General features: G+C 69.6%; 51 protein-coding genes and 1 tRNA gene (2 of these 52 running past the window's edge). 23 read left to right on the top strand and 29 right to left on the bottom strand.

All coding sequences use genetic code 11. The annotated features are described in order from the left end of the window. A protein-coding gene (locus WC969_04425; protein MFA6029084.1) for a PAS domain S-box protein crosses the window boundary here: on the top strand, nt 1–2,630 show its 3' portion. The gene continues 667 nt to the left of window position 1, outside the view; 2,630 of the gene's 3,297 nt are visible here — the last part of the coding sequence; its start codon lies beyond the left edge, outside the window; its stop codon occupies nt 2,628–2,630. A gap of 55 nt (nt 2,631–2,685) precedes the next feature. Further along, nucleotides 2,686–3,066, top strand: a complete 381-nt coding sequence (locus WC969_04420) for a response regulator (GenBank protein ID MFA6029083.1) — start codon at nt 2,686–2,688, stop codon at nt 3,064–3,066. A gap of 4 nt (nt 3,067–3,070) precedes the next feature. Here the strand turns inward: WC969_04420 and WC969_04415 are convergent, their stop codons facing one another. The 10 genes from WC969_04415 to WC969_04370 form a co-directional block, all read right to left on the bottom strand. Then, entirely contained in the window at nt 3,071–3,496 is a 426-nt protein-coding gene (locus tag WC969_04415; protein MFA6029082.1) for a response regulator, read from the bottom strand. A 60-nt stretch (nt 3,497–3,556) separates the two neighbouring features. Then, nucleotides 3,557–4,318 (bottom strand): response regulator transcription factor, encoded by a 762-nt coding sequence (locus tag WC969_04410; GenBank protein ID MFA6029081.1) that lies wholly within the window; start codon nt 4,316–4,318, stop codon nt 3,557–3,559. Further along, complete coding sequence (locus WC969_04405; protein MFA6029080.1) at nt 4,284–4,556, bottom strand: histidine kinase dimerization/phospho-acceptor domain-containing protein; 273 nt, start codon at nt 4,554–4,556, stop codon at nt 4,284–4,286. The genes WC969_04410 and WC969_04405 overlap by 35 nt, the downstream gene beginning before the upstream one ends. Then, on the bottom strand, nt 4,543–5,592 hold the full coding sequence (locus WC969_04400) for a response regulator (protein MFA6029079.1): 1,050 nt from the start codon (nt 5,590–5,592) through the stop codon (nt 4,543–4,545). The genes WC969_04405 and WC969_04400 overlap by 14 nt, the downstream gene beginning before the upstream one ends. Then, complete coding sequence (locus WC969_04395) at nt 5,589–6,050, bottom strand: response regulator transcription factor (GenBank protein MFA6029078.1); 462 nt, start codon at nt 6,048–6,050, stop codon at nt 5,589–5,591. Before WC969_04395 ends, WC969_04400 begins: the two co-directional genes overlap by 4 nt. A gap of 16 nt (nt 6,051–6,066) precedes the next feature. Beyond that, complete coding sequence (locus tag WC969_04390; protein MFA6029077.1) at nt 6,067–6,954, bottom strand: FlgO family outer membrane protein; 888 nt, start codon at nt 6,952–6,954, stop codon at nt 6,067–6,069. Between the two features lie 98 nt (nt 6,955–7,052). Next, nucleotides 7,053–9,134 (bottom strand): glycogen debranching protein GlgX, encoded by a 2,082-nt coding sequence (gene glgX / locus WC969_04385; GenBank protein ID MFA6029076.1) that lies wholly within the window; start codon nt 9,132–9,134, stop codon nt 7,053–7,055. A gap of 535 nt (nt 9,135–9,669) precedes the next feature. Continuing rightward, complete coding sequence (locus WC969_04380; protein MFA6029075.1) at nt 9,670–9,858, bottom strand: translation initiation factor; 189 nt, start codon at nt 9,856–9,858, stop codon at nt 9,670–9,672. Nucleotides 9,859–9,892: 34 nt separating this feature from the next. After that, a complete protein-coding gene (locus WC969_04375) occupies nt 9,893–10,378 on the bottom strand; it encodes a PH domain-containing protein (GenBank protein ID MFA6029074.1) in 486 nt (161 codons plus the stop codon). After that, nucleotides 10,372–11,001, bottom strand: coding sequence for a Rhomboid family protein (locus tag WC969_04370; GenBank protein ID MFA6029073.1), 630 nt, complete (start codon nt 10,999–11,001; stop codon nt 10,372–10,374). The genes WC969_04375 and WC969_04370 overlap by 7 nt, the downstream gene beginning before the upstream one ends. Nucleotides 11,002–11,039: 38 nt before the next feature. On the opposite strand from WC969_04370, the gene orn reads away from it, so the two are divergent. Beyond that, nucleotides 11,040–11,594 carry an oligoribonuclease gene (gene orn / locus WC969_04365; GenBank protein ID MFA6029072.1) on the top strand — a complete coding sequence of 185 codons (555 nt, stop codon included), beginning with the start codon at nt 11,040–11,042 and terminating at the stop codon, nt 11,592–11,594. 34 nt (nt 11,595–11,628) lie between these two features. On the opposite strand, the gene WC969_04360 is transcribed toward orn, so the two are convergent. From WC969_04360 to ispG, 3 genes are read right to left on the bottom strand one after another with little or no spacing between them, the layout of a single operon-like run. Beyond that, nucleotides 11,629–12,288, bottom strand: a complete 660-nt coding sequence (locus WC969_04360; GenBank protein ID MFA6029071.1) for a YdcF family protein — start codon at nt 12,286–12,288, stop codon at nt 11,629–11,631. 34 nt (nt 12,289–12,322) lie between these two features. Beyond that, a complete protein-coding gene (locus WC969_04355) occupies nt 12,323–12,667 on the bottom strand; it encodes a hypothetical protein (protein MFA6029070.1) in 345 nt (114 codons plus the stop codon). Next, the gene (ispG, locus tag WC969_04350) at nt 12,640–14,643 is read right to left on the bottom strand and encodes a (E)-4-hydroxy-3-methylbut-2-enyl-diphosphate synthase (protein MFA6029069.1); all 2,004 of its coding nucleotides are present in this window, start codon (nt 14,641–14,643) and stop codon (nt 12,640–12,642) included. The genes WC969_04355 and ispG overlap by 28 nt, the downstream gene beginning before the upstream one ends. A gap of 84 nt (nt 14,644–14,727) precedes the next feature. On the opposite strand from ispG, the gene WC969_04345 reads away from it, so the two are divergent. Next, nucleotides 14,728–15,213 (top strand): SH3 domain-containing protein, encoded by a 486-nt coding sequence (locus tag WC969_04345; protein MFA6029068.1) that lies wholly within the window; start codon nt 14,728–14,730, stop codon nt 15,211–15,213. Next, on the top strand, nt 15,210–15,668 hold the full coding sequence (locus WC969_04340; GenBank protein ID MFA6029067.1) for a tRNA (cytidine(34)-2'-O)-methyltransferase: 459 nt from the start codon (nt 15,210–15,212) through the stop codon (nt 15,666–15,668). The genes WC969_04345 and WC969_04340 overlap by 4 nt, the downstream gene beginning before the upstream one ends. Nucleotides 15,669–15,767: 99 nt before the next feature. On the opposite strand, the gene WC969_04335 is transcribed toward WC969_04340, so the two are convergent. The 8 genes from WC969_04335 to shc are packed head-to-tail and all read right to left on the bottom strand — an operon-like array spanning nt 15,768 to nt 24,668. After that, nucleotides 15,768–15,962: a hypothetical protein gene (locus WC969_04335; GenBank protein ID MFA6029066.1), complete on the bottom strand. Its 195-nt coding sequence runs from the start codon at nt 15,960–15,962 to the stop codon at nt 15,768–15,770. Further along, a complete protein-coding gene (ispH, locus tag WC969_04330; protein ID MFA6029065.1) occupies nt 15,959–16,945 on the bottom strand; it encodes a 4-hydroxy-3-methylbut-2-enyl diphosphate reductase in 987 nt (328 codons plus the stop codon). The genes WC969_04335 and ispH overlap by 4 nt, the downstream gene beginning before the upstream one ends. Then, nucleotides 16,942–18,852, bottom strand: coding sequence for a 1-deoxy-D-xylulose-5-phosphate synthase (gene dxs, locus WC969_04325; GenBank protein ID MFA6029064.1), 1,911 nt, complete (start codon nt 18,850–18,852; stop codon nt 16,942–16,944). Before dxs ends, ispH begins: the two co-directional genes overlap by 4 nt. 10 nt (nt 18,853–18,862) lie before the next feature. Then, the gene (locus tag WC969_04320; protein MFA6029063.1) at nt 18,863–19,810 is read right to left on the bottom strand and encodes a polyprenyl synthetase family protein; all 948 of its coding nucleotides are present in this window, start codon (nt 19,808–19,810) and stop codon (nt 18,863–18,865) included. Further along, nucleotides 19,807–20,481 carry a hypothetical protein gene (locus WC969_04315; protein MFA6029062.1) on the bottom strand — a complete coding sequence of 225 codons (675 nt, stop codon included), beginning with the start codon at nt 20,479–20,481 and terminating at the stop codon, nt 19,807–19,809. Before WC969_04315 ends, WC969_04320 begins: the two co-directional genes overlap by 4 nt. Next, nucleotides 20,478–21,500 (bottom strand): hopanoid-associated sugar epimerase, encoded by a 1,023-nt coding sequence (hpnA, locus tag WC969_04310; protein MFA6029061.1) that lies wholly within the window; start codon nt 21,498–21,500, stop codon nt 20,478–20,480. Before hpnA ends, WC969_04315 begins: the two co-directional genes overlap by 4 nt. Further along, nucleotides 21,500–22,609, bottom strand: coding sequence for an adenosyl-hopene transferase HpnH (gene hpnH / locus WC969_04305; protein ID MFA6029060.1), 1,110 nt, complete (start codon nt 22,607–22,609; stop codon nt 21,500–21,502). The genes hpnA and hpnH overlap by 1 nt, the downstream gene beginning before the upstream one ends. Before the next feature lie 22 nt (nt 22,610–22,631). Next, entirely contained in the window at nt 22,632–24,668 is a 2,037-nt protein-coding gene (gene shc / locus WC969_04300; GenBank protein MFA6029059.1) for a squalene--hopene cyclase, read from the bottom strand. A gap of 83 nt (nt 24,669–24,751) precedes the next feature. Here shc and WC969_04295 point away from each other — a divergent pair, with 83 nt between their 5' ends. Both WC969_04295 and WC969_04290 read left to right on the top strand, forming a co-directional pair. Continuing rightward, nucleotides 24,752–25,720: a Gfo/Idh/MocA family oxidoreductase gene (locus WC969_04295; GenBank protein ID MFA6029058.1), complete on the top strand. Its 969-nt coding sequence runs from the start codon at nt 24,752–24,754 to the stop codon at nt 25,718–25,720. Continuing rightward, nucleotides 25,717–26,583, top strand: coding sequence for a HEAT repeat domain-containing protein (locus WC969_04290; protein ID MFA6029057.1), 867 nt, complete (start codon nt 25,717–25,719; stop codon nt 26,581–26,583). The genes WC969_04295 and WC969_04290 overlap by 4 nt, the downstream gene beginning before the upstream one ends. A 47-nt stretch (nt 26,584–26,630) precedes the next feature. On the opposite strand, the gene WC969_04285 is transcribed toward WC969_04290, so the two are convergent. Beyond that, on the bottom strand, nt 26,631–27,137 hold the full coding sequence (locus WC969_04285; GenBank protein MFA6029056.1) for a GreA/GreB family elongation factor: 507 nt from the start codon (nt 27,135–27,137) through the stop codon (nt 26,631–26,633). A gap of 19 nt (nt 27,138–27,156) precedes the next feature. Beyond that, a tRNA-Thr gene (locus tag WC969_04280) sits at nt 27,157–27,228 on the bottom strand. Between the two features lie 117 nt (nt 27,229–27,345). Between WC969_04280 and WC969_04275 the strand changes: the two genes are divergently transcribed. From WC969_04275 to WC969_04215, 13 genes are all read left to right on the top strand, one after another. Further along, nucleotides 27,346–29,898 (top strand): O-antigen ligase family protein, encoded by a 2,553-nt coding sequence (locus WC969_04275; protein MFA6029055.1) that lies wholly within the window; start codon nt 27,346–27,348, stop codon nt 29,896–29,898. After that, a complete protein-coding gene (locus WC969_04270; GenBank protein MFA6029054.1) occupies nt 29,895–32,510 on the top strand; it encodes a tetratricopeptide repeat protein in 2,616 nt (871 codons plus the stop codon). Before WC969_04275 ends, WC969_04270 begins: the two co-directional genes overlap by 4 nt. An 80-nt stretch (nt 32,511–32,590) precedes the next feature. Further along, entirely contained in the window at nt 32,591–34,345 is a 1,755-nt protein-coding gene (locus tag WC969_04265) for an ATPase, T2SS/T4P/T4SS family (protein MFA6029053.1), read from the top strand. Nucleotides 34,346–34,402: 57 nt separating this feature from the next. Then, nucleotides 34,403–35,626 (top strand): type II secretion system F family protein, encoded by a 1,224-nt coding sequence (locus tag WC969_04260; GenBank protein ID MFA6029052.1) that lies wholly within the window; start codon nt 34,403–34,405, stop codon nt 35,624–35,626. Nucleotides 35,627–35,684: 58 nt separating this feature from the next. Next, on the top strand, nt 35,685–36,158 hold the full coding sequence (locus tag WC969_04255; protein ID MFA6029051.1) for a prepilin-type N-terminal cleavage/methylation domain-containing protein: 474 nt from the start codon (nt 35,685–35,687) through the stop codon (nt 36,156–36,158). Nucleotides 36,159–36,175: 17 nt separating this feature from the next. Then, nucleotides 36,176–36,655 carry a prepilin-type N-terminal cleavage/methylation domain-containing protein gene (locus tag WC969_04250; GenBank protein ID MFA6029050.1) on the top strand — a complete coding sequence of 160 codons (480 nt, stop codon included), beginning with the start codon at nt 36,176–36,178 and terminating at the stop codon, nt 36,653–36,655. Between the two features lie 132 nt (nt 36,656–36,787). Beyond that, nucleotides 36,788–38,722: an OmpA family protein gene (locus tag WC969_04245; protein MFA6029049.1), complete on the top strand. Its 1,935-nt coding sequence runs from the start codon at nt 36,788–36,790 to the stop codon at nt 38,720–38,722. An 8-nt stretch (nt 38,723–38,730) separates the two neighbouring features. Continuing rightward, nucleotides 38,731–40,356 (top strand): hypothetical protein, encoded by a 1,626-nt coding sequence (locus tag WC969_04240; protein ID MFA6029048.1) that lies wholly within the window; start codon nt 38,731–38,733, stop codon nt 40,354–40,356. A gap of 4 nt (nt 40,357–40,360) precedes the next feature. Next, complete coding sequence (locus WC969_04235) at nt 40,361–40,957, top strand: hypothetical protein (protein ID MFA6029047.1); 597 nt, start codon at nt 40,361–40,363, stop codon at nt 40,955–40,957. Beyond that, a complete protein-coding gene (locus tag WC969_04230) occupies nt 40,954–41,757 on the top strand; it encodes a hypothetical protein (GenBank protein ID MFA6029046.1) in 804 nt (267 codons plus the stop codon). Before WC969_04235 ends, WC969_04230 begins: the two co-directional genes overlap by 4 nt. A gap of 31 nt (nt 41,758–41,788) precedes the next feature. Then, nucleotides 41,789–43,555, top strand: a complete 1,767-nt coding sequence (locus WC969_04225) for a secretin N-terminal domain-containing protein (protein MFA6029045.1) — start codon at nt 41,789–41,791, stop codon at nt 43,553–43,555. 224 nt (nt 43,556–43,779) lie between these two features. Continuing rightward, a complete protein-coding gene (locus WC969_04220) occupies nt 43,780–44,313 on the top strand; it encodes a prepilin-type N-terminal cleavage/methylation domain-containing protein (protein MFA6029044.1) in 534 nt (177 codons plus the stop codon). A 14-nt stretch (nt 44,314–44,327) separates the two neighbouring features. Beyond that, nucleotides 44,328–45,161: a ChbG/HpnK family deacetylase gene (locus WC969_04215; protein ID MFA6029043.1), complete on the top strand. Its 834-nt coding sequence runs from the start codon at nt 44,328–44,330 to the stop codon at nt 45,159–45,161. Here WC969_04215 and WC969_04210 read toward each other — a convergent pair. Genes WC969_04210 through hpnJ form a run of 4 tightly spaced genes read right to left on the bottom strand, consistent with a single transcriptional unit; the run spans nt 45,153 to nt 50,032 of the window. Then, nucleotides 45,153–46,157: a lysylphosphatidylglycerol synthase transmembrane domain-containing protein gene (locus tag WC969_04210; GenBank protein MFA6029042.1), complete on the bottom strand. Its 1,005-nt coding sequence runs from the start codon at nt 46,155–46,157 to the stop codon at nt 45,153–45,155. The two genes, WC969_04215 and WC969_04210, sit on opposite strands and share 9 nt — an antisense overlap. Next, entirely contained in the window at nt 46,154–47,326 is a 1,173-nt protein-coding gene (locus WC969_04205; GenBank protein MFA6029041.1) for a CDP-alcohol phosphatidyltransferase family protein, read from the bottom strand. Before WC969_04205 ends, WC969_04210 begins: the two co-directional genes overlap by 4 nt. Further along, nucleotides 47,326–48,543: a bacteriohopanetetrol glucosamine biosynthesis glycosyltransferase HpnI gene (gene hpnI / locus WC969_04200; GenBank protein ID MFA6029040.1), complete on the bottom strand. Its 1,218-nt coding sequence runs from the start codon at nt 48,541–48,543 to the stop codon at nt 47,326–47,328. The genes WC969_04205 and hpnI overlap by 1 nt, the downstream gene beginning before the upstream one ends. Before the next feature lie 7 nt (nt 48,544–48,550). Next, the gene (gene hpnJ, locus WC969_04195; protein ID MFA6029039.1) at nt 48,551–50,032 is read right to left on the bottom strand and encodes a hopanoid biosynthesis associated radical SAM protein HpnJ; all 1,482 of its coding nucleotides are present in this window, start codon (nt 50,030–50,032) and stop codon (nt 48,551–48,553) included. A 92-nt stretch (nt 50,033–50,124) separates the two neighbouring features. On the opposite strand from hpnJ, the gene WC969_04190 reads away from it, so the two are divergent. Next, nucleotides 50,125–51,042 carry a hypothetical protein gene (locus WC969_04190; GenBank protein MFA6029038.1) on the top strand — a complete coding sequence of 306 codons (918 nt, stop codon included), beginning with the start codon at nt 50,125–50,127 and terminating at the stop codon, nt 51,040–51,042. 56 nt (nt 51,043–51,098) lie between these two features. Here WC969_04190 and uvrA read toward each other — a convergent pair whose 3' ends face one another. Next, nucleotides 51,099–53,918, bottom strand: coding sequence for an excinuclease ABC subunit UvrA (gene uvrA, locus WC969_04185; GenBank protein ID MFA6029037.1), 2,820 nt, complete (start codon nt 53,916–53,918; stop codon nt 51,099–51,101). Continuing rightward, on the bottom strand, nt 53,915–55,549 hold the full coding sequence (nadB, locus tag WC969_04180; GenBank protein ID MFA6029036.1) for an L-aspartate oxidase: 1,635 nt from the start codon (nt 55,547–55,549) through the stop codon (nt 53,915–53,917). Before nadB ends, uvrA begins: the two co-directional genes overlap by 4 nt. Before the next feature lie 82 nt (nt 55,550–55,631). On the opposite strand from nadB, the gene WC969_04175 reads away from it, so the two are divergent. Then, the gene (locus WC969_04175; protein ID MFA6029035.1) at nt 55,632–56,156 is read left to right on the top strand and encodes a gamma carbonic anhydrase family protein; all 525 of its coding nucleotides are present in this window, start codon (nt 55,632–55,634) and stop codon (nt 56,154–56,156) included. Further along, nucleotides 56,153–56,816, top strand: partial view of a HAMP domain-containing sensor histidine kinase gene (locus WC969_04170; protein ID MFA6029034.1) — the 5' portion only. Its footprint extends 95 nt past the window's final position; the window shows 664 of its 759 coding nt (coding positions 1–664); it begins with the start codon at nt 56,153–56,155; its stop codon lies beyond the right edge, outside the window. The genes WC969_04175 and WC969_04170 overlap by 4 nt, the downstream gene beginning before the upstream one ends.

Here is a 56,816-nt window from a genome sequence, read left to right as displayed (position 1 = left end):
TCCTTACCCCGGTGAAGTTCCGCACGGACGATGGGGAGTTCCTCCGATTGAGCGCGGAGCGCCGCGAGGTCGCGGCGTGGTCGGCGCTGAAGGATCCCTCGCCGTTCCGCTCCTACCTGGACTACCGCGGAGAACGCGTGTTCGCGTCCACTCTGCGCATGCCGATGACCGGCTGGGGCGTCGTCCGTAAGTTGGACCGCTCCGAGGCCCTCAAGCGCTTCTGGACGCACGCCCTGCTGCTCCTCGTCGCCGCGCTGTCGCTCACGGGGATGTGCTCCCTCCTCCTCTCGCTCTTCCGGCGGGAACAGCACCGGCGCCGGCTCGACGAGGAGCTCCGCCGGCTGCGCGAACGCGAGGCGGCCCAGCGGGCCGTCAACGACGTCGAACGCCAGCGCCTCCTCCTCATCGACAGCATGCTCAACGGCTTCGCGCAGCACGAGATCATCCTCGACGCCGGAGGGCGGCCATGCGACTACCGGTTTCTGGACGTGAACCAGTCCTTCGAACGGCTCACCGGCCTGCGCCGCGCGCAGGTGCTCGGCCGCACCGTGCGCGAGGTCCTGCCGGGCATCGAGGACGAGTTCATCCAGCGCTACGGGAAAGTCGCTTTGACGGGTGTCCCGGATTCCTTCGTGTCGGCTTCCGCTCAGCTCGGGAAGACCTACGAGGTCTACGTCTACCGGACCTCGCCCCTGCACTTCGCCGTCCTCTTCAACGACGTCACGGAGAGGATGAGGACGCACGAGGACCTGCGCAAGAGCGAGCAGCGCTTCCGGGCGGCTCTCGAGGCCAGCGCCGTCTCCGTGTGGGAGCAGGACGGAGCGCTGCGCTACACCTGGATCCACAACCATCCGCTCCACGACCCGAAGACCTCCATCGGCCGAAGCGACGAGGAGCTCCTCTCGCCGGAGGACCGGGAGAAGATCGTCCCCGAGAAGCTGCACGCCCTGCGCGAGGGCCGCCTCGTGCGCGACATGGTCTTCCTGACCATCCGCGGAGAGAATCGCGCCTTCGACCGCCGGCTGGAGCCCCTTCGCGCACCGGACGGCTCCGTGCGTGGGCTGCTCGGCGTCGCGGTGGACGTCACGGAACAGATGCGCGCCTTGCGCGTCTACAGGGAGAGCGAGGCGCGCCTGCGTGCGCTCGTCGAGTGCACCCCGGTCGCCATCGGCATCTTCAGCTCGGAGAGCATCGAGCTGGCCAACGAGCCCTTCGCGCGTCTGTTCGGCTTCAAGAGCCCGGACGATGCGATCGGGACGGACCCCGCCGTCCTGTTCGCCGAAAGGGTTCGCCCCGACATGGAGCGGACCTTCCACCGGCGGCTGAAGGGGGGGGACGCTCCCGCCGTCTATGAGACCCTGGCCCGGCGCGTCGACGGCAGCGTCTTCCCCATGCTCGTCCAGGCCGGGAGGACCGTCCTCAAGGACGCGCCGGTCGTCATCGTCCATCTCACCGACCTCACCGAACGCAAGCGCCTGGAGGAGCAGCTTCGCCAGAGCCAGAAGATGGACGCGGTCGGCCGGCTCGCGGGAGGCGTCGCCCACGACTTCAACAACATCCTGACCGCCATCCAGGGTTATGCGGAGATGCTCCACTCCCAGTTCCCGGCCGACGACCCGCGCCGGGAAGACCTCAAGGAGATCCTCGACGCCTCCGAACGCGCGACCGCGCTGACCCAGCAGCTCCTCGCCTTCAGCCGCCGGCAGGTGCTCGCTCCGATCGTGCTGAACCCGAACGGACCCATCGAGAAGATCACGCGCATGCTCCAGCGTCTGCTCGGCGAGGACATCAAGCTCACCCTGCAGCTCGACCCCGAGCTCGACTGCGTCCGCATCGACCCGGGCCAGTTCGAGCAGGTGCTCATGAACCTCGCGGTCAACGCGCGCGACGCGATGCCCCGAGGCGGGTCCCTCGCCATCGGGACCACGAACGTGCTCATCGACGAGGAGTTCGTCCTGCGTCATCCCGGGCTCGCCCCGGGACCCTGCGTGCAGCTCTTCGTCAGCGACAGCGGGAAGGGCATCCCCCGAGAGCAGCTCGAACGGCTCTTCGAACCCTTCAACACCACCAAGGAGAAGGGGACGGGCCTCGGACTGGCCACGGTCTACGGCATCGTGCGCCAGAGCGGAGGCATCGTCGAGGCCGAGAGCGCCCCGGAGATGGGGACCGTCTTCAAGATCTACCTGCCGGCGTGCGCCGCGCCGCCCGGGGCGGCGCCGGGCCTCACGGGGACGGCCGTCAAGCTCCCGGGAGGGAGCGAGACGGTGCTCCTCGTCGAGGACGAAGCGGTCGTGCGCAAGCTCGCCCGGCGCATCCTGGAGAAGGCCTGCTACAAGGTCATCGAGGCGAAGAGCGGGGACGAGGCCCTGCGCCTCGCCGGCGAGCACTCCGGAGAGATCGACCTCCTCCTCACCGACGTGGTCATGCCCGGCATGAGCGGCCGCGAACTCGGGGAGCGCATCGCCCCTTTGCGGCCGCGGCTCAAGAAGCTCTACATGTCGGGCTACACCGACGACGCCATCCTCCGTCACGGGGTGCTCGAGCAGGGCATCCCCTTCCTGCAGAAGCCCTTCAGCCGGCAGTCCCTCCTCACGGCGCTGCGCCGCGTCCTCGACGACGCGCCGAATTAAGATTCTCTTAAAGCGGCCCTAAGCGTCGCGTCAGCTCCGGGGCCTACCCTATGACATGGACCCCACGAGCCCCCGGCGCGCGCGCATCCTCATCGTCGAAGACGAGGACCTCATCCGCCGACTCCTTCAGCGCACGCTCACGACGCGCGGCTGGGAGACCTCGGCCGTCCCCGGGGGGGAGGCGGCCCTCTGCGAGGCCGCTCGCGTCGAGTTCGACGCGGTCGTCTGCGACCTGATGATGGAGGGGCTCGACGGCTTCCAGACCCTCTCGCGGCTGAAGGAGGCGCATCCCGCGCTCGTCTGCGTCGTGATGACGGCCTTCGATACCCCGGAGAACCGTCTCAAAGCCGAGCGGTTGGGGGCGGGGGGCTTCGTGGCGAAGCCCTTCGGCGTGGACGAGCTGGACCGTCTTCTGCGTTCCCTGCTGGGAGTCTGAAGGACTACGCGTTCTTGTCGGGAGGCGGGGCCGGGCTCTCCGCGTTGCGGCGCCGGAGGGCCTTGAGCCGCGCGCGGAGTTCGGCGGGGTCGAAGGGCTTCGTCATGTAGTCGTCGGCGCCCAGCTCGAGCACCTCGACCTCGGTGTGGGTCTCGATGAGGCCCGTGAGGACGAGGATGGGGAGCTCGCGCGTGCGCTCGTCGCGCCGCAGGGCCCGGCAGACGGAGCCGCCGTCGAGCGAGGGCATGCAGAGGTCGAGCACCACGAGGTCGGGGAGCTGGGCGAAGGCGGTCGCGAGCGCTTCCTTCCCGTCGCTCGCCTCGAGGACGCGGAAGCCGTGCCCGACCAGGGAGCGGGAGACGACCGTCCGGACGAGCTTCTCGTCGTCGACCACCAGGACCACGGGTTCGTCCGTCTTGGGTGCGCTCATGCCGATAGTGTAGCCCCGGGGGCTGAACGCCCCCTGACGCCGACCTTAAGTAAACCTGAACTACTCCTCGAACTTGTAGCCGTGCCCGGTCACGCTGACGATGTGGCGGGCGGCCTTGGGGCCGAGCTTCTTGCGCAGGTGCGAGACGTGGACTTCGACGGTGCCGGGGTCGTTGTAGTCGGCCGGGTCGTAGCCCCAGACGGTCTCGAGGAGGTAGGGGACGCTGAGGGCTCTCCCGGCGCCCGCGATGAGGGAAGCGAGAAGGTCGAACTCCTTGCGGGTGAGGGAGACCTCATGGCCGGAGACCCTGGCCGTGCGGCCGGCGGGGTCGAGCTCGATGCCGCACTTGCGCAGCCGCTCGGTCATCCCCGCGCGGGCCGCGTAGCGGCGCAGGACGGCCTGGATGCGCGCGCGCAGGACGGGCAGCGAGAAGGGCTTGAGGATGTAGTCGTCGGCCCCGCCCTCGAAGCCGGCGAGCACGTCGCGCTCCTCGATCTTCGAGCCCGACATGATGATGACCGGCGTCGAGGTCGTCGCGGCCTCCTTCTTGAGGACGCGGCAGACGGCGTGGCCGTCGAGGCCGGGCATCTGGGCGTCCACCAGGATGAGGTCGGGCCGGGACTCGCGCACGAGGACGAGGGCCTCGGAGCCGTTGTCGGTGTGGACGACGGAGTAGCCGTTCTGGGTCAGGTATTTGGAGATGAGCCCGCGGATGGTGCGGTCGTCGTCGACCACCAGGATCTTGCGCAGCGGAGCGGGAAGGTCGGAGGGGAGGGGGAGCGGCGCCTCAGCTCCCTCCGTCTTTTTCTTCGACGGGACCATGTCCAGATGATACCATCTGCGACCCCGCTACCGCCATACCGTCTTCGTCGGTGAGCAGCCCCCGGACGGCGCTGCGGCAGCGGAAGCTCTGCGCCTGGATGTGCTCGAGCGCCTCGCGCTGGAAGGGGGTCAGCCCGCCTCCCTGAAGGAGCAGCTGGCAGTAGCCCAGGATCCCCGTCAGGGGGTTGTTGATCTGGTGCGCCACGCGGCGGCAGAGGACGCGCTCATGCTCGGTCATAGTAGGGGCTCCCCCCCGCTTCGGGGCGGAGGATGTTCGCGGCGCGATTGAGGCCCGCGGCCTCGAGTCGGGCGGCGGCGGCCGCCTGCGCCGCGGTCGCGGCGTCGTTGCGCCGGTCCGCGGCGTAGGCGCTGCGCCCGTTGGGGACGCGCGATTTGACGAAGCGCTTCATCTCGGAGGCGATCTCGACGACCTTGGCGTAGTGGCCGAGCGCCCGGCGCTCGGTGCTGGCGATGCCGGCCGAGAGGGTGAGGAGGGGGAAGGCGCGGGCCGTCCCCTGCCGGTCGACGGTGTGGATGGCCCCGCGCTCCCGGTCGGCGGGGGTGTAGAAGAACGGAGCGCGGCGGTCGAAGAGGTCGGCCGCCTGGCGGGCGACGAACCCCGCGCGCTCGGGCGTGGTGATCGCGACGAAGTCGTCTCCGCCGATGTGGCCGAGGAAGTCGCGCTCACCGCCCTCCGCGCGCAGGGCCTCGAGGAGGATCTTCGCGGTCTCCCGGAGGACCTCGTCGCCGTTGGCGTAGCCGTAGACGTCGTTGTAGGCCTTGAAGTTGTCCAGGTCGAAGTAGACGAACGCGAAGGGCGCCTTCGCGCCGATGCGCCGCCCGACCTCCTCCTCGACGGCGGGGCTGCCGGGCAGACAGGTGAGGGGGTTCGCGCTGAGGTCCCGCGCTCGGCGCCGCAGGAGGCTGTCGACGCGCGCGCCGAGCTCCTCGGTCGAGAAGGGCTTCGTGATGTAGTCGTCCGCTCCGAGGTTGAGGCCGGCGACGCGGTCGTCGACCTGGGAGAGGCCCGTCAGGAGGATGACCGGGATCGAGCGCAGGCGCTGGTCCTCGCGCAGCAATGAGAGCACGGCGAGGCCGTCCTTGCCCGGCATCTTGACGTCGAGCAGGATGAGCGCGGGCTTCTCCGCGATGGCCATGCGCACGGCCTCGTCGCCGTCGCACGCGCACAGGATGTCCCGGGTGACTCCGAGGGCCCGGCTGAGGAGGCGGCGCACCCCCGCGTCGTCGTCGGCGACGAGGATCTTGGCTTTCATGCGGCCTCCGGCGACGCGACGAGAGGCGCGGTCGCGAGGTTCGGCGCAGCGACGAGCGGCTCGACCGCGAGCCCGCAGCGGCGCACGAGCGCGGCGACCCGGGCGCGGAGCTCGTCGATGTCGAAGGGCTTGGAGAGGTAGTCGTCGGCGCCCATCTCGAGGAGCTCCACTTCCGTGTGCTCGCCGCCCAACCCGGTGAGGACGAGGATGGGGATGTCCCGGGTGCTCGCGTTCTCGCGCAGGGCACGGCACACCGTGCTTCCGCTGAGCCGCGGCATGCAGAGGTCGAGGATGACGAGGTCGGGCTTCTCCGCGAAGACGGCATCGAGCGCCTCGCGTCCGTCCGCGGCCTGGACCACGCGCCGGCCGGGGGCGCTCAGGCAGCGGGAGAGGATCGACAGCACGACCGGCTCGTCATCCGCGACCAGGACCGTGAGTTCCTTCGTGTTCATATCCATGTTCGACTCCTCGCGGTCAAAGACCGCACTCCCGATGCAGAGAGAAGGCCGCGCGGTCGGACGCCACGAAGCGCCGCACCTCGTGAGGGGCGAGTTCGGGGATGGATTCGCGCGCGTACCACTCCTTCATGCGCTGATAGAAGAGCTGCTTGAGCAGTGGGTCGGTGATCGTCGAGCCGGGGTTGTGCGTGAGCTTGGAGAGGTCGGCGCCCTTGCGCAGCTGCAGCGCCCAGAAGCGCGCCTTGAGGTCGAGGACCTGGCGCTCGAGCACGTCGACGCGCTCGGCGGCGTCCGTGCAGTCGGTCTGGGAGACCGCGTCGCGCAGTTCGGCCGGGCCGGACTCGAGGATGGGCGGGGGCTCCACGGGGAACGCCGGGATCGGGACGGCCCAGAAGGGGTCGGAGGACGAGGACGGAGCGCCCTGCTCGAACCACTCCCGAGCCACTCGGCATTCCTCGGCCGCGAGGATGACGCCGGTCTCGACGTCGATGAAGCGGGCGTTGATGACGGCCTCGCTGCCCATCGCCACGAAGCTCCCGGTCACGACGGCATCCACCGCGAAGACCTGGCCGATCCTCTTGAGGGTGGCGGGGTTGAGGACGCCGAGGCGGCCGAGGTAGTGTTCGCCCATGAGCTTCCTGAGCAGAGAGCGCTCGACCGCCTGGATCTTCCCCTGGCGCACGAGCTGGGTGAGGAGCTTCTCGGAGATGTTCCAGCCCTCGGCGCTGCTGCCGCCGTCGGCGGGCTCGAAGGGGAGCACCGCGACGCGCTGGACGCGGCCGTCGGCCGCACGGACGAAGGTCTTGGCCATCGACTTGAATCCGTTCGAGGCCTGGGCCGGCGGGACGAAGAGCGTTCCGAGAGCCGCTGCGAGAAGAAGGCGCTTCAGAGTGAGGAGCTTCATGCCGATAGCGTAGCCCCCGCGCCTTAAACGGCGCTGAGCGGGGGCTTAACTCCGGCTTAACTGTGCTTTCGCCCGTCGGCAGGCCGACGGGCGAAGGTTTACTTGCCGACGAGGACGACGGAGCTGCGCGGGTTGACGATGTAGAAGCCCTGCGGGTCGAGCTCGACCTCGAGGCCGGGGTCCGCGAAGTCCTCCCCCGGGGGGAGGCTCGTGTCGATGATCCGTCGCCAGCGCTTGCCGCGCGGAGGCGGCGGCAGGTCCACGTGCTGGACCGTGTGGGCGGTGTGGTAGATGAAGAGGAGCGGCGTGTCGAGCATGAAGCAGAGGGTCCTCGACTCGGGGTCGTCCCAGCGCGGTGCGCGCAGGTCGGGCCCGAACCAGGCGACGTCGGGCACGACGTCGCCCTCCTGCCCCTGCCCCAGGTTGAAGCGGCGGCTCTGAAGGATAGGGTAGGCCTTCGTCATCGCGATCGCCTTGCGCACGAAGAGATGGAACTCGGCGTTCTTCTCCAGCAGGCTCCAGTCGAGCCAGCTGAGCTCGTTGTCCTGGCAGTAGGCGTTGTTGTTGCCGCGCTGGGTGCGCAGCATCTCGTCGCCGGCCAGGAGCATGGGGGTGCCGCAGGAGAAGAGAAGATGGCAGATCTGGTTGCGCACGAGCTGGCGGCGGATCTTGAGCACGACGGGGTCGGAGGTGCCGCCCTCGGCGCCGCAGTTCCAGGAGTCGTTCTGGTCGCTGCCGTCGCGGTTCTCCTCTCCGTTGGCCTCGTTGTGCTTGGAGTCGTAGCTGACGAGGTCGTTGAGGGTGAAGCCGTCGTGGCAGGTGAGGAAGTTGATGCTGTTGTAGGCCGAGCGGCCGTCGTCGTTGTAGAGGTCGGCCGAGCCGGTGATCCTCCAGCCGACCTCGCGCAGCATGCCCGCGTCGCCCTTGGCGAAGCGCCGCATGGAGTCGCGGAAGCGGCCGTTCCACTCCGACCAGTCGACCGGGAAGTTCCCCGCCTGGTAGGTTCCGATGTCCCAGGGCTCCGCGATGAGCTTGATGCGGCTGAGGACCGGGTCCTGGGAGACCGCGGTGAAGAACGCCGAGGTCTTGTCATACTCGCCGTCTTTGCGCCCGAGCACCGAGGCGAGGTCGAAGCGGAAGCCGTCGACCTGCAGGACCTCCACCCAGTAGCGCAGGGAGTCCATGAGCAGGCGCACGACGGCGGGGTGGTTCGCGTTGAAGCTGTTCCCGCAGCCGGTGAAGTTGCGGTAGAAGCGCCCCGGCTGTCCGTCGGGGCCGGCCAGCGAGTAGTAGGTCGGGTTGTCGATGCCCCGGAAGGAGATCGTGGGGCCGAGCTCGCTGCCCTCGCCGGTGTGGTTGTAGACGACGTCGAGGATGAGCTCCATGTCGTTGCGGTGGAGCTCCCGCGCGAGGGTCTTGAACTCGTCGACCTGGCAGCCCGGACGACGGCCGGCGGCGTAGGAGGACTCCGGCGCGAAGAAGCCGACGGTGTTGTAGCCCCAGTAGTTGGTCCGGCCGCGCTCGGTGAGGAAGTCCTCGACGTAGAACTCGTGGACGGGGAGGAGCTCGACCGCGTTGACCCCCAGGGACTTGAGGTAGGGGATCTTCTCGATGAAGCCCAGGTAGGTCCCGGGGTGGCGCACCCCGGAGTTCGGGTTCGCCGTGAAGCCCTTGAGGTGGGTCTCGTAGATGATGAGCTTCTCGAGGGGGATCTGGGGCTGCTCGACGCCCTGCCAGTCGAACTCCTCGGAGACGACGATGGACTTGGGGACCCGGCGGGCGTTGTCGTTCTCGGCGAGCGAGAGGTCCTTGCGCGGGTCGTCGGGGTCGTAGGCGAGCAGGCGGTTCTCCTCGTTGCGGAACTTCCCGCTGAGCGCCCGGGCGTAGGGGTCCATGAGCAGCATAGACGAGTTGAAGCGCAGGCCCTGCTCCGGCCGATGGGGCCCGTGCACGCGGTAGCCGTAGAGCTGGCCCGCCTTCAGCCCGTGCACGAAGACGTGCCAGACATAGCGGTCGCGATGCTCGAGGCGGATGACGTCCGAGGGGGCGGAGGAGGGGGAGTCGAAGAGGAGGAGTTCGACGGCCTCGGCGTGCTGGGAGTAGAGCGCGAAGTTGACGCCCTCGGGGATGAGGGTCGCACCGAGAGGGTAGAAATGCCCGGAAGAGGTCTTCTTCGCCATGCGCCGATTATGCGATATAAGGCCGGGAACCCGCTAGGAGTCCTCTCCTTATTATTGCGGGTTCCCGGTCCTTATCCTGCTCCCGGCGTAGCGAAACAGGCATTCGCCTAGACCCGCTCCGAGCAACCCCCAGCAGACTCCCCCAAAAAGAGCCCGATACCTAAGGGAGATGATCTGTGTGCCTGCAAAGGGTGTGCCAAAGAGCGACGAAGAGTAGGGCTGGAGCGATCGCCATAAAACCGAGGAACGGGAAATGGACATGAACGTCCCCGGAAGACGGCATGCAGAACATAAGACCGACGAGATGAATGCTGATGGCGAGAGCAATGCCGGCTAACCAGCACATCCATCGACGCATACTCAGAGACATCGGCGACCCTCAAGGGGATGGGAGGGCGCTGCTCCGTCCGGCAGGGCATGTCGGAGCCCCGTCCGGCTTGTTTGCGGACGGGGTGAGACCTGAGCGGCGGCCCGCGTCACGGGCCGACCGCGTCCCGGCCGAACGGAGCGGTGCCGGGCCCCATCCCCGTAAGCGTCAGCCGCCATGTCGTTTGACGAGATAGCCAAGGGTTTCGAGTTCCTTCTGCACCCGCTCGCGATGGTCGCCCTGGAAGACGAGCGCTCCGCCGTCCACGGTGCCGCCGCAGGCGAGGCGCTTCTTGAGGTCCTTGAGGAGATGCTCCTTCAGGGTGGGATGCATGAGGAGGCCCTCGAGGCGGGTCACCCCGCTCCCTTTGCCCTGGCGGAGGAAGGAGAGCTTAACCGGCTGCGGCTGGGGTCTGCTGGGCTTGTCCATCGTCGCACGTCCTCCCGCGGCGGGCGCGCCGCGCGGCGTCGAGCACCGTCTCGGGGTCCGCGACGTCTTCGAAGAGCAGGGGGCCCGCGTCGGGCGCTTTCGGGACGCCGAGCACGTCGCCGAGTCCGAGGAGCCGCTGAGAGAGGGAGCGGCGCAGGTCCAGGCGTTCGAGGGCGTCGAACTCGAGTTCGCGCGTCGTGTGGAGGAGCAGTCCCTCCCGCGCGCGCAGGCGTTCGCTCGTGATGCGGTAGTCGCGCCGCAGGCGGCGGAGGACGGCGGCCAGGACCGCCGCGAGGGCGCTGGCCGCGCAGACCGATGCGGGCACGGGCCGCTCGGTCCCGAGGAGGAGCCCCGCGAGCACGGCGAGGACCGCGGCGCTCGAGAGCTCGAAGAGGGCCGCGCGCAGGGCGGGACGGCCCCGCCAGAGCAGCTTCTCGGGACTCACCATCGCCGCCGCCGGAGGCGTCCGCGCAGATCGCGCGCGTGGGCGGGGCCGAAGAACACCGCGTAGTTGAGGATCCCCGCCGCGGTCGTCAGGCGGGAATCCCAGCTTCCGGCGAGCAGCGTCCAGAGGATCCCCGCCCAGGCGAAGGCCGCCAGCCATTTGACCTTGACCGGCAGGACGAAGAAGAGGAGGAGTTCGAAGTCGGGGAAGAGGGCCGCGAAGGCGAGGAAGATGCTCGCGTTGAGCGGCATGTTCGAGAGGCCGCGCCCGGTCGCCAGCGAGGCGCCGAGGAGGGCGAGCGCCCCGAGGAGGTAGAAGAGGTTGAAGCGGAAGTCTCCCCATTCGCGCTCGAGGGCGCCGGCATAGACGAAGAGCAGGTAGAGCCAGAGGAGCATCCAGACGGGGTGCGTCGTCGGAGGGACGAAGAGGAAGGTCAGGGCGCGCCAGGGCTGCCCCGAGACGAGGAGAGCGGGGTCGAGGGCGAGCAGGGACGGGAAGTCCGGCTTGACCAGCGAGAGCGCCCAGACCGCGGCGTTCATCGCGACGATGAAGAGCCCGAGGTTCTCCAATGCCCAGGGGCCCAGTCTGCGCTCGAGCCGTCCGATCCAGCCGGGGAGTTCAGCCATATCGCACGGCTATTCTATATTTATAGAATGCCGGACACATGCAGGATCAGCGCAACCTCGTCTGGATGGACCTCGAGATGACCGGCCTGGAGCCCGACCGGGACCGCATCCTCGAGATCGCCACCATCATCACCGACGGCCAGCTCAACACCCTGGCCGAGGGGCCCGTGCTCGCCATCCACCAGCCGCCGGAGGTCCTCGAGCGGATGGACCCCTGGTGCGTCGAGCATCACGGGTCCTCGGGCCTGACCCAGCGCTGTCTGGAGTCCAAGGTCACCGTCGAGGAAGCGGAGCGGATGACGCTGGATTTCGTCCGGGAGTACTGTCCGAACCGCGCGGTCCCGCTCTGCGGGAACTCCATCCATCAGGACCGGCGCTTCCTCGTGCGCTACATGCCGAAGCTCAACGAGTACCTGCACTACCGGATCGTGGACGTGAGCTCCTTCAAGGAAGTCCTGGAGCGCTGGTACCGCGACGATTTCGCCCGCCCCAGCAAGCGCAAGTCCCACCTCGCGCTGGATGATATCCGGGAGTCCATCCTCGAGCTCTCCGAGTACCGCAAGCGCTTCTTCGTCCCCATAAAGCCCGACTAGCCGGTGGCCCTCCCTTCATGGGGAGGGGGGATGGTCAGGAGACGAACGGAGTGTCTTCGAGCTTCGATATGAAGCGGCCGCCCAGAAGGTAATACAGCATCTTCGTCCCCTCGAGTACGGCGCTGCGCGCGAGGTCCTGGCGCGTCCACCAGCGGCGGGTGAACTCCTCGTAGGGCGTCGCGCAGACGAGGACCTTCGTGCCGGGCAGGGCCCGACGGAAGACGAGCCGCGCACGGCGTGCATGCCAGCGCGAGGTCACGACGAGGACGGTCTTGCCCCGCAGGTCGAGCGACCGTCGCAGGGCGAGGGCCTCGTTGACCGTGCTCATCACCCCGTCCCCATAGAGTCGGATCCGCGCGGGGGGGACCCCCAGGCGCAGGAGGATGTCGCGGTGGACCTCCTCCTCCGCCGGTATGCGCGTGCCCAGAGCGAGGGCCTTGAGCTCGGCCGGGGCGCGGTAGGGGCGCGAGACCCAGACCTCGGGCGCGAGGCCGTGCTTGTAGAGGTCTGCGGCGTGGAAGGGTCGGGAGTAGGCGCCGGCGAGGAGGACGATGAGGTCGGCCTTCCGCGGCTCGTCGGAGCAGTCCAGCCACCAGGCCGTCGCGGCGAGCCCGGCGGCGGCGGCGCAGACGAGTGCGGCGGCTCCCAGAAGGAGCCGCCGCAGGGGCTTGGGAAAAGGCGCAGGGAAGTTCATGCGTCCCGACGGGGTTCCCCGTCGAGGGACTCCGTCAGTTCCCTTCGGACTTGCGGCCGTGCGCGCCGCAGGAGCACTGGCACCACTCGGGGTGCGGCTGCCCTTCGCGCCAGCCCTTCTCCTCGAGGTTCGTCTTCACCCAGCAGGGGTAGCAGAGCATGAGGCGGTTGATGGGCTTGTTCTCTCCGCAGCGGCGGCAGAGACCTCGGGACGGCGGGCTCGGCTTGTCGATCTTGTCGAGGTCGACGTCCTTCTCGGTCGCCTCGTCTTCCTCGGCGGAGGGCTCGCGGGACTTCGCGAGGATCTCCTCGAGGAGTCGGTCCACTTCGGTCTGGGTCTCGGTCGCCATGGTCACTCCCGCGCCGGCGGTTCGCTCCACCGGCCGTTCTTCCGGATGAGCGCGATGAGGGCGTCGTCGGCCTCGGCGGAGGGGACGCCCTTCTGCACGCAGTCCTTCCCGACGTAGAGATTGATCTTTCCCGGCGCGCCGCCGACGTAGCCGAAGTCCGCGTCCGCCATCTCGCCCGGACCGTTGACGATGCAGCCCATGACGGCGATCTTGACCCCCTTGAGGTGGCGCACGCGCGCGCCGATGCGGGCGGAGGCGCTCTGGATGTCGAAGAGCGTGCGGCCGCAGGAGGGGCAGGAGACGAGCTCGGCCTTCACGACGCGCGCGCCCGCGCCCTGCAGGACGTCGTAGAGCAGACGGAGCGACTCGGCGGGTCGGAGCCCCGAGACGATCCCGGCGCTGTCGCCGAGCCCGTCGCAGAGGAGCCCTCCGACGAGCAGAGAGGCCTCGAGGACCCGCAGTTCGGCGTCCTCCTGGGCGGGGGCGCGCAGGTGGAGCGGGGCCTTCGAGCCGGCCGCGGCCAGCCGCGCGCAGAGCAGGCGGTACTCCTGGAGCGGGGAGCGGCCCTCCGCGGACGCGCACAGCTGCGCGAGCGCGGGGACGCCCTCGCGGCGGCAGACGGCCTCCCGCGCGGCGCAGTGCCCGGCGTCGCGGCCGGAGGCGAGGACGGGCTTCCCGGCGGTCTTCGCCGCCCGCACGAAGCCGGCCCAGGCCTCCTCGTCGGGGGCGCAGAAGGCGGCGAGGTCGCAGAGCGGGAGCCCCTCGCTCAGGAGCGCGGGGTCCCTGAAGCGGGCGAGGAAGGCGAGGCGCGAGGAGTGTGCGCCGAGGGCCGCGCGCAGGTCCTTCAGGCGGGTCCGGTCCGCGGGCGCCGCGACCTCGAGCTCCAGCACCTCGGGCTCGAGCTCTCCGCCGCGCAGGAGCGCCTCGATCTCCTCGGCGCCGACGCCCGCGTCGACGGCCGCGAAGGCCCGCACGGGGTGGCGCTCTCCGATGCGGAAGGGTCCGACCCGGACGGACGCGCTCTCCCGCCGGGCGTAGGAGAAGAGGTCGGCGCAGAAGGGGGCCGGGGCTTCGACCGGGGCCGGCGGCGGGGGCGCGGCGGGCCCGAAGCGGCGCGCGAGCGCGCGGCAGACCGGGAGCTCGAACTCCGGGTCCTCGGTGAGGGAGACGCGGATCGTGTCGCCGAGCCCGTCCTCGAGGAGGGCGCCGATGCCGATGGCCGACTTGATGCGTCCGTCGACTCCGCCGCCGGCCTCCGTGACGCCGAGGTGGAAGGGGTAGTCCATGCCGGCCTCGGACATGCGCGAGGAGAGGAGGCGATAGGCCGCGACGGTGACCTTGGGGTTGGAGGCCTTCATGGAGAAGACGAGCTCGCGATAGCCGAGCTTCTCGCAGATCCGCGCGTACTCGAGCGCGGACTCGACCATCCCGGCGGGGGTGTCCCCGTAGCGGTTGAGGATGCGGTCCGAGAGGGAGCCGTGGTTGGCGCCGATGCGCAGCGCGCGGCCCAAGCGCTTGAGCTTCTCGACGAGGGGGGTGAAGGCCTCCTCGATGCGCGCGAGCTCTCGGGCGTACTCGGCTTCCCCGCCTCCGCGCGAGGCGGAGCGCTTGCTGTCGGCGAAGTTCCCGGGGTTGATGCGGACCTTCTCGACGAACTCGGCCGCCTCGAGGGCGGCCTGGGGGGAGAAGTGGATGTCGGCGGCGAGAGGGACGTCGACGCCTCGGCGCAGGAGCCCGGCCTTGATGCGGCCGAGCGCGCGGGCGTCCTCGACGGTCGGGGCGGTGACGCGCACGAGCTCGCAGCCCGCCTCGACGAGCCGCAGGGCCTGGGCGACGGCGGCCTCGACGTCCGAGGTCGCCGTCGTGGTCATCGACTGGAGGCGGATGGGCTCGTCGCCGCCGATCGCGAGCTTCCCGGCCCGCACGACGCGGGTGCGGCGGCGGCCGTAGCGGAAAGGGTCGGAGCCGGGGAAGAGGCGCTGGAGCGTCGCTGCGGGGGAGGCCATCGGCGCCGTCATTATACCATTTCCCCGTCGGGAGAGGGACCGGCGCAGATTGAAAAGTCCTTTCGTTTCCGGCATAATCCCTCCATGACCCGACCTCGAACCCTTCTCATCCTCGCGTTGCTCGCCTTCCTGGCGTCCCCGCCGTACGCGCAGACCCCCGAGAAGGAGTTCTACAGCGTGAAGCCCGTGAAGGTCTCCGTGCGCGAAGAGCCCGAGACGACGGCGAAGAAGCTGTGGACGATGTGGAAGTTCTGTCCGGTCGAGGTCGTCAGCTACCGCGGCGACTGGGTCCGCGTGCGGGACTTCGAGGGCGACCTGGGCTGGCTGAGGAAGGTCGACCTTTCGGAGATCCCGACGGTCGCGGTCGTCCGCAAGGACGTCGCCCTGCGCAAGTCCCCGGCGAAGGACGGGAAGGTCCTCTGGCTGCTCGAGAAGGGCTATGCCCTGCGCGTCTTCGGCGCGAAAGGGGACTGGCTCGAGGTCTCGGACCTCGACTCCGCGTCCGGCTGGCTTCGAACCGAGGACGCCTGGGGCGCGCCGCCGCCGCCCTCCGCCCCGCCGGAACGGTGAACGTCGTCCTCGTCGAGCCGGAGATCCACTTCAACACCGGGAACGTCGGCCGCACCTGCGTCGGCACGCGCACGACCCTCCATCTCGTCGGCAAGCTCGGCTTCTCCCTCGAGGACAAGGAGATCCGGCGCTCCGGTCTGGACTACTGGCCGAAGCTCGACCTGCGGCTGCACGCGGACTTCGACGCCTTCCTCCTCCGCGCCGGACCCCGGGCCGAGCTCTTCTTCTTCAGCGCGGAGGGCGGCAAGAGCTTCTGGGAGGGGCGCTATCCGTCGGACGCCTACCTCGTCTTCGGGAAGGAGTCCGTGGGGCTGCCGACGGAGCTGCGGGAGCGCTACCGCGAGCGGCTCTTCTCGGTCCCCTACCGCTGCGGCGACGTGCGCTCCTACAACCTCTCCACGACCGCCGGCGTCGTCCTTTTCGAAGCCCTCCGCCAGAACTCCTGGAAGCCGTGAAACAGCGCCGGGGGCCCCTGTCGGGGTCCCCGGCGCTGTTTCACGAGGGCTTCGTTCTGCCGAGACTGCGGCCTGAAATCCCCGGTCAGGGAGCTCCGGTCAAGGAGCCACCGGGCGGTTGCACTTCGGGCACCAGCCGCCCAGCTTATCGTTGGGGTTCTTGCGCCCGAGCCGCACGATCGCCTTGCAGCCGGGGCAATAGACGTCGAGTCCGTTGAGTTCGATCTTAGGGAAATCCTTCTCGAAGACCCCGCGGTCCGTATAGCGCGGCGTCAGCCAGGCACCGATCTTCATGGGCGGCCTCCCCGCTTCTCCTCGACGAGCTTCTCGAGCTCTCTGGGGATGGAGAAGCGCATGTTCTCCCCGACCGTCTCGTCCTCGAGCACTTCGCGCACGCCGTACTCGCGGCGGCAGTGCGTGATGACTTCCTGCACCAGCACCTCGGGCGCGGAGGCCGAAGCCGTGAGACCGAGGGTCTTCACGCCCGCGAGCCACTCCGGGCGGATGTCGGCGGCGTTCTCGATGAGATAGGAGGGGCGGCCGAGCTTCTCCGCCACCTCGCGCAGGCGAAGCGAGTTCGAGCTGTTCGGCGCGCCGAGCACGAGCAGCAGGTCCACCCGGGGAACCAGCGACTTGACCGCGTTCTGCCGGTTCTGGGTCGCGTAGCAGATGTCGCCCTTCGCCGGCCCCGCGAGCTTCGGGAAGCGGCGCTTGAGGACGGCGACGATGCCGGCCGTGTCGTCGAGACTCAGCGTCGTCTGCGTGAGGTAGGCGACCCTCTCCGGGTCCGGGACGATGACTCCCTCGGCTTCCTCCACGGAGCCGACGACCCGGATGGCGTCGGGCGCCTCCCCGAGCGTGCCGATGGTCTCGATGTGGCGGCGGTGGCCGATGAGGATGATGGCGTAGCCCGCCTTCGCGTACGAGACCGCCTCGAAGTGGACCTTCATGACGAGCGGGCAGGTGGCGTCGATGACCCGGAGCTTGCGCTCGGCGGCCTCCCGGCGCACCTCCGGACCCACTCCGTGCGCTGAGAAGATGAGCCAGGAGCCCGGAGGGACCTCGGAGAGCTCCTCGACGAAGACGGCGCCCTTGCGGCGCAGTTCCTCGACGACGTGCCGGTTGTGGATGATCTCGTGACGCACGTAGACGGGCCCGCCGCAGACTTCGAGGGCCTTCTCCACGACGTCGATGGCCCGCACGACTCCGGCGCAGAAGCCGCGCAGGTGCGCGAGGACCAGGGTGTCGACGCGGACGGCGCCCGCCGGGACGCTCACCGGAGCTCCGCCTCCGTCCTCGCGGCGACCCAGGAGGCCACGCGGTCGGCGACGCGCTCCGGGCTGAGGCCGTAGGCGTCCCAGAGCAGGGGCAGCGAGCCGTGGGTGCAGAAGGCGTCGGGCAGGCCGATGCGCAGCACCGCCGGGCGCACGCGCTCGGAGAGCTCCGGCGCGGGCCCGTTCTGGAGGCCGGAGACCGCCTCGAGCACGGCGGAGCCGAAGCCGCCGTCGAGGACGTGGTCCTCGAGCGTCACGAGTCGCGGGGTCTTCTCCAGAGCTTCGGCGAGGAGCCGGCGGTCGAGCGGCTTGACGAAGCGCATGTTGAGCACGCCGGCGGAGATCCCGCGCTCGGCGAGGAGCTCCGCGGCCCTCAGCGCCGGGTAAACGGTGGCGCCGATCGCGCAGAGGGTGACGTCCGTCCCTTCCCGCAGCCGCGCGCCCTTCCCGATCCTCAGGGGTTCCGGAGCGGCGTCGAGCGGGATGCCGGTGCCGCAGCCGCGCGGATAGCGGATCGCGACGGGGGCGTCGAGGTCGAGCGCGGTCTTGAGCATGTGCTGGAGCTCGTTTTCGTCGGCAGGCGCCATGATCGTCATATGCGGGATCATGCGCAGCAGGGCGAAGTCGAACACCCCGTGATGGGTGGGGCCGTCCTCCCCGACGAGGCCGCCGCGGTCGAGGCAGATCACGACGGGGAGCTTCTGGAGGCAGACGTCGTGCTCGATCTGGTCGTAAGCGCGCTGGATGAAGGAGGAGTAGATGGCCACGACCGGCTTGAGGCCGGCGGCCGCGAGGCCCGCGGCGAAGGTCAAGGCGTGCCCCTCGGCGATGCCGACGTCGTAGTAGCGCTTGGGGAAGCGGTCGCGGAAGAGGTCCGTTCCCGTCCCCTCGGGCATGGCCGCCGTGATGGCGACGATCTTCTGATCGTCCTCGGCGAGGCGCACGAGGGTCTTGCCGAACACGGAGGTGTAGGAGGGGGGCGCCGGCTTCGGCGGCGCCATGCGGCCCGTCTGAACCTCGAACTTCCCCGGGCCGTGCCACATCAGGGGGTCCTCCTCGGCGTGGGCGTAGCCCTTCCCCTTCTGGGTGACGCAGTGCACGAGCACGGGGCCCTTGAGCTCCTTGATGTGCCGGAGCACGCGCACGAGCTGGTCGAGGTCGTGTCCGTCGATGGGGCCGAAGTAGGCGAAGCCCATCTCCTCGAAGAGCATGCCGGGGAAGAGGAGCACGCGGGCGCGCTTGGCGACGCGCAGGACCACCGAGCCCCAGAACTTGAAGCGCGCGAGGAACTTCTCGATGGACTTCTCGGCGTTGCGGACGGCGCCGAGGGTCAGCAGGCGCGTGAGGAAGACGCCGAGCGCCCCGACCCGGTGGGAGATGAAGCGCTGGTTGTCGTTGAGGATGACCAGGAGGTCGCTCTGCAGCATCCCGGCGTTCTGCAGGCCCTCGAAGCTCTCCCCGCCGGTCATGCAGCCGTCGGAGACCACGGCGACGACCTTGTGCTCCTCGCCGCGGACGTCGCGGGCGGCCGCGAAGCCGAGCGCGGCGGAGATGGCGGTGGAGGCGTGCCCGGCGCCGAAGGCGTCGTGCTCGGATTCGTCGCGCCGCAGGAAGCCCGAGAGGCCGTTGAATTGCCGGATGGTGTGAAAGCGCTCGAGGCGGCCGGTCAGGAGCTTGTGAGCGTAGGACTGCTGTCCCGTGTCCCAGAGGAGGCGGTCGCGCGGACTGTCGAAGACGTAGTGGAGCGCGACGGCGATCTCGGTGGCGCCGAGGCTCGAGCTGAGATGCCCGCCGGTCTTCGAGACGGTCTCGAGGATCTTCTGACGGATCTCGGCGGCGACGAGCGGAAGCTTCTCGGGCGGCAGACGCTGGAGGTCCCGGGGTCCGCGGATGTTCTGAAGCAGTTCCATGTGAAGCCTCCTAACGGTCTCGTGAGACGATGAAATCGGCCAGCGCGAGCAGGGGCTCGGCCTTCGCCCCGAAGACGGCGACCCGGCGGCGGGCCTTCTGCGCGAGCGTGCGCGCGAGCTCGCGCGAGCGCTCGAGGCCGTAGATGCGCACGTAGGTGAGCTTCCGGTTCTCGGAGTCGGAGCCGCGCTTGCCGAGCTTCTTCTTGTCCCCGACCACGTCGAGGACGTCGTCGGCGATCTGGAAGGCGAGCCCGGTGGCCAGGCCGTAGTCGCGCAGGGCCGCGCGCCGCGCGGGGCTCGCTCCGGCGAGCACGGCGCCGGCCTCGAGGCTCGCGGTGATGAGGGCCGCGGTCTTGTGGGTGTGGATGTAGTCGATGAGCCCGCGGGCCTCGCGGCCGCCCGCGCGGCGGAGCATGGCGTCGCTCCAGCCTTCCGCGTCGATGTCCGCGACCTGCCCGCCGACCATCCCGCGCGCGCCCGAGCCGGCCGCGATGACGCGGACGAGCTCGGCGGCGGAGCGGCCGTCGAGGCGCAGGTCGGCCGCGTTCTCGGCGGCGAGCTCGAAGGCGAGGGTCAGCAGCGCGTCGCCGGCGAGGATCGCGAGGGCCTCTCCGTAGACCTTGTGGTTGGTGGGCTTCCCGCGGCGCAGGTCGTCGTCGTCCATCGCGGGGAGGTCGTCGTGGATGAGCGAGTAGGTGTGGATCATCTCGAGGGCGCAGGCCGTCTTGAGCGCGCGGCGTCCCGGGAGACCGCAGCATTCGGCCGCGGTCATGACGAGGGCCGGGCGCAGACGCTTGCCGCCCGCCATCAGCGAGTAGAGCATGGAGTCCTTCACGCGGGGGGGCGCGGGGGCGAGGAAGGGGATGGGGGCGGCTGTGCGCCGCGCGAGGAGGCGTCGGAGCTCGGTCTCGACGAGCCGTCCCTGGGAGGAAAGGAAGCGTCCAAGGTCGAAAGTCATGCGGGCGTCACCTCTTCGAGCCAGCGCCTCAGGAAGGCGCAGAGTCTGTCCATCGCGGGCCGCTGCCGTCCGGCGAGCCGGAACATGCGGGGCAGCTCCCGCCAATTGCGCAGCCCGTAGGCCGCGAGGGTCCAGGGGGCGTCGTCGGCGGGGGCTTCCGAGGGGGCCGCTTCGGACGCGGCGTCGAGGATGACCCGCGCCGCCATGAACGGGAGGCCGCGCTCGGCGGCCCAGGAGCGCAGGGTCGCGCTCTCCATGTCCACCGCGGCCGCGCGCTGAGCCGCTCCCAGCGCGCGCTTCTGAGAGGGCTCCGTGAGCACGCGCTCGGAGTCCGCGAGCGGGCCCAGGTGGAGCGGCCCGGCGCCGGCCGCGGCCTTGCGGGCGGCCTCGAGCCAGTCCTGCGGGGCTCCGCGAAGGTCGATGACGAGCTCCCCGGGCCGGAGGTCGTCGCGCAGCGCGCCGGCGAAGCCGACGCTGACGAGCGCGCGCACGGGGGCGTCCTTCAGGGACGCGAGCGCCCCGCGCGTCCTCTCCGCGCCGACACCCGTGCGGAGCAGCCCGAGCTCCCGTCCGGCGCAGCGGCCGACGCGCAGCGGCCCCACGGCGCGCAGACCGAAGGCGTCGCAGAGGGGGCGGGTCTCCCAGGGGGTCGCGGCGGCGAGGAGGATCAAGCGCTCTCCTTGCGTCGGGCGGACGGGACGTAGCCGTTGTCCTCGAACCACTCCACGGCGTCCTTGAAGGCCTCCCGGGCGGGAGTCTGAGGAAGACCGAGCTCGCGAACGGCCTTCGAGGCGTCGTAGAACATGTGGTAGCGCGACATCCTCACCGCGTCGAGGGGAGCGATGGGCAGGGCGCCGGTCACGCGGCAGCGCGCGGTGTCCACCGCGGCGAAGGCCCAGGCGACGGCGTACGGCGTGCGGAAGCGCGGGGCGCTCAGGCCCGTGATCTGCGCGAGGAGGTCGAGGGACTGCTTGAGCGTGAGGTTCTGCCCGCCGAGGATGTAGCGCTCCCCGACGCGGCCCTTGAGCGCCGCGAGCCAGTGGCCCAGCGCCGCGTCGCGCACGTGCACGATGTTCAGCCCCGTGTCGACGTAGGAGGGCATGCGCCGGTTGAGGAAGTTCACGACGATGGCGCCCGTCGGGGTGGGCTTCACGTCCCAGGGCCCGATGGGGGTGGACGGGTTCACGACGACGACGGGGGCGCCCTTCGCGGCGAGTTCGAGCGCGGCCCGTTCGGAGAGCCACTTCGACTTCTTGTAGACGCCGACGATCTCGGAAGGGTCCCGGTACTCGCTGCCCTCGTCCGAGGGGGTCAGGGAGCCCGGGCGCGGCGGCTTGATCGCGGCGACGCTCGAGCAGTGGACGATGCGCTCGGCGCCCGCCGCGTGCCCCTCCTCGATGACGTTGCGGGTCCCGTCGACGTTGGCCGCGAGCATGGCCTGCGGGTCGGGGACCCAGATGCGGTAATCGGCGGCGACGTGGAAGACGTAGCGGACCCCGCGGCAGCCTTCGCGCAGGCTCGCGCGGTCGAGCAGGTCGCCGGTCACGAGCTCGACGGGAAGGCCCTTGAGGTTGTGGAGCTCGGCGCCCTTGCGCGCGAGCGCCCGGACTCTCAGCCCCTTCTCGAGGAGGAGGCGCACGAGGTTCGCGCCGACGAAGCCGGTCCCGCCGGTGACGAAAGCCGCGTCCACTATCTTTTCTCCTTGCAGCCGCAGGCCGGCGGCTGGGCGTCGGCGGCGGGCGTCGCCGGACGCGGAGCGGGGACCTCGGACTTGGCGGGCCCGCTCGAGGCCGCGTAGTCCAGCACCATCTCCAGGAAGCGGCCGAACGAGGAGAAGGAGTCGACGACGGAGGTCGGCTCGTAGCCCACGTGGGCCATGCAGTTCGCGCATTTCGGGTTGCCCGAAGCGCGGCCGTAGGCCTTCCAGTCCGTCGTCGCGAGGAGCTCCGCGAAGGTCTTCGCGGGCTCACCCTCGGAGATGAGGTAGCAGGGCCGCTGCCAGCCCAGGACGCTGCGCAGGGGGGTTCCCCAGGGGGTGCAGTCGTAGTCGCGCCGGCCCTCGAGGAAGTCGAGGTAGAAGGGGCTGTGGTTGAAGATCCAACCCTTCTTCCTCCAATCCTTGAGCGCCGCGCGGAACCACGCGCGCGTCCCCTCGTTCTTGAGGAACCGGTCCTGCACCGGGGCTTTCTCGTAGGCGTAGCCGGGGGAGATCGTGATGCCGTCGATCCCGAGCGCCATGAGGTCGTCGAAGAAGCCGCGGAAGACCTCGGGGTCCTGCCCCTCGAAGACCGTCGTGTTGGTGAAGACGTGGAAGCCCTTCTCCTTCGCGAGGCGGATCGCCGAGACCGCGGTCTTGTAGACGCCCTCGCGGCAGACCGCGTGGTCGTGGACCTTCTCCGGGCCGTCGAGGTGCACGCTGAACATGAACTGCGAGGAGGGCTTGAAGCGGCCGATGTTCTTCTCGAGGAGGAGCGCGTTCGTGCAGAGGATGACGTAGTGCCCGCGGGCGATGAGCCCCTCGACGATCTCCGTGATCTGCGGATGGATGAGCGGCTCTCCGCCGGCCACCGTGACGATGGGGGCGCCGCACTCCCGGGCGGCCTCCCAGCACTCTTCGGGGGTCATGCGCTTGCGCAGGATGTCGACGGGATACTGGATCTTCCCGCAGCCGGCGCACTCGAGGTTGCAGGCGAAGAGGGGCTCGAGCATGAGCACGAGCGGGTAGCGCTCGTCGCGGGAGAACTTGCGCGAGAGGATGTACTTGAACACGGCCAGCTGCATGCGGATCGGGACGGCCATCAGACCTCCGGAGGATTCGGCGTCAGAACGACGTCTTCAAGCGCTGCAGTTCGCTGCGGTAATGTCCGAGCGCGAGCAGCGGGAAGTTGTCGCGGTAGAGCGTGTACTCGAGGTAGAAGACGCGGGGGAAGCCCGTGCCGGTGTACTCCGTCTCGTCCCAGGTCCCGTCGGGGCGCTGGGTCGCGATCAGGTGCTCGACCCCGCGCTCGACGGCGGGGGAATCGGAGCGTCCGGCGGCCATCAGGGCCATGACGGCCCAGGCGGTCTGGGCGGGCGTCGCGGGACCCTCGCCCTTGCGCGCGGGGTCGTCGTAGGTCGCGCAGGTCTCTCCCCAGCCGCCGTCCGGGAGCTGGACGGACTCGAGCCAGTCGGCGGCCTTCTGGATCTCGGGGGCGCCCATGTCGTAGCCGATGGCGGCCAGGCCGCGCAGGGACTGCCAGGTCCCGTAGATGTAGTTGACGCACCAGCGGCCGTACCAGGAACCGTCCTCCTCCTGCTCGGCGAGGAGGAATTCCACGGAGGAATGCACGGCGGGGTAGCTCTCGTCGTAGCCGATGTAGCCGAGGAATTCGAGCACGCGGCCGGAGACGTCGACGGTCGGCGGGTCGATCATGGCGTTGTGGTCGGCGAAGGGGATCTTCGTGAAGATGTACTTCGTGTTGTCCTTGTCGAACGCTCCCCAGCCGCCGTTGCGCGACTGCATGGAGAGCAGCCAGTGTAGGCCGCGCAGGCAGGCCTTCTCGCGCAGGTGCGCGTCGGCTTCGTCGAGGTCCACGTGGCGCAGCGCGAGCATCACCATCGCGGTGTCGTCGATGTCCGGGTAGAAGGCGTTGTTGAACTCGAAAGCCCAGCCCCCGATGGGGCCGGCGGGGTTCGTGTAGCGCCAGTCCCCGGCGCGGCGGATCTCCTTGGAGATGAGCCAGCGCGCGGCGCTCACGAGCGCCGGATGGCGGCGGTCGAGCCCGGACTCGGCGAGGGCGATGAGGGAGATGGCGGTGTCCCAGACGGGGGAGACGCACGGCTGCATCTCGATCTTGTCCGGGCCGCGGTCGAGCTCGAGGGTCTCGAGGTGCTCGATCTGCTTCTTGAGCCGCGGGTCGCTGTCGGGATAGCCGAGGGCCTTCATCGCCATGATCGTGTTGACGATGCCGGGATAGATGGCGCCCAGCCCGTCGGAATCCTGGAGGCGCTCGAGCATCCAGTCCTCGGCGAGGCGCAGCGCCCAGGTGCGGATCCAGTGCCCGCCGCGGCCCTCCATGCCCTTGAGGAGCGAATCCCAGAGGAGGAAGAAGTTCGTCCAGGAGACCACCTCGTGCGGCGGCACGGCTTCGCTCAGAGGGATGTGGCGGCGGGAATCGGGGAAGAGCTCGTCGAGCCGCGCGTGGGGGGGGCAGACGAGCGTCGGGCGCTCGGACCAGATGATGGTGAGCGGGACGACGATGGCCCGGGTCCAGGACGACATCTCGTAGATGTTGAAATAGAACCAGTTCGGGAACAGCATGAGCTCGGGCGGGATGGAAGGGACCCCTCGCCAGTCGTAGAGTCCCCACATGGCCATGTAGAACTTGCTGTAGGTGTTGACCTTGTGGATGCCGCCGAGCTTGGCGATGCGCTCGCGGGCGCGGCGCATCGAGGGCTCCTCGGGACCGCGCCCGGCGAACTTGAGCGCCCAGTACGCCTTGACCGTGGCCGAGATCTCGGAGGGGCCGTTGCGGTAGATGGGCCAGCCGCCGTCGGCGTTCTGCTGCTCGAGGATGAAGTTCGCGTAGCGGCGCACCTTCGGCGAGTCCCCGCGCCCGAGGAAGTTCAGCAGCATGACCGTGTCGGAGTCGATGGTCGTGTCCGCGCGCAGGTCGGCGAGCCAGTAGCCGTCCTCCGTGTTCTGCCTGCGCAGGAGCGCTTCCTGGGACTTGCGGATGGCCTCCTCGAGGACCGAGGGGACCTCGTGCTCGGACCCTTCGTCCGCGGACGGCTTGAGACGCTCCGCCCACTGCCGGGGCTTGCGGAACATCGGGCGACCGAAAGGGGCGAGCCAGTCCTGTACGTACTTTCTGACCATTTAGATGTCCATTATACCATTAATGCATGGCCGCCTCTTCCGCTTGACCGCGCCCCCGATTTGAGCGAGAATCCCTCCCTCGGATGGATAGGACCGGCATCTGCCTCGTCGGCTGCGGACACTACGCGGCGGCCCATGCGGGAGCGCTCTCCCGCATGGGCGTCGCACGCCTCTATTTCGCGGGGCGGGACCCCGTCCGCTCCGCGGACTTCGCCGCCCGCCACGGGGGAGAGGCGCTGCCCTCCTTCGAGGCGGCGTGCGACGACCCGCGCGTCGGGGGCCTCATCCTCTGCGTGCCGCACGACCTGCACCGCCGCTTCGCCGAGCGGGCGGTCGCTTCGGGCAAGGCCGTCCTGCTCGAGAAGCCCCTGGCCCACACCCTCGAGGACGGGGAGGCCCTCGCCCGCCTCGACGCCCGTCGGCTGCTGGTCGGCGAGAACTACGCTTTCATGCCGTTCGTCCCCGCGGCGGTGCGGCTGCTGCGGGAGGCCGTCGTCGGCCGCCCCCGCGGGGTCTGCGCCGTCCACTCCAAGCGCTACGCGCCCGCCGGCTGGCGCCTGCGCAAGGAGCGCATGGGCGGCGGGCTGCTCGCGGACGTCGGGCCGCACTACCTGCGGCTGCTCCAGATCCTGCTCGGCCCGCTGCGCCGCGTGCGCCTGCTCGAGGCGCGCCGCCCCATCGCGGCGATGGAGGGGGAGTCGGAGTTCCGGCTCGCCCTCGACTTCGGGGAGGGCGTGGAGGGGACCTTCGAGGCCTCGTGGGACCGCGACTGGGACCGCTCGGTCCCGAACGTGCTCGTCGAAGGGGACGGGGGCGCGCTGGCCTATACCTGCGACCGGGCCTACATCGAACTGCGCGGAGACACCCTGCGCCGCGTCCCCATCGACGCCTCCGATCCGATGGGGAAGGAGACGCTTCTGCGCCACTTCCTCGAAGTCGTCGGGGGTGCGGCCCCCGCCGTCGACGCCGTGAAGGCCCTGCAGGACCTGCGCGCCGTCGACGCGGCCTATCGTTCCGCCGCGAGCGGGCGCTGGGAGGCCGTCGGCCCGTGACCGGCACGCTCCTCGCCTCCCTCCTCCTCGCCTCCTCCGCGTTCTGCGCCGGGCCGGAGGACCCCGTCGTCCCGACGAGCGCCGAGGAGCGCGTGAAGATCGACGCCGTGCGCAAGCTCCGCGCGAAGGACGACCCCGCGAACGTCGAGCAGCTCGCCGCCGCTCTCGCGGGGGAGCCGTCCGCGGCGGTGCGCCGAGAGCTCCTGCGCACGCTCGCGAGCGGCCGGCACGTCGGGACGCGCGCGCTGCGGGCCGTCGCCTCGGCGATGTCCGGCGACCTCGACCATCTCGCGCGGCGCGAGGCGGCCGTCCTCTCGCTGGCCTTCCCCGGAGGCGCTCCGCTCGAGGCGGGGGACCTCTTTCTGCTCGAAGAGGCGAACCCGGAGAGCCGCGCCGCCTACTGCCTCGCGGCCGCGACCGCGAGCGCGCACGCCGCCGACCCCGAGCTCACCCGCATCCTCGCGCGCACGCTGCTCGAGGACGCGGAGCCGCCCGCCCGTCTGGCGGCCGCTCGAGCGCTCGCGCGGCGGGGCGACCGCCGCGCGCTCACGGCGGCGACGACCGCCGCGCAGAAGGACGCCGACGAATCCGTCCGCCGCGAAGCCGCGGCCGCGGTGCGCGCGCTCGCGAAGGTCCCGCGCGTCGCGCCGAAGCCCGTCCGGAAGACCGAGCCGCCGCGGCCTCGCGCCGTCAAGGGCAAGGACGAATGCCCGGCGCCCAACGGCTGGTGCGAGTGTTCGAACGGGCCCATCTTGAAGGCGCCCGCGCGCTGCATGCCGCTCGAGGACTGCGAATACGCCTACGAGAACACCTACTCCCGCCACGGCTATCAATGCCGTTGGAACAAGCGCGTCCTGGACTAGGGACGACCGACGGATGAAGGAGAGAAGGAGGCCCGAAAGGGCCTCCTTTATTCGTAACTGATCGAGAGGACTTCGAGTTCGAGGTCGCCGGCGGGGCGCTTCCAGAGGACGCGTTCGCCGGGCTTCGCGCCGAGGAAGGCCTGCGCCAGCGGCGAGGTCCAGCTGAGCGCGGGGGAAGGGGAGCGCTCCCCGTCCGCGTCGGCCGCCTCGTCCTCTCCGACGATGCGCACGCGGCTCTCGCCTTCGGCGCCGCGGTAGACGACCGTCGCGCCGAAGAAGACGCGGTCGGCGGGACGTCCTCCCGGGCTCACGAGGATGGCGCTGTCGAGGCGTCCCTGATAATGGACGAGGTCGCGTTCGACGCGCCGCAGACGCTGTCCGGCCGCGGGGTCGGCCGCGTCGGGCTTGAGCGCCTCGCGTTCGCGCGCGAGCGCCGCGACGCGCTCGCGCAGTACCTCGAGACCGTGCGACGTCACGTAGTTGGGCTGCCCGCTCTGCGGGCGGGGCGGCTCCTCGTCGGGGGCGGCGTCCTCGCGGATGAAGGCCCTGCTCATGGGATGGGGGAAAAGTGTCAGCCGGGGATGGGATTCGAACCCACAACCTATCGCTTACGAAGCGATTGCTCTGCCGTTGAGCTACCCCGGCGTCGGGTCGACACTATATCAAATTCTCGGCGTTTGCGGCTCGCGCGCGGCCGCGAGCGCCGAGCCCGGTCGGGGGAGAGTTGCGGGCGTACGCCTATTCATATATGATGGTCCCCGCATGAGCGCGCAGCCCGCGAAGAACATCCCCAAGAAGGGACTCCGCGAGACCTCGGCCCCCGCGGCCAGCTTCGCCCAGAAGGCGCTGGTCTGGTGGCTGCCCATCCTCTATCTGCTCATCTCCGATTCCTTCTACCTGCGCACCTACGACTCGGCCCAGGTCAAGATCACCCTCGTCCAGATGGGCGGCGTCTGCCTCCTCGCGCTCTGGCTCTGCCGCATCTTCGAGGAGGGCCGCAACGCCTTCACGAAGAGCGACCTCGTGACGCTGGCGCCCTTCCTCGCCTATTTCGGCTACGGCATCTTCTCCTACATCCACGCGCCCTACAAATTCTCCTCGCTCGACTTCTTCCTGCGCCGCATCTTCTACATGACGGTGCCGCTCATCGTCATCCGCGAGTTCAGCGAGAGCGCCGTCGAACGCACGACGAAGATCCTGGTCTGGACGCTCGCCATCTGCGCGGGCTACGGCTTCCTGCAGTGGTTCGACATCAGCTTCTTCCCGCCCGGCCCCGGGCGCGGCCCCGACCCGTTCATCTGGCGCGGCGCCTTCGGCGACCGCGTCTTCTCCACCTTCGGGAACCCCAACTTCTTCGCCGACTACCTCGTCATCATGTTCCCCATCCTCGTGGCGCAGTTCATGAAGACGCGCTCCTGGCTGCTGCCCCCGCTCATCTTCCTCGACGTCTTCTGCCTCTGGGGCACGCAGACCAAGGGCGCCTGGATCGGCTTCGCGATCTCGATGATGCTGCTGGTCTCCACGCACGCATGGTTCTTCGCCCGCGAGTGGCTGGACCTGCATTGGCGCAAGGTCGCGCTGGGCTTCGTCCTCATGGGCTCGCTGGTCTTCGGGGCGGTCTTCAACAAGCTCGCGCACTCCGGCTTCACCTCGGTGAACTTCCGCCTCTTCACCTGGGAGGCGACCTGGGAGATGGTGCGGACCCAGCCGTTCATCGGCACGGGCATCGGCTCCTTCTGGGTCATCTATCCCGCCTTCCGCCGCCCGCCGATCTTCCACATCGAGGGCAAGCACAACACGGAGACCGACCACTCGGAGAACGAGCATCTCGAGGTCCTCTTCGACGAGGGCATCCTGGGCTCGGGCATCTTCATCTGGCTCTTCTTCAGCACCTTCATCGTCGCCTACCGCTCGCTCGGGCAGCTGACGGGCTCTTTGAAGAAGGGGCAGCGCGCCCCGCCTCACGCCTACGACCTGCTCGGCTACCTCATCGCGTTCCAGGGGATGCTCGCCCACAACCTCTTCGACGTGAGCATGCGCTTCGTCTCCTCCGGCGTCTACCTCGGCCTCCTCTCCGGGCTCATCGTCAACCTCTCGCGGGGCGCGGCCCTCGTCGACCTCCACCCCGTCCCCGAAGCCGACGCGGAGGACGCGGGCCCCACGGCGCTCGAGACCTTCTCCCAGTTCCTGATCTGGCCGCTGCGCCTGGCCGCGTGGGGGGCCGTCGCCTGGGCCGGTTGGACGCTGTGCTCCGAGTTCACGGAGCTCCAGGGGCCCCTCTTCCGCCTGACCCTCGGCGGCGAGGTCCTTCAGTGGTGGATCGCCTGGATCTGCTTCCTCTTCTGCGTGCTCGCGCAGGCCTTCATCTTCGCACGCACCGCCTGGCTCGCCCGCAACGCTCTGGTGCCGCTCGTCATCGGCCTGATGATCTTCCCGCTCAACCTCACCTGGGGGCACTTCAAGGCCGACGTCAACCACAACATCGCCATCTTCTTCTCGAAGCGCCAGGAGTGGGACATGGCGCTCAAGCACTATCTGACCGTGGCGAAGCTCAACCCCGCCTTCGTCATGGCCAACTACTTCAAGGGCAACGTCTTCAACGACCGCTTCAACATGACGAAGCTCTACAACGAGAACTGGGGCGACGCGAACAAAGTCCCTCGCGACGACTTCGAGCGGGCCCTCGACGCCTACGCGCAGGTCCACGCCCAGGCGCCGAACTACGTCCAGTCGCACCACCAGCTCGGCGTGCTCTACATGAAGAAGGCCGACTGGGAGCGCGCGCGCGGGAACGCCGCTCAGGCCGAGAAGGACCTCGACACGGCGCTCTCCTGGTTCAAGAAGTACTACAACATCGACCCCGTCTTCCCGCCGAACTATTACCGGATGGGCCATGTCTACATGATGCGGCGGCAGTACGACAAGGCCGTCGAGGTCTACAAGGAGCTCATCGAGGCGCCCAATTGCGCGCTCTCGCCGTCGCTGGCCTCCAAGGCCTGGGTGCGGCGCTCCATCTTCGCCTACCTCCAGGTCAAGGACTACGAGAACACGGGGACCTGGTCGCACCGCCATGAGACCCCCGACGCGTATCTCCAGCTCGGCAACGCCTACTTCCTCGCCGGCAAGCTCCCCGAGAGCGAGAAGGCCTACCGCGGCGGCCTGCGCCTCGACCCGGCCAACGAGGCCCTGCAGAAGAACATGCAGCTCCTCTACAACCGCGCCAAGGCCGAGGGCCTGCTGCGGACGGCCCCGCCCGCCTTCCAGGCGGCGCCCGCGCTCGAGGTCGCGCCCTCCGCGGTGCCGCTGAAGCGGTGAACGCGCGCCGCCTCGTCCTTCCCGTCGTCGTTCTCGCGCATTTCGTCTGCCCGCTCTTCTTCTTCACGGACCTCACGCGCAACCCGTACGTCACGCAGATCGCGCTCCTCGACGGGGCCCTCTGCCTCGCGGCGGCCTTCCTCGCCCTCGGCTGGTTGAGCGGCGACGAGCTCTCCCTTCCGCGCACCCCCGTCGACCTTCCGCTCGCCGCCTGGGCCGGGGTCTGCGCCCTGAGCTGGGGCCTCGCCTACTTCGGTCACGCGTCGTTCTACCGCGGGGCGATGCTCGCGGAGCCGGGCCGCCAGATCGTGATGCAGTTCGGCCTCGTCTATCCGCTGCTGACCTTCTACCTCGCCGCCGAGTGCGCGGGGACCATGGAGCCCGACGCCCCGCCGATCATCGGCTGGGCGGCCTTCTGCATCCTCTGGGGCGCGCTCTGGCTGCTCTTCCCGCAGCTGCGCGGGGCGGCGTCCCAGGGCCCCACGCTCTGGGAGCATATGTGGGACCCCTACGGCGCGCTCCTCTGGGCGGCCGGCATCTCCGCGGTGCTCTTCCTCGCGCGTGCGGGCACCGTGCACGCGGTCTGGCACGCGGCGCTGGCGGCCGGCTTCCTGGGCGCCGTCTACGCCGTCCTGCAGTACTTCAACTTCGAGATCCTCTGGCCGAAGACCCTCAACCCCTACGGCGGACGCTCCGTCTCGACTTTCGGGAACCCGAACTTCATGTCGTCGTACATGGTCATCCTCCTGCCGCTCTCCGTCGTCTACTATCTGCGCGCGCGTGCGCGCGGAGCGCGGATTGCCTACGGCATCCTCTTCCTCTTCTTCGAGGCGGCGCTGCTCTGCAGCCTCACCCGCTCGTCGTGGGTCGGCGCGGCCGCCGCGCTGGCCGTCCTCGCGCTCTCCCCGGAGGTCCGGCGCCTCGTCCGCAGGGACCCCGAGGTCACCGGCCTCGTCCTGAGCGCGGGGGTTCTCATCGCCCTCTTCTGGCCGCAGAGCAACATCGGCGGCTACGTTTCGAGCGCCTTCGGACGCCTCTCCGAGGTCGGACTCGCCTTCAAGCACACGGAGCCTGGGGGCATCCCGTACAGCCCGTGGTTCCAGCGCCTTCTCATCTGGGCCTGCGCCTGGCAGATGGGCGCGGAGAACCCCCTGCTCGGCAAGGGCTGGGGCCTCTTCGAGCTCTACTATCCGTTCTACCAGGGCGGGCTGCTCGAGCAGGTGGCCCTCCTGCGCGGCATGCGCACGCACGCGAACAACGCGCACAACGAGGTCCTCGAGGTCTGGGCGCAGTGCGGCCTCGCCGGCGTCGGGGTGCTGCTCTGGACCTGGGTCGCGTTCTTCCGATCGACGCTGCCGCGCGCGCTGCGCGTCGAGATCGCCGAGCCCGCGGCGAAGGGCCGCCCCGCGCGCGAGGGGGGGACGGGGATCTGGATCCTCGGCGCCGCGGCGGGCGTCGCCGGCATGCTCGTCGACAACCTCATGAACGTCTCGCTGCACTTCGCGGTGCCGGGCTTCCTGTTCTGGTGGATGGCGGGCAGCACGGCGGGACTCCTCGCGCGGGAGGAGGGCTGGCGCCGCGCTCCCGCGCTCCCCGCCGCGGCGCGCAAGGCGCTCGCCCTCGGAGCGGTCCTGCTCTGCGCCTGGGGCGCGTGGGCGGGCGTCGCGATGTGGATGCGCGAGACGAACTACTTCATGGGCTTCAAGCTCGCGCGCGGGCAGCGGATGGCGCAGGCGGTGGAGACCCTGGAGCGCGCCTACCGCTGGCAGCCGCGCGAGGTCAACACCAACTACGAGCTCGGCAACGCCTACGCGCGCAGCGACCAGCCGGAGAAGGCCTTGTGGGCGTACGACCAGTCGCTGAAGGCCAACGCCGGCTACGACGAGATCTATTTCAACATCGCGACCCTCTCGGGGAACCGGCTCGGGCGGCGCGACGACGCGCGGCGCAACTACCTGATGTCCTGGGCCATCAACCCGATGTCCCAGGACCTCTACGCGAGCTTCTCGGCCTTCCTCCTGCGCGAGCCCGTCGCCGAACGCGAGCTCGCGATCCGCGTGCTCGAGGGGGCGATCCGCTTCTTCCCGGACAACCCGCACTTCCGCAACAACCTCGGCTACCTGTACAGCCTGGGACGCGAGTACGGCAAGGCCGAGGAGGTCTACGCGGGGCTCCTGGCCCGCGAGCCCGGCTTCTCGACGGCGGAGAGCAACCTCCGCAGCTCGCTGGGGCAGTCCGGCCGCCGACCGCCGGAGATCCTCCGCCGCCTCGACGACCTGCGCCGCCTCGACGCCCTCGTGCGCGCCCGCGACCTCGGCCCCGCCACCCGGGAGCTGGCCCGCCGCTGCGCCGACGCCTTCCCGCTCGACGTGCGCGCGCGCTTCTACGCCGGGAACCTCGAGCTCTTCCACGGGGACGCGGCCGCGGCCGAGGGGCACTTCCGCGCGGTCCTCGCGCGCGAGCCGCGCAGCGTCCCCGCCGTCGTCAACCTCGGCCAGGCGCTCAAGAAGCTCGGCCGCAGCGACGAAGCCGCGGAGCGCTTCCGCGAAGCCCTGCGCCTGGAGCCCGGCAACCCGACGGCCGCCGGCGAGCTCCGCGCCCTGGGCCGCTAGTCCCCGCGTCTTGACAGGCCCGCGCGCACGATATATACATTACCGGGAATCCCCGCGGGATTCCCGGTAACGGAGGGCGCATGCAGCCTCAGAAGATCCGACTCGGCCAGATCCTGCTCCAGGGCGGGGTGCTCAACCAGGAGCAGCTCGACAAGGCCATCAAGCATTCCGAGCAGCAGAACTGCCGCCTCGGCGAGTCGGTGGTGAAGCTCCAGATGGCCACCGAGGACCAGATCGCGATGGCGGTCTCGAAGCTCCTCGGCGTCCCCTTCGCTTCCCGCGAGAACAAGATCCTCTCTCCCGAGAAGGACCAGGGCCTGCAGCAGGTCGTCGAAGAGCGCTACGCGCGCGAGAACATCCTCGTCCCGCTCTTCCTCGACGAGAACACCCTCGCCGTCGCGATGGCCGAGCCGGAGAACGTCCTCGTCGTCGAGAACCTGAAGCTGATGACGAACAAGGAGATCCAGCCCTTCATCGCCACGAAGAGCCAGATCATGAAGGTCATCGACGACTTCTACGGCTCCACCGGCACCGGCCTCATCGACCGGGTCATGTCGAAGGGCGACGACTCCCCCGACGCGACCGGCGGAGAGGAAGCCGACGTCACCTCCGACGCGCGTCTCGACCTCGACAAGATGGTCTCCCAGGCGAAGGGAGCGCAGATCGTCTCGCTCGTCAACGCCATCCTCAAGCAGGCCATCAGCGAACGCTGCTCGGACATCCACATCGAGCGCTTCGACGAGCGCGTCATGCTGCGCTTCCGCATCCACGGCGTGCTTTACGAGCGCACCCCTCCCGCCATCGACGGCTTCTCCGCGGTCGTCAGCCGCATCAAGATCCTCTCGAAGCTCGACATCGCCGAGCGGCGGCTGCCGCAGGACGGCGCTTTCTCGCTCAAGGTCCAGAACCGCGTCATCGACATCCGCGTCTCGATCTGCCCGACCGTCTTCGGGGAGAAGGTCGTCATGCGTATCCTGGACAAGGGCGCCGTCGAGCTCAACATCGACAAGATCGGCTTCGAGCCCCGCCAGAAGGAGGACTTTCTGCGGGCGGCGAACTCGCCGCACGGGCTGATCTTCCTCACCGGCCCCACGGGCTCGGGTAAGACGACGACCCTCTACACCGTCCTCAACACGATCAAGACCCCCGAGATGAACTTCATGACCATCGAGGACCCGGTCGAATTCAAGCTCGAGGGCATCAACCAGGTCCAGGTCCGCTCCGGCATCGGGCTGACCTTCGCCGCCGCGCTGCGCTCCTTCCTGCGCCAGGACCCCGACGTCATCCTCGTCGGCGAGGTCCGCGACCAGGAGACGGCGCAGACCTGTCTGCGCGCGGCGCTCACCGGCCACCTCGTGCTCTCGACGCTGCACACCAACAGCGCCATCGAGGCCGTCGTGCGCCTCACCGACATGGGCATCGAGCCGTTCATGCTCTCCTCCTCGCTGCGCATGGTCGCCGCCCAGCGCCTGGTGCGCACGCTCTGCCCGGCCTGCAAGCAGGCCTACTCCCCGCCGAAGGAGGAGCTCGAGCGCTGCCTCAACGAGAGCCTCCTGCCGCCGCCGCCGGACCCCTCGAAGCTCATCTTCTACCAGGCGCGCGGCTGCGAGAAGTGCGCGAAGACCGGCTACGCCGGGCGCGTCGCCATCTACGAGGTCTACTTCGTCACGCCCAAGCTCCGCGACGGGATCTACCACAAGGCCGGGGACATGGACCTGCTCAAGAAGATCGCCGCCGAGGACGGGATGTGGAGCCTGCGCGCGAGCGGCTGGCGCAAGGTCCTCAACGGCGTCACCTCCGCTGAAGAGGTGCTCTCCATCACCGTCGGCGAGTGAGGGGGGGGCGCGCGCATTGACAGCCCCCCGGACGACTGGTAGACTACCGTCCGAGCGATGAGCAAGTTCCTCTACACCGTCCAGGACAGCAAGGGCGACACCTCCTCGGGCTCGGTCGAAGCCTCCGACGAGAACGAAGCCATCAACGCCCTCCAGGGCCGCGGCTTCTTCATCCTGTCCATCCAGGCCGAGCGCGAGAGCCCGAGCCCGCTCAAGCGCCTGCGGGGGGGGACCGGCTCCGTCGGCGGACGCGACCTGGCGTTCTTCGGCGAGCAGCTCGCCACGCTGCTCAACGGCGGCGTCCCCCTCGTCCGGGGACTGACGCTGCTCTCCGAGCACTCCGAGAACCCCGCGCTCAAGGCCGCCGTCCAGGCGGTCTCCAAGGAGGTCGCGAGCGGCTCCTCCCTGCACAAGGCCCTCGAGCGGCACCCGAAGGTCTTCGACACGCTCTGGATCTCGCTCGTGCAGGCCGGCGAGCTCAGCGGCCAGATGCCCAAGGCCCTCAAGCAGGTCTCCAGCTACATCCAGTCGCAGGAGGAGCTCAAGGCCAAGGTCCTCACCGCCCTCGCGTACCCGGCCGTGCTCTTCACGATCTCGATGGGCGTGCTGATCTTCTTCATCGTGAAGATCGTCCCGACCTTCGCCGACATCTTCAAGAGCTTCGACCTCAAGCTGCCGGCGATCACGCAGGTCATCATCGCGGTCTCGAACCTCCTCGTCTACAACCTCCCCGCGCTCATCGGGGTCACCGTCGTCGCCGTCTTCCTGCTCAAGGCCTACCTCGCCACCGAGAACGGCCAGCTCGCCAAGGCGCAGTTCCTCTTCGGGCTCCCGTTCTTCGGCGCCTTCATCAAGAACATCCAGGTCGAGCGTCTGCTCACCACCCTCTCGACCCTCATCGAGTCGGGCGTCAGCATCCTCAACGCGATCGCCGTCCTCGAGGGCGTCTTCGCCTCCAACCGGATCTTCGCGACGGCGCTCAAGGGCGTGAAGAACGACGTCGCGACGGGGAAGTCGATCTCGGCGGCGTTCAAGAAGTCCGGGGTCTTCCCGCCGCTCGTCACGGAGATGATGTGGATGGGCGAGGAGTCGGGCAAGCTCCCGGACATCCTCGGCACCCTTTCGACGTTCTATCGCGAGCAGATCGAGCAGTTCACCCGCCGCTTCACCGCGATCATCGACCCCATCATGGTCGTCTTCATCGGCGGGATCGTCGGCGTCATCGTCATGTCGATCTTCATGCCGATCTTCCAGCTCTCGCAGATCGGCGGCAAAGGCTGAACGGATCGTCGGCGCCGCACGCGGACGCGGCGAAAAAAGACGCAAAGGAGAACGCAGAATGAACAGGTCGCAGTCCCAGAGGGGCTTCACCCTCATCGAGCTGCTCGTCGTCGTGCTCATCATCGGCATCCTCGCGGCCATCGCCATCCCGCAGTACTTCAAGGTCGTCGAGCGGGCGCGCGTCGCCGAAGCCGAGGCCTTCATCTCGCAGGTGAAGCAGGCGCAGGAGCGCTACCTCGCGCGCAACGGCAACTACGCGCAGGTCAACGCCGACCTCGGGAACCTGGACGTCACCTTCCCCGGATCCTCGCCGGCCTTCGGCATGCGCTACTTCAGCGTGGCCATGGGCGCCGGCGCCGCGGCGGGCTGCCAGGCCGGCGACCCCCGCTACAACATCACCATGACGCGCGTGGCCGCCAACGCCGGCATCGCGCCCAGGTATTCGAACCCGTACACGGTCGTCTATGAGCGCTGCGGCGGAGCCCTGACGTATCCGGGCTGCGCGAACTGCTCGGTCGACTTCGCGCAATAAGCGCCGAGGACTCTCCGATGACCAAGGACATCCGGAAGAAGTCGAGCGGCTTCACGCTCATCGAGCTGCTCGTCGTCGTGCTCATCATCGGCATCCTCGCGGCCATCGCCATCCCGCAGTACTTCAAGGTCGTCGAGCGGGCGCGCGTCGCGGAGGCCCAGGCCTTCATGTCGCAGGTCAAGCAGGCCCAGGAGCGCTACCTCGCGCGCAACGGCAACTACGCGCAGGTCAACGCCGACCTCGCGAACCTCGACGTGTCGTTCCCGGGGACCTCGCCGGCCTACGGCATGCGCTACTTCAGCGTGGCCATGGGCGCCGGCGCCGCGGCGGGCTGCCAGGCCGGCGACCCCCGCTACAACATCACCCTGACGCGCGTGGCGGCCAACGCCGGCATCGCGCCCAGGTATTCGAACCCGTACACGGTCGTCTACGAGCGCTGCGGCGGGGCCATGACCTACCCCGGCTGCGCGAACTGCACGATCGACTTCGCGCAGTAGGCGGGACGCGTTCTCCGAGGAGGGCGGCCCAGGACCCGGGCGCACCGGGCCTGGGCCGTCGCTCGTCCTGTAACAATTCCTTAACAAGCCGGAAATGATTCACTAACGCTAAAAAGTCACATTAATAGCGAGATGATTCCCGTTCCCCCGTTCCTGAGGACGGCGCTGCGCGTCATGGGCCAGGCCCTGCTGCTGGTCGGCCTCTTCGCGCTGCTGCATCCGCTCGCCGGAGCTCAGCCGCTCGACGAGAGCGGCGGGGGGAACGCGAACTACAGCCGGTCGATGCAGCTCGCCATCGGACTCTACGAGAGCGGGCACGACATGGAGGCCATGGACCGCTTCATGGAGATCCTCGTCAAGGGCGACCCGGCCGAACGGCCCGTGGCCAACGAGTATCTGAACCTCATCACCCAGCGCATGTCCATGGGGTCGGAAGCGAAGCTCTCCCGTCCGGCGGCCCCGCAGGGCGCCGGCACGGTCATCGAGAGCGCCGCGGGACGCCCCTCGGTGCGCCGCTCCGAGCCCGCGGTCGAGGACGCGCCCCGGCGCTCCGCGGCCCCGAGCGAGCCCGAGGAGGACCGCGCGCCGCGGACCGCTCCCCGTGAGGCCGGGCTCGGCTCCGGCGACCGGGCGGTCATGAAGCGCGAGATCGAAGGGAAGATCCAGAACCAGGCGCGCACGGCGCTGGAGAAGCTGCGGCGCTACGAGGACATCCGCATCCAGATGGCGACGAGCCGCGCGCCGAGGGCGATCGCCATCCCGCCCGACCTGCTCTTCGAGACCGGGATCCAGTTCAAGAAGGACGCCGGGAAGATCCTCGACATCCTCGGCGAGCTGGTCTTCTCGCTCGGAGCCACTCAGGTCATCATCCTCCCCGAAGGCGCGACCCAGGGCAACGCGAAGATCCTGGACATGCGCCGCACCATGGGCATCAGCTCCCATTTCTTCCGGACCGGCGTCGCCCCTCCCCGCGTACGCGTGAACCTCCTGAGCAGTCAGATCGAACTCCCGCGCGAGTTCCAGGAGTACAAGGGGATCCTCCTCGTCTTCCTATACAATCAGCCCCTCCAGCTCACCACCGACAGCGCGCTCGACGAACAGGGCGGACCGCCGGTGTCGCTGGGCTCCTGGCCCGCGGCCTTCGACCCGCGCTCCGGAGACGGGGCGATCGTCGAGTTCTCGGTCGTCGAGCCTCCCGCGGGCCTCATGTCCTGGCGCTTCCAGATCCTCGGCCCCGGGGAGAAGAAAGGCGACGACCTCGTGCCGCTCCAGGAGGTCAAGGGCGGCGCCCCCGTCTTCCACCAGATCTACTGGAACGGACGGAAGAACTACTTCGGCAACCCCTACCCGCCCGGGCAGTACGAGGCCGTCCTCAGCGCGACGGACCTCAAGAACCACTCGCGCAAACGGCATCTCTGGATCACGCTCCAGGGCCAGGAACCGGTCCCCGCGGCGCCCGTCTCCTCGAGCACGCTCGTCGCCAAGGCCCCTCCTGCCGAGCTCCCCGTCATGGGGCAGGAGACCGAAGAAGAGGAAGAAGCCGCGCGTCCGATCCCGGGGCGGCTCCAGGGCAGGACGATCGGCGCCCGCAAGCCGGCGAAGACCGCCAAGGCCGGGAAGCCCGCGAAGGCGGCGAAGGGGAAGAAGGCCGCCGCGCGCCGGGAGCCCTCCAAGACCGCCGCGGAGCCCGGCGCGCAGCCGACGGCCGCCGCGGCGCCGGCGGCGGCGAAGCCCGCCGCCCAGGAGCCCGCGCCGTCGCGAGCCGGAGTGGTCAACTTCCAGGTCCTCTTCCAGAAGGGGACCGCCACCATGCAGCAGGACAGCGATTCCGTGCTCGGGCGCATCGCCGACACCATGGAACTCTATCCGCTTGATAAGATCAATCTCGTAGGGTATGCTTACAGCGGCGAGCCGGACGGCGCCGCGCTCGCGAAAGCCCGGGCGGATTTCGTGAAGAAACGGCTCGTCGAGCAGTATAAGATGAAGCCGGAGAACATCCAGCTCCAGAACCAGGTCGTCGGGGTCGAATCCTATAAGGTGGAGATCTACATCGTGAGGGGAGGATAGGCGGGGCCATGGAGCTCAACGAGATCGTCGAACAGCTCTCGTTCGGGAAGTCGGTCCCGAAGATGGACTCGTGCCTCGGGCTCTTCCTGAGCCCGGAGGTCCTCTATCTCACCGAGGTCTCCTGCTCCGGGAAGCCCCAGGTCCTCCACCTTCTGCGCATCCCCGTCCCCGCGGGGCCGGCGGCCAAGGAGACCCGCACGGGCGGTTCGCTGAACACCGATTTCCTCGCCGACGCCGACCGCGTCGCCGGACTGCTCAAGAAGGCGATGGACGAGACGAAGTGGGGTTCGAAGCACGTCATCGTCACCCTCTCGCACCACTTCGGCATCCTGCGCTACTTCACCCTCCCCGCGATCGACCGCCGCTTCTGGAAGACCGCGATCCCGGCGGAGGCCAAGAAGTACATCCCCATCCCCTTCACCACGCTCGCGCACGACTTCCAGTCCGTGCCGCTGGCCCCGGGTCCCGACAAGCGCGCGCGCCTCGGAAGCCTCTTCGGCGTCGCTCCGCGCAAGAACATGGACGCCATCCTCTCCATCGTCGGGAAGCTCGGCCTCACCCTCGTCGGCGTCGAGCTCGCCCCCATCTCGGTCGAGCGCCTGTGGGACGTCCTCGAGGGCGGGGGGACCCCCTACGCTCAGGCCCACTTCGACGGCGGAGAGATCCGCGTCCTCGTCTCGGACGGGAAGCTCCCGATCCTCTACCGCGAGGCCTTCCTCGCGCGCGACGCGACGGTCGACGAGATCCGCAAGGTGGACCTCGGCGGCTGCGTAGACTTCACGAAGAAGCAGCTCGGCGCCGCGAGTCCCGCGAGGGTGCGCCTCAGCGGGCAGATCGCCGACATGCCCGCCTGGAAGGCCGCCTTCGAGCAGGAGCTGGGGATGCCGATGTCCATGCAGGACACCCCGAAGCTCCTCGGCCTGAAATCCGGGCAGTGGGGCGGCTACGCCGCCATCGGCGGCGCCTTGCGCCACCTCGTGAACACCCCGCTCGTCCTCGACCTCAGCGGCGTCGGCCGCGTCAGCGACGAAGACCGGCGGGCCGCGATGGCCATCTTCAAGCTCACGGCCATCGTGGCCGGGATCTTCCTCTTCTTCGGCGCCTATCGCTACTCCATCGTGAGCATGAAGTCGAGCCAGCTCGCGAAGCTGCGCCGGCAGGTCGCGGTGCTCGAGGAGTTCAAGGGCCGGACCAAGGAGCAGATCGAGGCCGAGATCGAGGGCATGCGCACCAAGGTCAACTCCTTCGGCTCGGTCACGGCCCGCCAGGTCCCCCTGACGCGGGTGCTCCAGGCCGTCGCGGAGTCGGTGCCCGACGCCGTCTGGATCGCGAACATCACCTACGCGAACGCGATCACCATGGGGGAGAAGCGCTCTCCGCGCACCTTCAACCTCAGCGGCAACGCGATGGCGGCCTCGCCGGCCGCGGAGCAGGACCTCGCCTTCCGCTTCGCCGACACTCTGCGCAAGAACCCGGTCTTCGTCGAGGCCTTCCCCTCCATCGACCCCGCCGTCGACAAGGGCGGGGCCTCGCTCGAGGACGACGCCGCGGCCCTGGACCCCGCGTCCAGCGAGGCCGCACAGGAGAAGCGCACGCATTTCACGATCCAATGCTCCAACGAGAGGGGGCGCTGAGGACATGAGCGCGTCGATCGGTCCCGACGACCTGCGCCGCTGGGCCACGTATCTCGAGGCCGAGTTCAAGCTCGTGCGCGACGGGCTGCGCGACAAGGGGGCGAAGTACTTCGCCCGTCCGCTCGGCGGCTGCGCGCTCATCCTCTTCGTCAGCTACCAGTACGTCTTCATGCTCCCCAAGAACCAGCTCGTGGCCGTCGAGCGGGACCTCGACGCGGCCCGCGCCACGGCCCGCTACGCGGGGGACTACGAGGACCTGCGCAGCCGCCTCAACGGCCTCTACGCGCGCCTGCCCCGCACCAGCGACCCCGAGACCTGGCTCCTCTCCGAAGTGCGCGAGTCGCTGCGCCTGGAGGGCATCGTCCCGAACTCCTTCTCCTCTCCCTCCGCCGAGATCGGCGCGGGCTACAAGATCGTCTCCCTGACGGTGAGTCTGAGCGCGGGCTACCGCCAGCTCGCGTCCTGGGTCGCCCGCCTCGAACGCGGCCGCTCGCTCATGCACGTGCGCGACTTCACGCTCATCAAGCGCGGACGCCCGATCGGGATGAACAACGTGACCGTCACCATCGTCACGATCGTTCCGCTGGGGGGGACCCTGTGAGCCAGCGCTCCGTCGTCGGCTGGCTGATCCTCGTCGCGGCGCTCGCCGTGCCGGCGGTCCTCTTCTGGAACTGGTGGGGGAAGATGAAGGCCCAGAGCCCGCAGGAGTCCGCGCGCAAGGCCGCCGCGAGCGCCTTCGGCGGGCTCAGCAGCCAGGGCGTCCCCGCGACGCCGCTCGCCGCGGGCGCCACGGCGCAGGCCGAGGCCGTCCCCGCGGCCTCCACGGGGGTCATCCCCGCGGCGCAGGCGGCGCAGAACCCGCCGCCCTCGTCGCCCGCTCCCCAGGCGTCCGCGGTCCCGCCGACCGCTCCGGCCGCGCCTGGAGCCGCCGCTCTCCCTCCCGCGGGCCCGGCCGCACCGCCGGCGGCGCCGGTCGCGGGACAGAACCCGGTCCCGGTCGCGCCGGGCGCGGCCGCGCCCGCCGCCGGCCAGGCCGCCGCACGCTCCGACGTCATCGAGTACAACCCTTCCACGAACCGTGATCCGACCCTCTCTCCGGTCGACATCAAGCGCATGGCCCAGGAGGCGCTCCAGAAGGAACTCTCCATGCGCCAGATCATGGAGGAGGCGCGGCGCCCGAAGGACGAGCCGAAGAAGGTCGTCCACAACGAGCCGCCCATCGAGACCCGCATCCAGCTCTACGGCATCATCGCGACCCCCAACGGCATCAGCGCCCTCGTCAACGACTCCATCGTCTCCGAGGGCGACCGGATCCTGGGCGCGACCGTCAAAAAGATCACGACGGGCACCGTCGTTTTCGAATACCGCAAGAGGACGTTCATCAAACGAGTGTCGAAGTAAGGCTTTCCGCGCGGCTGCAGGGAGGAGTGCCATGAAGACAACGGTCAGCAGGGTGGCGGTGAAGAAGGGGACGGCGGCGCTGATGACGGCGCTGCTGACGGCGCAGTCGGCCGCCCCGGCCTGGGCGCAGCGGCGAAAAGCCGAGCCCGAGGCCAACCCGTCCTTCCAGGAAGACGTCCAGAAGCCCGCGCGGCCGGTCGCCGGGGGCCCCATCGAGGGCGGCGAGGAAGCCGCCGCCGAAAGGCCCGCCGAGGCGAACGCGGAGAGCGCCGCTCCCGCGGCGAGCGAGCCCGCGGCCTCTCCCTATTCCCGGCCCGCCCAGGACGTGCAGATCGGGGCGGCCCCGAAGCGCAAGTCCGCGCCGGCCGAGCCGACCGACCCGCTGGAGACCCGGATCGTCGTCCGGGTCAAGAGCGCCCCGCTCGCGACCTTCCTCGACACCATCTCCGCGCAGGCCAAGGTGAACTTCATCATCACCGAAGGTCTCGAGGACAAGCGCATCACGGCGTTCCTGCAGAACGTCACGGTGCGCGAGGCGCTGCAGATCCTGCTCGAGATCAAAGGCCTCACCTACCAGCGCATCGGCCGCAGCAACACCTACGTGGTCTCCCCGCGCGCCAAGGGCGTGCCCAACCGCATCACCCGCATCTACACCCTCAGCCACATCCCGCTCATGGCCACCGACGGTGGGACCAAGGACTTCAGCGCGGGCTCCATGGGGGCAGGCGGGATGGCCGGCATGCTCGGCCAGGTGGCCAGCGCCGTCGGCGCGGCAGGCGGCCCGGGGAAAGAGAGCGAGGCGGCGGTGGCCACGATCTTCACCGTGCTCTCCAGCGTCCTCACGAAGGACTACGGCAAGGTCGCCATCGACGCGCGCACGAACTCGCTGATCATCACCGACATCCCCGAGGTCTTCCCGCAGGTCGAGCAGATCCTCGCCGAGCTCGACAAGAAGGCCCCGCAGGTCATGATCGAGGCCCAGATCGTCGAGATCGACTCGGACCGCTCGCAGCAGCTCGGCATCGAATGGGGAGGGACCAACGGCGAGCTGGCGACCTTCACCGGGCCGCTGCGCGACACGACCTTCCCGCTGAACCTTCCGAAGAACCTCACGCACACGCACTTCTTCGACCCCGTGACCAACGTCGTCAGCGGCGCGGCGGGGGCCTCCGGCGCGGGGGGCTCGAGCGGCTCGAGCGCGACGGACACCAGCGCGCTCCTCTTCGGGAGCAACCTCCAGACGGGCATCCTCGACCTGACCCAGCTGAAGGTCGTTCTGCGCGCCCTCGTGACGCGCGCCGAGGCCCGCTTCCTGGGCAAGCCGAAGATCCTCACGCTCAACAACAAGACCGCGATCATCCAGATCGCGCAGAACCAGGCCGTCTCCGTCCAGACCGTGACCACCGGCAGCAACGCGGGCGTCGGCTCCAGCGGCACCCAAGCGGAGCGCATCGGCACGGGCCTCAAGCTCAACGTCACGCCCCAGGTCAACAAGGAAGGCTACATCACCATGCTCGTCGAGCCCTCCTTCACCAACGTGGCCGAGTCGAAGGTCTCCTCGGCGTCGAACCGCATCTTCGACCCGCTGACCCGCGGAGCCTCGACGCTGGTGCGCGTGAAGAACGGCCAGACCCTCGTGCTCGGCGGGCTGCTCGAGTCCCGGGAGACCAAGTCCGTGCGCAAGGTCCCCTTCCTGGGCTACATCCCGCTCATCGGCTGGCTCTTCACGAGCGTGAGCAACCAGCGCAGCAACACGGACCTCGTCATCTTCGTGACGCCGACCATCGTCAACGATTGACAATACCCTACCCTACTGTCCTCCCCTACGGGGAGGGCAGGGTGGGGGAGGACTCCCTTCCCATACCCGGCAAATCGAGAGCCGGAGGGGAAATATCCGTTTTCAACGACGTGAAGGGCCCCCTCCGTACCTCCTCCCGGCGGGGGAGGCGGCAGTGAGGACTTCCAGATTCCTCCTATTCCCGCAGGTTTGACATCGCCCGATATGGCTGATAGGATATCCGCATGAACATGAAGACCTTCGCGCCCGCCCGACGCGGGTTCACCCTCATCGAGATGATGGTGGTCGTCCTCATCATCGGCATCCTCTCGGCCATCGGCATCCCCCAGTACCACAAGACCGTCGAGACCTCGAAGGCCGAGAACGCCGCGGGGATCGTGAAGATGATGGGCACGACCAACCGCATGTTCATGCTCGACCACAACAACATCGCCGCCGCCGGGACCTTCTCCGCGACGGCCGTCAACTCCTGCAATCCGAGCGGAGCCTGCGACGGGAGCAGCTCCTCCTGCCAGCTGGTCTACTGCCGCTACCTCGCCTACGACGACTGGGCCCGCACCGGCTACGATATCCGCGTCGGCAACGTCCAGTGCTGCACGCCCGACAGCGGCCTCACCGGCGCCGTCGTGGCCTGTGCGCGGCGCTGCTCCGGCTCCAACCCCTGCTCCACCAGCACGACGTACACGAACTGGGGCTACATGACCGATGTCAACGGCACGCTCGTGACCTGCGGCGGCGCCCCGCGGCCCGGCACCTGACCGCAGGACTCCGGTTGTCTCCCCGCCTGATCCTCTCCGCCGACGACTTCGGCGCGGCCCCGGACGTGAACGAAGGCATCCTCCGCGCCGCGCGCGAGGGCCTGCTGCGCCACGCGAGCCTCATGGTCACGGGAGATCGCGCCGAGGAGGCGGTCCGGCGCGCCCGCGCCGAGGCGCCCGCGCTCTCCCTCGGCCTCCACGCCGTGCTCTGCGCCGGACGCCCGGCGCTCGAGGCCTCCGTCCGCGGAGGCCTGGCTCCCGGGGGGCGCTTTCCCGACGACCCCGTCCTCTGCGGCCTGCGCTATTTCCTGCGCCCGAGCCTGAGCCCTCTGCTCGAGGCCGAGCTGCGCGCGCAGTTCGAGCGCTTCCTCGCCTGGGGGCTCCCTCCGTCCCACGTGGACAGCCACGCCAACGTCCACGCGCACCCCGTCCTCTTCCCTCTGCTCGCCCGTCTCGCGCGCGAGTACGGCTTCCGCCGCATCCGTCTGCCCGGAGGGGAGCTGTCCGCCGCGCTCGCCTACGGCGAAGGCGGGGCCGCCCTCGCTGACGCGGCCGTCTTCGGGACCCTGCGCGCGGCCCTCAAGGGCAAAGCTCCCGGGCTCGAGCTGCCCGACGGGACCTGGGGCGTTCTGCGCTCCGGGCGCATGGACGAGGGCTATTTCCTGCACCTGCTCCGGCGCCTGCCGGAAGGGACGACCGAGGTCTACTTCCACCCGAGCGCCGACCCGGCCCTGCGGCCCGATGGAAGGCGCCCCACCCCGCTCCATCATTCCTGCGCGGACATGGAGGCCCTGCTGAGCCCGCGCGCGCGGGCCTTCATCGAAGCGGCGGGGATCGTCCTAGTTTGAGGAGGCGACGGGGACGGCCGGAGAAGCGGCCTCCCGCTTGAGAGTGGCGTCGGGGTTGCGGCGCAGCTCGTAGGTGTAGAGGGCCATGCCGAGGGCGGCCCAGATGAGCTCGCGGATGTGCCGGATGATGCCCAGGGCGAGGCCCGTCTGCGCGCCGAGCCCGAGGACGTGGAGGATGCCGGTCTTCCCCGCCTCCTGCGTGCCCACCTTGGCCGGGACCATGAAGAAGAGCATGTCGGTGACGTTCGAGAGCACCTCGATGAGCACCGCCATGCGCAGACCGAAGTCGACGCCCAGGCAGCGGCAGATCCACCAGACCTCGAACGCGGTCCACACGTAGCCGAGCCCGAAGAATCCGACGGACGCCCACCAGCGGAGCGGGTGCTCGAGATAGAAGTCCCGGACCTGTCCGGGGACCGCCTTGAGCCAGTGACGGCCGTCGTCCGCGCGGGGGCCCTCGGGACGCCGTGCCAGCGCGTAGAAGCCTCCCGCCGCGGCCGCCAGCAGGACGGTGAAGGCGAACGCTCCCCAGCGCACGAGCCCGTCGTAGCGGGCGAGCGCCGGGGCGCTCCCGGGAAGGAGCAGTCCCGTGCCGACGACCCCGACGAGGACCTGGGCGAGCGACTGCGTGCACTTCGCCGTGACGACGCTCCCCAGGCGGACCTCGGAGGGAACGGCGTTGTCGATGAGGAGGGCACGGGTGTACTCCCCGGCGATCGTCGCGCTGGGGGTGAGGTAGTTCACCCCGTCCCCTTGGATGCGGTGGCGATAGAGCTCGGAGAAGCGGAAGAGCGGCGCGTGGCGCTCCGGGATGGCATAGCGCCAGCCGAGCGCGTTGAAGCCGTGGGGAACGCATTCCTGCAGGAGGATGACGGCGAAGCCGAGCCAGCCGACGCGTCCGATGAGATGGAGGACTTCCCCGGCGTCGAGCTTCCAGAGCAGCAGGCCGAGGGTCGCGAGTCCGATCGCGAAGATGACGGCGCGGAAGACCTTCATGAGGCTGCGGGCGCGCGGCGGCGCTCGAGCGACCGTGCTCCCAGGAGCGCGAGCCAGAAGAGGTGCGAGCCGATCGCGGCCGTCCACACGAACCATTCGAGCCGGCGCAGGACCGTGAGCAGGAGGATGATGTAGATGAAATCGCGGCTCGCGACCCTCTCGACGATGAGCCCGAGTTCTCCGCGCTCCGACTTGGGGCGGGAGAGCACCAGGCGCCAGACCCAGAAGGCGCTGAGGAGGAAGCCGCTCAGCAGGAGGGCGCCCGAGAAGCGGAAGTCCGTCTCGGGATGAATGCGCGCGACGTGCAGGGGCAGCGCGACGAAGATGGCCGCGTGCACGATGTTGTCGGCCCAGACGTCGTAGAGCCCTCCGGCGCGCGAGCACATGAGCTTCAGGCGGGCGATCTCTCCGTCGCAGCCGTCGAGGATGCAGCAGGACCAGAGGAGGACCGCCCCGAAGACCTGCAGCGGGTAGGAGAGCGAGACGAGCAGGGCGGCTCCGAGGAGGCCGAGAAGGAGGCTGAAGGTCGTCACCGCGTTCGGCGTCACGGGGAGGGGGAGGAGGCGGCGCGAAAGGGCCATGGAGAAGGTGCGGTCGAAGCGGGCGATGTAGCCGTCGGTCGACTGGGGGAGCGCCGCGAAGAGGCGGTCCTCGAGAGCGCGCGCGGAGGCGGCGTCCCGGGCGAGGGGCCAGCCGCCGTCGACCTCGACGCGGAGGGCTCCCTCCGCGCTCAGCAGCCGGGCAGGATCCCAGGACGCGGCGTCCGGGAGCGCCTCTCGCAGGCGGCCGGCGTCGGGGTGGTAGGCCGCCAGCGTCTGTCCGTGCGCGACGAGCAGAGAGGGGGAGGCCGAGCGCTCGGCGGCGTCGACGAAGGCCTTGAGAGCGGCCGCGTCCGGCGCGCAGCCGCCGGCCAGGGCGAGGACGGCTCCGCGCGGGGAGAGAAGCTCCTTGAGCGCCCGCGGGTCTCCCGCGGGCGCCGAGGCCCAGGGGAGCTCGCAGAGGCGGGAACCCCAGCGGGCGGTGAAGGCTTCGGGGTCGGAGAGGACGACGACTTTCGCCGCGCGCAGCGCCTCGCCGGAGGCCCGGGCGGCGCGGACGGAGGAGGGGAGGCCCGCGACGAGCGGAAAGCCCTCGGACGCGTCGAGCACGACCTGGAGCTGTCCCCGCATCAGAGGGCGGCCGCCAGGCCCTCGGCAGGGCCGCCCAGCGGCTCGAGACGGCCGTTGGCGCGCAGCGCGTAGGTCTCTCCGCGCCAGTGGACCCGGTGGGAACGGAAGCCGCCCAGCCAGGCGGCGAACTGGATGCAGTCGCTCACGGGCAGGAGCGGGAGCTGGCGCAGGATCTCCCGGTTCCCGAGCCAGGCCATGTGCAGGCGGGCGACCAGAGCGGCGCGCGCCAGGGCCGAGAGCAGCAGGAGCTGGACCTTCCACGGGGAAGGGCCGAAGAGGAGGATGTCGAGGAGGAGGAGGGGGAAGCCGTAGAGGATCCCGCTGCCGAGGTAGCCGCTCGGATGACAGATGCGGATGGTGCGCGCCCAGCGCACGAGATGGTGGATGTGCTCCGGGATGCTCCACTCGTCGGGGACGGAAGCGACGACGACGTCCGCGACGGCGATGCGCCAGCCCTGCGCCTGGAGGAGATGCCCGAGGAGGAAGTCGTCGGCGAGGTGGTGGCTGAGCGCGGAGAAGCCCCCGATGCGGTCGAAGGCGGCGCGGCGCACGAGCATCACCGCGCCCATCGCGAAGCGCATCCCGCCGGCGGCCGCGGCCAGCGCCTGGGGGAGGAAATGCGCGTTGATGGAGAGGGACTCGAGGATCGCTCCCGCGCCGGAGGCCCGCTGAGACTGGTAGAAGCAGGTGACGAGGGCGACGCGGTGGTCCTCGAGGGGGCGGACGACGCGGCGCAGGAAGTCGGGCTCGACCCGGACGTCGGAGTCCGAGATCATGAGCAGGTCGTGGCGGATGAAGGGCGTCGAATTGGAGAGGTTGTTGATCTTGGGGTTGTACCCGATCCGTCCGCGGGAGACGACGATGTCGACCTCGACTTGCGGGTGCGCGGCCTTGAGGCGCTCGAGCAGCGGCCGGGCCGGGTCGTCGGCGTCCTGGAGGCAGAAGACGACCTGATAGCGCGGGTAATCCTGCTCGAGGAAGCCGGAGAGGTTCTCCTCCATCTCGCGGTCGAGGCCTTTGATGGGCTTGAGGATCGTGACGGGGGGCGTCGGCTCGGGGCCCTTCGCGTGCGGGCGGCGGCGCAGCAGACGCGGGGCCGCGGCGAGGGCGTAGAGCGAGAAGCCGACGGTGAAGACCGCGCTGGCGCAGGCGAGCGCGCCGAAGGACGGCCGGAGCAGGGGGAGCGAGGAGAGCGCCGCGGGCAGGAGTCCTTGCACGGAGAGCTCAGCTCGGGAGCTTCTCCCGGCAGGAAGGGCACTCTTTCCCTGCGCGCTGGACGTCCGGTCGGCCCCACAGGAAGCGGAGGAACTCGCGGCCTTCGCGCAGGCGGCGCCGGCGCTCCTGCGGGTCCTTGGCCATGGCCACGAGCATGCGGGCGATGGGGCTGGGGCGGAAGTAGAAGCGGCTGTACATGCGGTTGAGCCCGCGGCTGATCTCGTCGGAGGGGAGGCCGGGGTAGCTCAGCAGGCTGGTCTGCGTCCCGTCGTCGCCCACGAGCGAGCCCTTCTCCGTGTCCTGGACCAGCCAGCCGTTGTGGATCGCCTGGCTGTAGAGCTCGGTGCCCGGATAGGGCGCGGCGAGGGAGACCTGGATGGTGTCCACGTCGAGGTCGCAGGCGTAGCGGATGGTCTCGTCGATGGTCGTCTTCGTCTCGCCGGGGAGGCCGAGGATGAAGGTCCCGTGGATGGTCACGCCCAGCTTGCGGCAGTCCTTCGTGAAGCGGCGCGCGACGTCGAGCCGGACGCCCTTCTTCACGTTGTTGAGGATCTCCTGGTTGCCGGACTCGTAGCCGACGAGGAAGAGGCGCAGGCCGTTGTCCTTGAAGATCCGGATGTGGTCGTGCGGCACGTTCGCGCGGGAGTTGCAGGACCAGGAGATGCCCAGCTTCCCCAGCCCCTTGGCGATCTCCACGGCGCGGGGAAGGTCGGCGGTGAAGGTGTCGTCGTCGAAGAAGAACTCCTTCGCCTGGGGGAAGAGCTCCTTCGCGCGGGCCATCTGGCGCAGGACGCGCTCGGGGCTCTGCACGCGGTAGGTGCGGCCCCCGACGGTCTGCGGCCAGAGGCAGAAGGTGCAGCGCGCCGGGCAGCCGCGGCCGGTGTAGAGCGAGACGTAGGGATGCTTGAGGTAGCCGATGTAGTAGTTCTCGACGGTCAGGTCGCGCTTGTAGACGTCCACGACGTCGGGCAGGGCGTCCATGTCGGCGATGAGGGCCCGGTCCTTGTTGTGCCGGACCCCCCCGTTCTCGCGGTAGGAGATCCCGTCCACCTCGGCGTAGGGCCGCCCCTGGGCGATCTCGAGGAGCGTATAGTCGAACTCCTCGCGCGCGACGAAGTCGACGGCGGGCGCGGCGGCGAGGGTCTCGGCGGGGAGGACGGCGGCATGGGCGCCGACGAGGCCCACGCGCATGCGCGGATTGGCCTCCTTCAGGCGCGCGGCGACGCGGGCGTCATTGGCGAGGGAGGGGGTGGAGGTGTGCAGGATGCAGAGGTCGAAGCCCTTGGCCATCTGCACGACGTCCTCGACCGCGAGCCCGTCGGCGGGGGCGTCGATGAGCTTGCTGTTCGGGATGAGGGCGGCCGGCTGCGCCAGCCAGGTCGGATACCAGAAGGAGCGGATCTCGCGGCGGGCCTGATAGCGCGCGCCGGCGCCTCCGTCGAAGCCCTCGAAGGAGGGCGGGTTGAGGAACAGCGTTCTCAGGGTATCCATGGACCTATTCTACCAAACGCGCGTCCCGTACGATATATATATGCGCCCACGGGTTGACAGAACGGGATGCGCCTGCTCCAATATGGCGTCCCATGCTCCCGCCGACCCTTCTCCTCCTGCTCCTCTGCGCCCTCCCGGCCCGGGCCCTCGACACGGCCGGCTTCTCCACGGCGATGTCCCCGCATTTCGAGCTCTACCACCAGTCGCCCTTCGCGCCGGCGGGGCTCACGCTGGAGCTCGAGCGCATCCACAACCGCCTGCGCATGGACCTGTCGATGTTCGCCCCCTGGATGGCCAAGGAGCGCGTGAAGATCCTCGTCTATTCCGGCCGCAAGGCCTACGCGTCCGGGGAGCTGCGCCCCCCATCGTGGTCCAACGGGATCGCGCTCTACGATCAGCGCGTCGTCGCGACCTACGAGCAGCCCCCTAAAGGGAAGCTCTTCGAGGTCCTCGGCCACGAGCTCTCGCACCTCTTCTTCGAGAGCTACTGGGGGGAGACGCGCCGCAAGCCGCCCGTCTGGCTCAACGAGGGGCTGGCGATGCTCGAGGAGACGGATCCCAAGGACGCGCAGGACTCCGACTGGTACCGCGCGATGGGGATCTTCGCCGACGGAGGGGCCCTCAAGCTGGAGAGCTTCTTCCGCGTCAACCCCTCCGAAGACCTCAAGACCTCGGAGGCCGTCTCCCGCTGGTACGCGCAGGCCTACTCGGTGGTCTACTTCCTGTACCGCCGTCACTCCCGCCAGCAGTTCTTCAACTTCTGCGGCCAGCTGCGCAACGGGAAGGACCTGCGCGAGTCGCTCTGGCTCGTCTACCGCTATCCCTCCGTCGACAAGCTCCAGACGGCCTGGATGGACTGGCTCCGCCTGCCCGGCACGCGCCCGCAGGGCTCGCTGCGGGCGCCTTCGGCCTCCGTCGTGCAGCCCGCATCGACGAGGGGGGCCGCCCTGAAGGCGACGGGCTTCCGGGGCTTCGGCTTCCGCAGCCTCCTCCCCGACGAAAAGAAATAACACGAGAAGCGCGGAGCGCTTCTCGTGCTGAGCTCGCGAGACGAGCTCCTCGCCGCTTATCGTGCGGCGAGGAGAGGCTTGAGGTAGCGGCCGGTGTGGGACGCCGCGACCGCGGCGACCTTCTCGGGCGTCCCGGCGGCGACGAGGCGGCCCCCGCCGTCGCCGCCCTCGGGGCCGAGGTCCACGACCCAGTCCGAGGTCTTCACGACGTCGAGGTTGTGCTCGATGACGAGCACGGTGTTGCCGGCGTCCACGAGGCGGTGGAGCACGTCGAGGAGCTTCGCGACGTCGTGGAAATGGAGCCCGGTCGTGGGTTCGTCGAGGATGTAGAGCGTGCGCCCGGTGGCCCGGCGGCCGAGCTCCGTGGCGAGCTTCACGCGCTGGGCCTCGCCGCCGGAGAGGGTCGTGGCCGCCTGACCGATCTGGACGTAGGAGAGACCGACGTCGTTGAGGGTCTTGAGCGCGCGCTCGAGGGCCGGGACGGCCGCGAAGAAGACGAAGGCCTCCTCCACCGTCATGCGCAGGACTTCGGCGATGCTCCTCCCCTTGTAGCGCACCTGCAGCGTCTCCTCGTTGAAGCGCTGGCCGTCGCACTCCTCGCATTTCACGTAGACGTCGGGGAGGAACTGCATCGGCGTGCGCAGCGTCCCATCGCCGCTGCAGGCCTCGCAGCGGCCGCCCTTCACGTTGAACGAGAAGCGGCCGGGGCCGTAGCCGCGCCGGCGCGCCTCGGGGACCTGCGAGAAGAGCTCCCGGATGTGGGTGAAGAAGCCGGTGTAGGTCGCCGGGTTCGAGCGCGGGGTGCGGCCGATCGGCGACTGGTCCACGACGACGACCTTGTCGATGTGCTCGATCCCCTCGATGCTCTTGTGCCGGCCCGGCTCCTCCTTCGCGCCGTGGAGCTTCCTCGCGAGCGCCTTGTAGAGGACCTCGTGCACGAGGGTGGACTTCCCCGAGCCCGAGACGCCCGTCACGCAGGCGAAGGTCCCCAGCGGGATCGTCACGTCGATGCCCTGGAGGTTGAACTGCCGCGCGCCGAGGATGCGCAGCGCGCGGCCGGAGCCCGCGCGGCGCTCGGCGCGAGCGCGCACGGAGAGCTCGCCGTTGAGGTAGCGGGCGGTCAGCGAGTCCTTCGAGCGGAGGATCGTCTCGACCGGGCCCTCGGCGACGATGCGTCCACCGTGCACGCCGGCGCCCGGGCCGAGGTCGACGACCCAGTCCGAGGCGCGGATGGTCTCCTCGTCGTGCTCCACGACGACCAGGGTGTTCCCGATGTCGCGCAGGCGCTTGAGCGTGGCGAGCAGACGGGTGTTGTCGCGGGCGTGCAGGCCGATGGAGGGCTCGTCGAGCACGTAGAGGACGCCGGTGAGGCCGGAGCCGATCTGCGTGGCGAGATGGATGCGCTGGGCCTCGCCGCCGGCGAGAGTCTCGGAGCGGCGGTCGAGGGTGAGGTAGTCGAGGCCGACGTTGCGCAGGAACTCGAGGCGGGAGAGGACCTCCTTGAGGATCTGGCGCGCGATGACCTTCTCCTTGGGCCCGAGCTCGAGGGCGCGGAAGAACTCGTGGCTCTTCGCCACGGACATGCGCACGACGTCGATGATGGGGAGCCCTCCCACCTTCACCGCCCAGGCCTCCTTCTTGAGCCGGGCGCCCTTGCAGAGCGGGCAGCCGATGTCGCGCATGAAGCGCTGGCGGATCTCCTCGCGGACGAAGTCGGACTCGGTCTCGGCGATGCGGCGTTCGAGGTTCTTCACGACCCCCTCGAACTCGGAGGGGTTCTTCGCCCAGGAGGCCTTGTAGGTGCCGCCGCCGTTGAGGAGGATCTCGCGCTGGGCGGCGCTGAGCTCCTTGAAGGGGCGGTCGAGCGGGATGCCCTGCTGGCGGCAGACCTGCTCGAGGATCTCGTCGTAGTAGCCCGACCAGGAACGCTTCCAGCGGTGCGTGCGCGTCGTCACCGGGTCGGACCAGGCGGCCAGAGCCCCGTCGCGCACGGAGAGCGCGGGGTCGGGGACGACGAGGTCGACGTCTACGATGGTCTTCACCCCGAGGCCCGCGCACTCCGGGCAGGCGCCGTAGGGCGAGTTGAAGGAGAAGAGGCGCGGCTCGAGCTCGGGGAGGCTGACGCCGCAGTGCGCGCAGGCGTGGTGCTCCGAGAAGAGGCGGTCGTCGACCGCGACCAGGCCTTTCGCTTCCTTGAGGGCGATCTCCACGGAGTCGGCGAGGCGCTCGCGCTCCCCGGCCGAGACCTCCAGGAGGTCGACGAGGAGCTCCACGGTGTGCTTGTCGTAGCGCTTGAGCTTGGGGACCGCGTCGAGCTCGTGGACCTTCCCGTCCACCCGCACCCGGGCGAAGCCGGAACGCTTGAGCCGGGCGAAGAGCTCCTCGTAGGTCCCCTGGCGGCCGCGCACGAGGGGGGAATAGACCGCGACGGTCTTCCCGGCGCAGGTCCGGAGCACTTCGTTGACGATGGCGGAGGCGGACTGCGGGTGGATGCGGCGCCCGCAGTCCGGGCAGTGGGGGACGCCGACGCGCGCGTAGAGCAGCCGCAGGTAGTCGTAGAGCTCGGTCACGGTCGCGACCGTCGAGCGCGGGTTGCGCGAGGGGTTTCGCTGTTCGATGGAGATGGCGGGGGAGAGCCCCTCGATGAGATCGACGTCGGGCTTCTCCATGAGCTCGAGGAACTGCCGCGCGTAGGCGGAGAGGCTCTCCACGTAGCGGCGCTGGCCCTCGGCGTAGAGCGTGTCGAAGGCGAGGCTGGACTTCCCCGAGCCCGAGAGCCCGGTGACCACCGTCATCTTGCCGCGCGGCAGCTCCAGGCGCAGGTCTTTGAGGTTGTGCTGGCGCGCGCCGACGATGCGGATGTTCTCGAGGCTCATGCGGCGCGCGAGCAGCCGCAGTCGACGCGGGGGACCACGAGGGTGTCGCGGCGCTCCGCTTCGCGCGGCTCGGGGTGATCGGTGTTGTAGTGCAGGCCGCGGCTCTCCTTGCGGGAGGAGGCGGAGGCGATGAGGAGCTCCGCGAGCAGGGAGATGTTGCGCAGTTCGACGAGGTCGCGCGACATCGGGTAGTCCCGATAGACCTCCATGACCTCGCGCCGGACGATGCGCATGCGCTCGAGCGCGCTGGAGAGGCGCCGGTCGTTGCGCACGATGCCGACGAAGTTCCAGACGAGGCGCCGGATCTCGTCCCAGTCCTGGAGGATGTAGACGGACTCCTGCTTCGCGGAGGAAGGGGCCGGGCGCCAGGGGTCGGCGGCGGGGAGGGCGTCCCCGCGGACGCGCTCCCAGTCCCGGCCGATGCGGCGGCGCACGCGCTCGGCGAAGACCACTCCTTCGAGCAGGGAGTTCGAGGCGAGGCGGTTGGCGCCGTGCAGTCCCGTGTGCGCGGTCTCGCCGATGGCGTAGAGCCCGGGCAGGGCGGTCGCCCCGTCGCCGTCGACGTCCACGCCGCCGCAGAAGAAGTGCGCGGCCGGCACGACGGGGATCGGGTCTTTCGAGAGGTCGACGCCGGCGCCGAGACAGTGGGCGAAGATGTTCGGGAACCGCTTCTCCAGGAAGTCGCGCGGCCGCGCGGTCATGTCGAGGTAGGCGCACTCGGCGCCGGTGCGCTTGAGCTCCGCGTCGATGGCGCGCGCGACCACGTCGCGGGGTGCGAGGTCCTTGAGCGGGTGCACGCCCTCCATGATCCGGGTCCCGTCGCGGCGGACCAGCACGCCGCCTTCCCCGCGCAGGGCCTCGGAGAGGAGGAAGCGGCGTCCCTGCTCCTCGCGCACGCCCGGGTCGTAGAAGCAGGTGGGATGGAACTGCACGAACTCGAGGTTGGCGAGAGGGACGCCGGCGCGATAGGCCATGGCCATGCCGTCGCCGGTGGCGATGTCGGGGTTGGACGTATAGAGATAGACCTTCCCGGCGCCGCCGCAGGCGAGCACGGTCGCCCGCGCGCGCAGGACCCGGACCTCCCCCGAGGCCGCGTCCAGGACGTAGGCGCCGCGGCAGCGGTTCTCACCCGCCGGGATCTTCGCCGGGCTGTCGTCGAGGAGAAGGTCCACCGCGACGTGGTTCTCGATGAGGCGGACCGAGGGGTGAGCGCGCAGCGACTGCACGAGCGCCCGCTCGATCTCCTTCCCCGTGAAATCGCCCGCGTGCAGCACGCGGCGATGGGAGTGGCCTCCCTCGAGGCCGAGGTCGAGGCGGCGCCGGCTCTCGGAGAAGCGCACGCCCAGCTCGATGAGCTCCTTCACGCGCGCGGGACCGTCGGCGACGACGGAGCGCACGACGCCCTCGCGGCAGAGACCGCCGCCCGTGCGCAAGGTGTCGGCGACGTGGCTCTCGAGGCTGTCGTTCTCGCCCACGACGGCGGCGATCCCGCCCTGCGCGTAGTTCGTCGCCGAATCGGCGGCGGCCTTCTTCGTGACGAGGGCCACCGTGCCGAGCTCGGAGAGTTTGAGGGCCGCGGAGAGACCCGCGATCCCGCTTCCGATGACGAGGAAATCCGACGAAGAATCCATGTTCCGGGGTATTTGACGGAGGAGGAAGGGAATGCTATAAACCCTTCGCCCGTCGATTGTACAAAATGCGGGCGCCACCGACATGATCCGCGCACTGGGAAGCCGCATCCCCCGCCTCCACCGCAGCGCCTTCGTCCACGACTCCGCCGAGGTCTGCGGCGCCGTCCGACTCGGCGCGCGCGCCTCCGTCTGGCCGTTCTGCTCCCTGCGCGGAGACCTCGAACCCATCCTCGTCGGCGAGGGGACCAACGTCCAGGACCTCTGCGCCCTGCACACCAGCGCCGGCCATCCCGTCGTCCTGGGACGGGGGATCACGGTCGGGCACCGCGCGGTGCTCCACGGCTGCCGGGTCGGCGACGGCTCGCTCATCGGCATGGGCGCCGTCGTCCTCGAGGCGGTCATCGGCCGCGAGTGCCTCGTCGGAGCCGGCGCGCTCGTCCTCGGCGGCATGCGGGTCCCTCCGCGGAGCCTCGTGCTCGGCTCTCCGGCGAAGGTCGTGCGGAAGCTGAAGCCCTCGGAGCTGCGCGAGCTGCGCCGCGCCGCGCGGGCCTACCTGCGCCTGGCGCCGCTGCACCGCCGCGACGCGCGGCCGGTGTTCCCCTCATGAGGGCCCTCCTCCTGCTGGCGTGCGGCTTCGCCGCCGGCTGGGCGGCCGCCGCCTGGCGCGCCCGACGGCTCACGCAGACCCGCGCGCGGATGCTGTCCTTCGTCTCGCACGAGCTCAACACCCCCGTGACCTCGCTGCGCATGACGGTCTCCAACTTCCTCAACGGCGTCTTCGGCCCCGTGCCCGAGGAGCAGAAGCCCTGGTTCGACCTGCTCAACGAGCAGATGTCGCGCCTGGGCGCCCTGGTGGGGGACCTGCGGGACTTCATCCACCTCGAGATGCACCGCGACCTCCAGCTCAACCGCGAGCGCGTGCGCCTCTGCGAGCTCTCCCAGAAGGTCGTCGACGAGCTGCGCGAAGGCTTCGCGCGCGCCGACATCGTCCTGCAGGTCGAGGGCCTCGACGCGCTCCCCGAGACCGAAGCCGACCCGGAGCGCATCGAGCGCGTCCTCTTCGCGATGCTGCTGCACGCGCGCAAGTTCCGTCTGCGCGGCCCCGTGCGCGTCCTCACCGCCGCCTCCGGCGCCGCCCGCATCGAGGTCCGCTACGAAGGGCCGAAGCCGGAGCCGGGCTACGCGCAAGCGGCCCTCGACCTCTACTATCCCGCCCGCCGCCCGGAGTCCCAGGTCCTCGCCAGCACGGGGCTCGGACTCGGGCTCG

The sequence above is a fragment of the Elusimicrobiota bacterium genome (genome assembly GCA_041660925.1).
GTDB lineage: Bacteria > Elusimicrobiota > Elusimicrobia > UBA1565 > UBA1565 > JBAZUV01.
Note: the sequence above shows the minus strand (reverse complement) of the source record. Positions and strands in the feature narration are given on the sequence as shown.

Bases quoted from the DNA above. Each gene is read 5' to 3' on its own strand.
- WC969_04400 (MFA6029079.1), bottom strand. From the start codon at position 5,592: ATGAAAGCCAAGATCCTCGTCGCCGACGACGACGCGGGGGTGCGCCGC.
- WC969_04410 (MFA6029081.1), bottom strand. From the start codon at position 4,318: ATGGTCCCGTCGAAGAAAAAGACGGAGGGAGCTGAGGCGCCGCTCCCC.
- hpnH (MFA6029060.1), bottom strand. From the start codon at position 22,609: ATGGCCGTCCCGATCCGCATGCAGCTGGCCGTGTTCAAGTACATCCTC.
- WC969_04260 (MFA6029052.1), top strand. From the start codon at position 34,403: ATGAGCAAGTTCCTCTACACCGTCCAGGACAGCAAGGGCGACACCTCC.
- WC969_04295 (MFA6029058.1), top strand. From the start codon at position 24,752: ATGGATAGGACCGGCATCTGCCTCGTCGGCTGCGGACACTACGCGGCG.
- WC969_04175 (MFA6029035.1), top strand. From the start codon at position 55,632: ATGATCCGCGCACTGGGAAGCCGCATCCCCCGCCTCCACCGCAGCGCC.
- WC969_04205 (MFA6029041.1), bottom strand. From the start codon at position 47,326: ATGCGGGGACAGCTCCAGGTCGTGCTCGACGCGTCCGAGGGCTTTCCG.
- WC969_04420 (MFA6029083.1), top strand. From the start codon at position 2,686: ATGGACCCCACGAGCCCCCGGCGCGCGCGCATCCTCATCGTCGAAGAC.
- WC969_04395 (MFA6029078.1), bottom strand. From the start codon at position 6,050: ATGGATATGAACACGAAGGAACTCACGGTCCTGGTCGCGGATGACGAG.
- WC969_04285 (MFA6029056.1), bottom strand. From the start codon at position 27,137: ATGAGCAGGGCCTTCATCCGCGAGGACGCCGCCCCCGACGAGGAGCCG.
- hpnJ (MFA6029039.1), bottom strand. From the start codon at position 50,032: ATGGATACCCTGAGAACGCTGTTCCTCAACCCGCCCTCCTTCGAGGGC.
- WC969_04405 (MFA6029080.1), bottom strand. From the start codon at position 4,556: ATGACCGAGCATGAGCGCGTCCTCTGCCGCCGCGTGGCGCACCAGATC.
- WC969_04240 (MFA6029048.1), top strand. From the start codon at position 38,731: ATGGAGCTCAACGAGATCGTCGAACAGCTCTCGTTCGGGAAGTCGGTC.
- WC969_04190 (MFA6029038.1), top strand. From the start codon at position 50,125: ATGCTCCCGCCGACCCTTCTCCTCCTGCTCCTCTGCGCCCTCCCGGCC.
- WC969_04255 (MFA6029051.1), top strand. From the start codon at position 35,685: ATGAACAGGTCGCAGTCCCAGAGGGGCTTCACCCTCATCGAGCTGCTC.
- WC969_04210 (MFA6029042.1), bottom strand. From the start codon at position 46,157: ATGAAGGTCTTCCGCGCCGTCATCTTCGCGATCGGACTCGCGACCCTC.
- WC969_04225 (MFA6029045.1), top strand. From the start codon at position 41,789: ATGAAGACAACGGTCAGCAGGGTGGCGGTGAAGAAGGGGACGGCGGCG.
- dxs (MFA6029064.1), bottom strand. From the start codon at position 18,852: ATGGAACTGCTTCAGAACATCCGCGGACCCCGGGACCTCCAGCGTCTG.
- WC969_04370 (MFA6029073.1), bottom strand. From the start codon at position 11,001: ATGGCTGAACTCCCCGGCTGGATCGGACGGCTCGAGCGCAGACTGGGC.
- WC969_04320 (MFA6029063.1), bottom strand. From the start codon at position 19,810: ATGACTTTCGACCTTGGACGCTTCCTTTCCTCCCAGGGACGGCTCGTC.
- WC969_04235 (MFA6029047.1), top strand. From the start codon at position 40,361: ATGAGCGCGTCGATCGGTCCCGACGACCTGCGCCGCTGGGCCACGTAT.
- WC969_04335 (MFA6029066.1), bottom strand. From the start codon at position 15,962: ATGAAGATCGGTGCCTGGCTGACGCCGCGCTATACGGACCGCGGGGTC.
- WC969_04415 (MFA6029082.1), bottom strand. From the start codon at position 3,496: ATGAGCGCACCCAAGACGGACGAACCCGTGGTCCTGGTGGTCGACGAC.
- WC969_04360 (MFA6029071.1), bottom strand. From the start codon at position 12,288: ATGAACTTCCCTGCGCCTTTTCCCAAGCCCCTGCGGCGGCTCCTTCTG.
- WC969_04265 (MFA6029053.1), top strand. From the start codon at position 32,591: ATGCAGCCTCAGAAGATCCGACTCGGCCAGATCCTGCTCCAGGGCGGG.
- orn (MFA6029072.1), top strand. From the start codon at position 11,040: ATGCAGGATCAGCGCAACCTCGTCTGGATGGACCTCGAGATGACCGGC.
- WC969_04375 (MFA6029074.1), bottom strand. From the start codon at position 10,378: ATGGTGAGTCCCGAGAAGCTGCTCTGGCGGGGCCGTCCCGCCCTGCGC.
- WC969_04250 (MFA6029050.1), top strand. From the start codon at position 36,176: ATGACCAAGGACATCCGGAAGAAGTCGAGCGGCTTCACGCTCATCGAG.
- nadB (MFA6029036.1), bottom strand. From the start codon at position 55,549: ATGGATTCTTCGTCGGATTTCCTCGTCATCGGAAGCGGGATCGCGGGT.
- WC969_04245 (MFA6029049.1), top strand. From the start codon at position 36,788: ATGATTCCCGTTCCCCCGTTCCTGAGGACGGCGCTGCGCGTCATGGGC.
- ispG (MFA6029069.1), bottom strand. From the start codon at position 14,643: ATGGCCTCCCCCGCAGCGACGCTCCAGCGCCTCTTCCCCGGCTCCGAC.
- WC969_04390 (MFA6029077.1), bottom strand. From the start codon at position 6,954: ATGAAGCTCCTCACTCTGAAGCGCCTTCTTCTCGCAGCGGCTCTCGGA.
- glgX (MFA6029076.1), bottom strand. From the start codon at position 9,134: ATGGCGAAGAAGACCTCTTCCGGGCATTTCTACCCTCTCGGTGCGACC.
- WC969_04220 (MFA6029044.1), top strand. From the start codon at position 43,780: ATGAACATGAAGACCTTCGCGCCCGCCCGACGCGGGTTCACCCTCATC.
- shc (MFA6029059.1), bottom strand. From the start codon at position 24,668: ATGGTCAGAAAGTACGTACAGGACTGGCTCGCCCCTTTCGGTCGCCCG.
- WC969_04275 (MFA6029055.1), top strand. From the start codon at position 27,346: ATGAGCGCGCAGCCCGCGAAGAACATCCCCAAGAAGGGACTCCGCGAG.
- uvrA (MFA6029037.1), bottom strand. From the start codon at position 53,918: ATGAGCCTCGAGAACATCCGCATCGTCGGCGCGCGCCAGCACAACCTC.
- WC969_04345 (MFA6029068.1), top strand. From the start codon at position 14,728: ATGACCCGACCTCGAACCCTTCTCATCCTCGCGTTGCTCGCCTTCCTG.